Source organism: Lactobacillus hominis DSM 23910 = CRBIP 24.179, assembly GCF_000296835.1.
Classification (GTDB): domain Bacteria; phylum Bacillota; class Bacilli; order Lactobacillales; family Lactobacillaceae; genus Lactobacillus; species Lactobacillus hominis.
Map to the genome: position 1 here is coordinate 1 of NZ_CAKE01000034.1, position 57,671 is coordinate 57,671.

A 57,671-nucleotide genomic window follows, 5' to 3' on the forward strand; every position below is an offset into this window, starting at 1 on the left:
TGTTGAAGAACACTAAGTAGTCTGAATGGACAGTTGCTGCATCAAGACCGGAAGCTTTACCGTGATTGATCATTTCAGCATGATTAGTAATTTCCATGATTTCATCTTCGGATAAGTTAAGATTAAAGAATTCATTTAAAGCTTTGGTTGTTCCTAATGCAACCACTGCACTTGACCCAAGACCACGTTCAATTGGAATTTCACCGCTGTAAGTAACTTTAACTGTTTGATCAGTGTTTGCTTTTTTTAGCATAGTTTCAAAAACATACTTTAAGCCATCGTATTCACTTGGAGCGTCGAAAAATGGACCATGATAATGATTAGTGTCCATCCAATTTTCTGGATAATTTTCTACACTAGTAGTAATATTTAAGGCATTTATTGGCAAAGCTAAAGCATCTTTACCATAAACTACTGAATGTTCACCAATTAAAATTACTTTTCCGTGCGCTTTTACATTTACAACTTTATTTTCAGTCATCTTTTATTTCCATCCTTTTCTATAAGACCTCTATGCTAAAATGACTTTTAAGGAGTAGAAAAATTTATGATCAATATTATTACCGGTCGTCAAACTGATCCACTACAAAATGAAATTTTAGATTTGGCGGTAAAAAGATATCGTCAAGATCCAAGCAAAAGAGTTTTTATTATCGTGCCAAACCATATCAAATTTACCACAGAGGTGAAAGCACTATCTAAATTAGCAAATCTTACACAACAAAACCAGACAGCAGTCAAAAATTTACAAATTCTTTCCTTTTCTCGATTAGCTTGGTATTTTCTAAAAGATGCACCAGTAGCTCTTCCTGAAGTGTTGGATGACGCTTCTAGTATCATGCTTTTAGAAAAAATCGTCCGACAAAAACAAGATAAATTAAAATTATTTACCGGCGAGCAGATAAATTCAGGAACTTTAAAACAATTGTATCAAGCAATTTTGTTAGTCCGTCAGGGAAGTCTAGATTTAGACGACGTTGTTTTGCAAGATAGCGATGAAGAAACTAAGTTTAAAATTCATGATTTGAAAATAATTTACGAATTATTCATTGAACGCCTAGCAAATAAATTTGCGACAAAAGATGAAATGCAGTTTATCTTAAATGAATATTTAGTAAAAGTTGATCTATCCGACAGTGCTTTTTATTTCTGTGATTTCTCCCACTTTACTAGTCAAGAACAATTAACTTTAAATTTGATTGCTAAAAAGGCAAGCGATACGACAATTAGTTTTAAGACCCGCAATGGTGAAGTGAATAAAAATCCCCAAGCAGGAGATTATGACTTTGTAGTTCAAAATTCAATTAAACGTTTTGAGCATTTTTTGCAAACTCAAAATTTAAATTATGCGTTTTCTGAATTTAATCAAGGTCAACTAGATAATAAAACCAAATTAAATGGTGTTTGGACGAAAACTTTATCTCTAAAAAATGCAGACCTAGATAATATGGTACAGTTTGTTAAAGCAGATTCGCGTTATAGCGAAGCTTATTTTGTAGCGCGCACTATTTATCAACAAGTTGCCTTAGCCAATTACCGGTATAAAGACTTTTTAGTCTTAGCACCGGATTTGAGTGAATACGAAACTTATTTAACGCCAATTTTAGAGCAAAATGGCATCCCGTTTTTTGATGATTTGCAAAAGCAAATGAAGTTTCACCCACTTGTAATAATTATTGAAAATTTACTTCAGCTATACAAAAGAGGAATGCAATCGACCAATCTACTAGCATTGATGAAGACACATTTGATTATTCCGGATTGGTATGTTGATGAAGCGAGTTTTCAGTATGATGTTGATCGTTTAGAAAATTTTGTTTTAGCTCATGGAATTAATCAAAATTTGTGGCGTAGGAATTTAACTAACTTTGTAGATGCCCATGTCATTGCTTTAGATGATTCATTAGGGCAAGTAGAGCAACTAGATCGGATTCGCGAATATTTTGTTAAACAGATTACAGATTTGTTTGATGAGTTAGAACAAGAACAAGATCCGCAAGCTGCATTGACTATTTTTTGGAACTTTTTAATCAAAAATGGCGTTGCTAAAAGATTAGAAAATTGGCGTCAAAAAGCTAGCGAAGAAGGCAATTTGCAGCTCGCTCAGCAGCCTGAACAAGTTTGGACTACTTTAAATCAACTGCTTAAAGATTATCTTTTGATTAATGATGAATTTGATATTGAATCATTTTTTGAATTGTTGATTAGTGGTTTTGGCGAAGCAAGTTTTTCACAAATTCCGTCAGCCCTTGATGCAGTCAACTTATCAGAAATGGGAATGGTGCAAAATAATGACTATAAGCAAGTCTTTATTTTAGGAGCTACAAGTTCAAATATTCCTAATATTGAAAAGATTCCTGGCTTTTTTACTAATGAGGATTTTGAAAAAATCAATGCCAATTTAGATGAAAGCCAGCAAATCGAAAATCAGAAAAAGGTTAATAATTTAGATCAAAATTATCAATTCGGCCTGGCTTTATCACTAGCAAGCGATCATTTATATATTTCTTATCCTGTTTTAAATACAGCTAATGAAAAATTGCAGCCTTCAATTTATTACAAGCAGCTTTTAGCTAGACTTGATGAAGAAGAATATTTACAGCATGATTTACCGCATCAAGAAAATCAAATTTTATCTTTCATTACCAATGCGCGTGCTAGCTTAGGATATTTGTCATACTTACGTAAAGAAAATATTGGACAAGTAGCCGGCTTACTTAAGTTAACCCAAGAAAAGATTCCTAAATTAACTAAGCGTGTTCTGAGTGCCAGTGATTTTAAGAATATTCCGCAATCTTTAAGTGCGCAGCTTGCGCAAAGTTTATATGGTAAAAATATCGAAACTTCGGTTTCTCAACTTGAAACATATTATGAAAACTCATTCGAGTACTTTTTGAATTATGGGCTGTCATTAAGAAAAAGATTCGAAAATGAATTAGATGTTGTTCAAGCAGGAAATTACTACCATGAAACTTTTGATCAATTAGTCAAAATCATTAAAGCTCAGCACCTTGATTTAGCTTCATTAAGCGAGCAAGAGCTTAATTCTCTTTTAGTTAAAATTCATGAAGCTATGCAAGAAAAAGGACAATATAAGCAGCTTTTAAATGATCCATTTAATAAGTATTTATTCCATAAACTTGATCAAACTACCGCTAATGTTGCTAAGTTTTGGCACCGTAATTTGAAAAAGACTGTCTTTCGCCCAGCATATTCTGAATTAAGCTTTGGTCGAAACCAAGAAGTTAAAGGCTTAGATTATCAAGTTCAGACAGATCTAGGCATTAATAAGATTGATTTACGAGGAAAGATGGACCGAGTTGATTTAGCTCAACTTGATAAGTCTGTCTTGGGCCAAGTAATTGATTATAAGTCTTCTGCTAAAAAGTTTGATTTGGGACTATTTGCTAATGGTATATCGATGCAGATGATTTCTTATTTAGATGTATTAAAGAATAATCAACGCTTTTTTGCTCAAGATGAAGAACTGGATATCTTAGGCGCCTTTTATCAAACTGTGACTCAGCATTTAGAAAAATTAAATTCAGATTCCAATATTACTAGCGATTTTCAAATCAAGGATATGGATAAAATCAATTCGCCAAAGTTGCTATATAACGGAATTTTAGTGGCAGATGATGAATTATTAGAAGAGGCAGAACCTAATTTAAAGGGCGATCGGGCAATTAGTGAGCTCTATAATAGCATCCGTAAGAAAGTCAACGGCAGTTTTACTTATCCAAGTTTGACTAGCTTTAATAAAGAGCAATTAGAGCAAATTTTGGCTTATAATGCTTACCTAATTAAGAAAGCGGCAAAAAATATTTTGTCAGGCAAGATTGAGCTAAATCCTTATTCTTACAACAGTCGCACGCCACTGCAATATTCTGACTATAAAGATATTTTCTTCTTTGATGCGATGCTTAAAGAAAACAATTACCACAAAATAAACTCCTTAAATAAAAAAGAATTATTAGAACTTATTGAGAAAACATTAGATCCTGAGAAAGGAAAATAATATGCCAAGTTTTACTCCTCAACAGGAAAAAGCCATATATGATCATGGAAAAGACATCTTAGTTTCAGCTTCTGCTGGTTCTGGAAAAACTACAGTTTTAGTTGAAAGAGTGCTACAAAAAGTATTATCTGGCACGCCAATAACTAGTTTATTAATCATTACTTTTACTAAAGCTGCTGCCAGCGAAATGAAAGAAAGAATTAAGAACGAGTTAAATAATAGACTTGAAAAAGACCCGAATAATAACTTTTTGCGTGAACAACTATTAAATGTTGATACAGCTAATATTTCAACTATTGATGCTTTTTGTCTGGACGTTATCAGACGGTTTTACTATGTGATTGACTTAGACCCGAGCTTTTCAATTTTAACTGATGAAACACAGGGCACTCTTTTGCAGGAGCGAGCATTAACTGAACTCGAAAAAAAGCATTTAGAAGATTCAGATCAAAACTTTATTGATTTTTATGATAATTTTTCTGGCGATCGTGAAGTAGACACGGCCCATGACCTGTTATTTGATCTTTATTTTACGGCTATGGCTCAGCCAAATTATGAGCAATTTTTGAATCAGTTAGATGAATATTATGAAATAGGCGATAAATTAATAACCAGCAAGCTTTGGCAAGATAATATCAAGCCACTTTTGTTAAATAAATTAGCACCTATTTCTGAAAAAATGACTTATTTTTTAGAAAGTAGTCAATTTCAAACAAAAGAATTAGCTAAGGTAAATGAAAGTTTTTCAGATTTCAATACGCAACTGGAAAATTTAATTGTAGCTATTAAATCAGATAAAGATTATGAAACGCAAAGAGTGCTGTTTAGAGCTTGTCAATTTCAAGGTAGATACCGTAAATCAAGCAAGTGGGATGAAGACTTGCTCGATATCTATGAAGAAAGCAGCAACTTCAAGGCTGAAACAAACAAGCAATTAAAGCAGATTTTTGCGCATTTTTATGTTTTGCCAGAAGGCGATCAAATTTCTTTAATGAAAAAAGCAAAACAATTGGTTAAAACAATTGCCAACGTTGAAGCTGAATTTATTGACCGCTTTAATAAACTTAAGAGAGAGCAAAATTTAGTCGATTATACTGATATGGAACACTTAGCTTTTCAGATTTTGAATCAAGATAGTTCGAAGTCTGAATTAGCAAGAGACTATTATCAAAATCTCTTTTCTGAAATTTTGATTGATGAATACCAAGACGTTAACGAATTACAGGAAAAAATCATCCAGTCTTTGAAAGCTGATGGCAAGAATTCTTTGTTTATGGTGGGGGATGTTAAGCAGTCTATTTACGGTTTTAGACAAGCAAAACCACAGCTGTTTTTGGAAAAATATCATGCTTTTAAAGATGATTCAGATGATAGTGAACGAATTATTTTAGCTGATAATTTCCGTTCAAGTAAAAATGTCACGCAAACAGTTAATAAGTTGTTTAACACAATTCTGACTTCTGATTTTGGTGGAATTGACTATCAAAAAGAAGGTCAATTAATCTTTGGCGCGAGCTATTATCCTGATGAATTGCAGTCTGCTTCAGAATTTTTATATACCGATAAAAAGCAGGCTCAAGAGACGCAAGAAAGTATTGATCAAGACGATTTTGCGGAAATCCAAATGGTAATTGATCGCATTAAGCAATTAAAAAAGGAAAATTTTCAAGTATTTGATGTTAAAAATGGCTTGAAAAGACCTTTGGAATATAGTGATATTGCAATTTTAAGCAGAACGCGCAGCGATAATTTACAAATCATGCAAGAGTTTGCCAAGGCAGATTTGCCACTGTATATTACTGATGCGCAAAATTATTTCCAAACTTTTGAATTAATCATGATTATGAATTACCTCAAAATCATTGATAATCCGCGACAAGATATTCCACTAGTTGCAGTTTTACGGTCGCCATTATTCAGTTTTACAGAACCAGAACTAGCTCAAATTCGCATAAAATCACGTAAGGGTGACTTTTATGAAGCAGTGGCAAGTTATGCCAATGAAAGTAATGAATTGGGACAAAAATGCAAAGATTTTTTGAATCAATTAGAAGAACTACGCAATTTTGCAACAGTTCACCGAATTTCTGAACTTATTTGGACAATTTATGAAAAAACGCACTTATTAGAAATTGTTACAGGTTTACCCAATGGTCAGCAACGCCGCGTTAACTTAGAAGCACTTTATGAAAGAGCGACATCTTATGAAACTGCTGGTTTTAAGGGCATTTATCAATTTGTAAGTTTCATTGAGCGGATGCGTAAGAATCAAAAAGATTTGGCTCAGCCGCTTTTAAGCAGCAATACTGATGCTGTCCAATTGATGACGATCCACGCTTCTAAGGGATTAGAATTTCCGGTTGTTTTTGTTGTGGGGCTTGATCACCATTATCAAAAGCGTGATATTACTAATCCATATTCTATCAGTAGCAAGTTAGGCTTAGGTTTAACAATTAAACAAAAAAATTGGCGTGTAGATACTTTAAATAAGGCAATAATTGATGCCGAAAAAAAGCAGGAGAGTTTAGAAGAAGAAGCACGTATTTTGTACGTTGCTTTAACGCGTGCGCGACAAAAACTAATTCTATGTGCAAGTATTACTAATTTAGAAAACAATTTTAAAAGATGGTCTAACGAAATTACGCATAACGATATCTTGCCATTATCAGCAAAATTAGAGGCAAATTCGCCTATGCAGTTTTTAGGACCAAAATTAGTGCAGAATGATTTTATTGAACAAAAAATTGAAGATATGAATCCAAGTCTAGAGACGCAAAATAAGATTTATTATCTGCATTTTGTACCTCAAGAAACGGCTATTTCTAAAGCTCAAAAAACAAATGAAAGCCAAGATAGTTCTGCTAGCTTAATTAATACAGTAAGCAAATTATATGATTTTAAATATCCATTTTTAGATGCTACTAAGACGACTGCTTATCAAGCAGTCTCTGAAATAAAAAACGCTTTTAATGATCCGATTGATAAAGAATTGGAAAATGCTCACTTTGTTCAGTCTGCCAATCGCTATTTGCAACCAATTGATGAAAAGCCACAATTTTTAAGAGAGGATCGTTTTACTGGAGCTCAAATAGGGACTGCTACGCACCTGGTTTTGCAGTATTTTGATTATAGAAATCCTGATATTGATGTGAGCTTAAATCAAGAAATTGATCAGTTAGTTAAGGATAAAAAATTAAATCCAGACATTGTGGAATATATTTCTAAAGATGCAATTAAATGGTTTGTTCAGTCAGATTTTGCAAAGCTGTTTTGGCAAAATCCAGAAAATTTAGTTCGTGAACAAGAATTTTCTAGTTTAGTTTCTGCGAGTGAAATTTTTGACAATTTTTCTGATCCTGATGCAAAAATTTTGGTTCATGGAACAATTGATGGTTATTTTGTAGACGAAGATGGTATTATTTTATTTGATTATAAAACTGACCATGTAGATAAAAGTCATGAAGATCAAGCAATTGAAAAAATAAAACAAAAATATACTGGACAGCTACGTTTATATGAACAAGCTTTGAATGAATTTAGTTTAGAAAAAGTTAAGAGTAAGTATTTAGTTTTGCTTGATGACCAGAAACTTGTAGAATTAGATTAGTAGAAAAAAGGAGGGTTAAGATGGAAAGAGCATTTGACAAAGACGCTTTTGCGGTAGTTGATCTTGAAACTACGGGAACGCAAAGACAACAAAATGATCGCATTATTCAATTTGGATGTGCGATTATTAAAAAAAGAAAAGTAGTCAAAACCTACTCATTTTTAATCAATCCTCATAAAGAAATTCCTTTATCAGTTGAGAATTTGACTGGTATTAAAAATGAAGATGTCAAAAGTGCCCATGACTTTAAATTTTATGCAAAGAGAATTCGCAGAATTTTAGATAAAAAGATCTTTGTGGCACATAATGTGAATTTTGACCTTCCTTTTTTAAATTATGAATTAGTCAATGCCGGTTTAGAGCCGTTAAGCGGTCGAGCTATTGATACGGTTGAATTAGCACAAATTGCTTTTCCGACTTTTCCATCATATAAGTTAAAAGATCTGACAAGTCGCTTGAAGATCCAGCACTTGAATCCTCATAGAGCAGATTCAGATGCTTTAGTCACAGCTAAGTTATTAATTAAAATTATAAAAAAACTGGAAAATTTACCAACTGCTACGCTTAATACTCTGACGGCTTTATCTAAAGATCTTTTGCGTGATACCTCATATATTTTTTCAGAAATAAGTCAGTTTGCTCGTAGCAGCAAGCGTCCTTTAGATAAAAACCTAATTCAGGTAAGAAATCTAATTATTCGAAGGCAATCAATTTCTAGTGGCAATGAAAGAGCTGAGCGCACAACTTTTCCAGCTAGCGATGCCGCTAAAAAAGAATTGTTCAAAGGTCATTTGCGTTTTAGAAGAGGGCAAGTGTCGTTAATTAACCGCTTGAATGAATTTTTGACGCAAGAAGATAAAGAAAACCTTATTGTTGAAGCCCCAAATGGTAGTGGCAAGACATTTTCATATTTGATGGCTTATGCTTATCAATTATATTCAGGTCGAAAACTAGTAGTGGCTGCTCCTACCAAAGTCTTGCAAAATCAGATTTTGCAGCAAGAAATTCCGCAATTAATTAAGGTTACTGGTTTAGATTTAACTGCTCAAGAAGTGAAGTCTAGTCAGCACTATTTAGATTTAGATGGCTTTTTCAATTCTCTTTATCAAACAAATTCAGACATTACAACTTTAGTTTGGCAGATGGGGATTCTAGTTTGGCTTACTGAAACGGAAACTGGTGATTTAGATGAATTGCAATTAACTAACTATAAGGCGCCATTTTTTGCACAAATTACCCATCCTGGCGATGCGCGCGTTGGTACGGTATTTTCTGATTATGATTTTTGGAATTTGGCTAGAAGTCGTCAAGAACAAGCTGATATTTTAATTACTAATCATGCCTATCTGGCTAATCACTATATGGATTCAATCTGGGGTGCAAATCCTTATTTGGTCGTTGATGAAGCCCATCGTTTTGCAGATAATGTTGCTAATTGCCGTAATGATGGGCTACAATTTGAATCGTTTTGGGGGATGTGCAGTCATTTAAGAAATATGCTTTATTACGCAGATAATTCTGCTAAAGAACGCTTTGGTAACGATCAAGAATTTGCACCGATTATGGATAAATTAGAATCGCAAATTACGGATTTAATTCATGCAATCAATCAAGTACAAAGACGACTATATAGCCGTAAAAATTTTGCTATCAGTAAAGAAGAAAAAAGACAAACTCGCGTTGACTTGGCTTTTCAAGGTAGCGACCTATTTGAAAATGTTGATCAATTTAAGCACGATTTGAATTTGATGCAAAATAAAATCGAGCAAGTTAGACAAAATACAAACCAAATTCTGTTTTTGCTTTATCATCAGCAAGAGAATATGCTGACAAGTGCTGATGTTTTAATCAAAGATTTGCAAGAAGAAATTGATCATTTAGATTATTATGCTGAGCAAACTTATTTATTGCTTGATCAGCTAAATAACAAAGATAATGGAGAAAAGGGATTTGTCTTGCAAATTACAAATTATGAAGATCCTTTGTCCACTAATATTGCATGGCTAACGCTTGATCCAAGTCAGCAGTTGCAAGAACTGTATCGCTATTTTGATAAGAAATTATTTATTTCAGCTACTTTAATGAACAATAACTCATTTAACTATATGGAAAATGAATTATCGTTAGATAAAGAAAAAACAGCGGTGTATAAGGCGCGGGCTTCCTATAATGTAGAAAAGCATTTGAAAGTATTAGCACTTAATGACAAGACATTTCCGCAAGATCCGAATGATGAAGATTATGGTTATGCTATTGGCAAGTTTTTGATTAAGAACATTAGAAAACAAAATCACATTTTGGTTTTATTTACAAATTTAGAAACAATAAAAGAAGCGTTTTCTGAAATTGTAAATGCGTCTGAACTTAAGGATTATGAAATTTTGGCTCAGAATTTAACAGGCTCTAATGAAAAAATCACCAAAAGATTTGCGATAGCTAAGAAAGCTATTCTTTTAGGAGCTAATAGCTTTTGGGAAGGAATAGACTTCAAAGACACTAGTGTTGACATAGCAATTGTAACTAAGTTGCCGTTTGAATCACCTGAGCAACCAGAAGTTCGTTTAAGGGAAGAAAAGTTAAAAGCAAAATATGGGATTCATCAAATTTTTGAAGTCGATACTTTGCCACGAGCATTGATTCGTTTTAGACAGGGCTGCGGCCGTTTAATTAGAAATGAACGTGATCATGGTATTTTTATAATCCTTGATCAGCGAATTTGGTACAAAAATTATGGTCGGCGCTTTTTAGAAAGTTTGCCTGTTGGTGCAAAGAAAGTAGATCTCAAACAAATAAATCAAATATTGAAGGATGAAAGTATTAATGAATGAGCGATTAAAGACCTTTTTTAAATATTTAGGTGGGACAGTATTAACGCTGCTAATTATTTATTTAGTATGTTTTGCAGTATTTTTAGCTGCCACTCATCCTACTCGTGCTCAAGAAAAAACAAGTAAAGATATTGCGCTGTCTAAAACGCCGATTGTTAATGTTCAACGTCAATATCATTTAAGCCGCGACGTAGTTAGCGATAGTTTAGAAGGAACAGATAAAAAGGGTAAAAAGTATTATTTTGTTTATCTGCCTAAAAATAAAAAAGCCTATCTTTATCAAGCAAGTAAAGGATTGAGTTGCTCTCAAGCTACTGCACGGTTTAATAATTTACATCTCGGCCATGATAATTTGAAAGTGGAATTTGGCTGGTACAAGGATAAGCCAGTCTGGGAGATTTCTTATAAAAAAGATAATGGCAATTATGGTTATGCCATTATCAGTTTTAAGACTGGACGTGAATTATTTTACGTAGATAATATTTAAATTATTAAGTAGTCAATTTACCGGCTATTGCAAAATTAAGCGCTAAAAGATAAAATTGAACTAGTTTATTCATAAAGGTTGGTTAACAATGACAGAATTAATTTCAATTAAAGATTCATCTCAACACGTTGATCAAGAAGTTAAGATGCACGTTTGGTTAACAGACAAGCGTTCAAGCGGTAAGATCATGTTCTTACAATTACGTGATGGTACTGCTTTCTTTCAAGGTGTTGTATTAAAGAATAATGTTTCAGAAGAAGTTTTTGAAGCAGCTAAGAACTTGCACCAAGAAGCAAGTATGTATATCACTGGTAAAATTCACCGTGATGAACGTTCAAAATTTGGTTATGAAATCCAAATTTCTGATATTGAAGTAATCTCCAATAATGAAGGTTACCCAATTGGCAATAAGGAACACGGTGTAGACTTTCTTTTAGATAACCGTCACTTATGGTTAAGAAGTCGTCGTCCATTTGCAATTATGCAAATCAGAAATACCATGTTTAAAGCTACTGTTGAATTCTTCGAAAAAGAAGGCTTTATCAAGTTTGATGCACCTATTTTCATGCACTCAGCTCCAGAAGGTACTACTCAATTATTCCACGTAGAATACTTCAATAATGACGCTTACTTATCACAATCTGGTCAATTGTACGGTGAAGCAGGTGCTATGGCATATGGTAAGATCTTTACTTTTGGCCCAACATTTAGAGCTGAAGAATCAAAAGGTCGCCGTCACATGACTGAATTCTGGATGATGGAACCAGAAATGGCTTGGATGCACCAAGACGAATCTTTAGATATTCAAGAAAGATACTTAGCTTACATGGTTAAGAAAGTTCTTGAAAACAACGAATACGAACTTAAGCTTTTGGGTAGAGATCCTGAAAAATTACGTCCAACTACTGAAGGTAACTTCACTCGTCTTTCTTATGATGATGCCATCAAGATGCTTCAAGATGCTGGTCGTGATATTAAATGGGGCGATGACTTTGGTGCCCCTGATGAAGGTTACATCTCAGAACAATTTGACCGTCCTGTATTTATCATGAATTACCCAACTTCAATTAAACCATTTTATATGAAGAAGAATCCTGATAATCCTAAGGAATACTTATGTGCTGATGTTATTGCACCAGAAGGCTACGGTGAAATCTTCGGTGGGTCAGAACGTGAAGGTAACTACGATATTTTGAAGCAACAAATCGAAGATGCTGGTCTTAACTTAGACGATTACCAATGGTATCTTGATCTTCGTAAATTCGGTGGTGTTCCTCATTCTGGATTTGGTATGGGATTTGAACGTACTATTGCTTGGGTATGTCACCTTGACCACATTCGTGAAGCTATTCCATTCCCAAGATTAATCAACAGAATGCAACCATAATAAATTTTAGATAATTAAAAAAGAGTTGAATTGGCAGCTGCTAGTTCAACTCTTTTTGAAAGGAAAGAAATGGGATCTTATAATAACTACCGAAAAATAGGGTTTGCCGTTATCTCAAACGTACTTTTATCTTATTATAGTCAGTTAAGCTTAACTGAAACTGAAGTTGTGCTCTTAATTCAAATTGAAGCTAGCATCCAAAAGGGCAATACTTTTCCCAGCGATAAGTTATTAGCTTCAAAAATGAGTTTATCGCCAATTGAAGTTTCTGAACTTATTCAAGGATTGCTGGATAAGGGACTGCTGAGTTTAGAACAAGATAATAATGATGATGGTAAGATCAGCAACTACTACAATTTGGATCCGCTTTATGAAAAACTAGATAAATTTGTCAAAGATACTCAAGTAAATAGCAGTTCTAAACAAAATATAAATACTAATCCAACTGATCCAATTCAAACGTTAATTAGACAATTCGAAATTGAATTTGGCAGATTGTTAAGTCCAATTGAAAGACAAGAAGTAGCTGCTTGGATTAATGTTGACCATTATGATCCAGATTTAGTTAAAATGGCTTTAAGAGAAGCAATTTTAGCTCAAGTTTATAACTTTAAATATGTTGATAGAATCTTGCTAAATTGGCAGCGGCATAGTTTAAAGTCTCCTGATCAAGTCAAAAATTATTTACAAAGAAATGAGTAGAAAAATATGGTAAATGATGAATTAATAAGCGATGAACAGGCAAGAGATGTTTTAAAAAGAATTTTGAGTTTGTATCCTGACGCAAAAGGTGAGCTTCATTGGGATACTAAGTTTCATTTACTCTGCGCTGTTTTAATGAGTGCACAGACTACCGATAAGATGGTTAATTCAGTTACGCCAAAATTATTTGCGGACTATCCTGATAGTTTCGCTTTGGCTCAAGCCAAAATTAACGAGATTGAAGAGCATATTAAAACTATTGGTTTATTTAGAAGTAAAGCTAAGCACTTAAAAGAAACCGCTACTATTATTTCTGAAAAATATGATGGGCAAATTCCTAAAGATAAAAAATTACTTATGCAGTTACCTGGCGTCGGAGAAAAAACTGCTAACGTTGTCTTAGCAGAAGGATTTAAGGTGCCAGCTATTGCCGTCGATACTCACGTATCACGTATTTCTAAGGCTTTTAAGATAGTTTCTCAAAATGCTAAGCCCCATGATGTTGAAGTAAGATTAGAAGAGTTATTACCAAAAGATGAATGGATTAAAACACACCATGCGATGATTTTATTTGGGCGCTATACAATGCCTGCTAGAAGCAAAGATAAAAATCCATATCATTTCTTACCAGAAAATAAATAATTTTAATTAATTATATAAAAACAAAAGGCCGATAATCATTTCAATTTGATTACCGGTCTTTTGTTATACTTATTGAATTCTAATGATTGTTGTTAGCATTATTTGCGTCTCCTTGACTGGAGTTATTTTGATTCGTATTTGTTTGATTATTTGAATTATTAGTTGTTGAAGAAGTGTTATTTGATTGAGTAGAATTATTTTGCGCGTTATCAGCTGGCTTTGAATTTGAATCTTGTGATGAATTATTGTCTTTATTGTCAGTATTAGAATTCTTATCAGAATCCTCATTATGAGATTGACTGGTTGAGCCACTTTCATTGCTTGATTCAATTGTGGTAGTTGTACGATCGCTACTGTCAGTATCAAAGTGAGAATCTATTTCTTCATCGTCATCATTGTCGTCTTTAGTTTCATGGTATGGATTTGCTGGAGCGTGTCCTTTGACAAAGAGTTGCCAAGTAAAGTTGTGTGAAGTTGGTGAAGCAACTCTACGAGCCGTACCATTTACAATACGACGCTTAACTACAGTAGATGGTTTCTTCCAATCTTTGTTTTCTTTATTCTTCATTAAATAAGACATCATTTGCTTATAAAGAATTTGGGCAGATTGTTCACCGCTGCCAGATATTGTACCGTCTTTTAAGTTGTCATAGCCGGTCCAAATTCCGATAGAGTAGGCCTTAGTATATCCAACAAACCAAGAATCTTTAGGAGTATTAGCATATTGTGGGAATTTTACTAAGTCTTCATCAGAATACTTAACACTACCAGTTTTACCAGCTTCATGAAGGCCAGAAATTTTAGCAGCCGTACCAGAGCCTTTTGTTAAAACGTCCTTTAGCATGTTAGTCATAATATAAGCAGTAGAGTGTTTCATGACTTTAGTACCAGAACTATCATAATTATGAGTTAAACCATCTGCGGTTTCAATCTTAGAAACAAATTGCGGCTTGTGGTAAACACCATTGTTGGCAAAGGCGCCATAAGCACCAGCCATTTGAAGAGATGATGCATTGGCTCCGATAGCAACAGATAAACCAGCGTCGGAACCAACATTGATTCCCATCTTTCTAGCAAATAAGGCAGCGCGATTTAAACCAACTTTTGATAATGTTCTTACGGCTGGGACGTTACGTGATTGCTCTAAAGCTTTGCGCATCGTGATGCGTCCCATGTAAGTGTTGTCCCAGTCATAAAGCTGAATATTAGTACCAGGATAAATGTACTTAGTATCGTCCAGCATGTGAGAAGTACCCCAGTTGAGATATTCAACTGCTGGTGCAAAGTCGAGAACTGGCTTAATAGAAGAACCAGTAGAGCGACCAGTTTGAACAGCGCGGTTTAATCCTAATTGGACAGCTGGCAACTTACGACCACCGATGATAGCTATCACATGACCATTATTTGGATCGACAATAGTTGCACCAACTTGCATCTTGTCGTTAGTAAAAGGAACTTCACCATTGTTTGCTAAATCATACAAATGCTGTTGAGCATCTTGATCAATATTGACGGTGATCTTTAGATTGTCAGTATAAGGATTGAAACCTTTTTGTTTAACTTCGTTAATTACTTCCTTTATATATGGATCGTCAACTTTACGTAAATTAGATTCAATATTATTCTTTTGAGCAACTAAGCCTTGAGTAATTGGCTCATTAACAGCTTGGTTGTATTGAGCTTTCGTGATTTTTTTGTTAGAAAGCATGGTTTTTAATACGATATCGCGACGATATTTTGCGGCTTCTGGATATAGATATGGATTATATTTCACAGGTGCATTCGGCATCCCAGCTAAAAGAGCAGTTTGAGCTAGGTCTAATTGCTTTAAACTCTTGCCATAATAGTATTGAGCTGCCGTTCCCATACCATAATTACCATAATTCATGAACACTTTGTTGATGTAAAATTCAAGAATTTGATCTTTAGAAAATTCTCTTTCAACTTTCATAGATAGCCAAGCTTCTTGAGCTTTTCTACGTAATGTTCTTTGCGATGCAGAAGTTGAAAAAACAGATAGTTTGACTAGCTGTTGGGTAATGGTGGAACCTCCGGCAGCCACGCTATTAGAGCGAGCATTGATTAAGACGGAACCAACAATTCTAATTGGGTCTAATCCTAAACCTTCCTTATAAAAGCGTCGATCTTCAACTGAAATGATCGCATCTTTTAATTGTTGTGGAATTTCTTTGTCAGTTACATAGTTTCTTTTTTCTGAACCTAAGGAAAGCAAGAATTTTCCATCATTAGTATAAAGACTAGAAGTGCCACCACTTTGTAATTCATTTTGAGAAATACTTGGAGCGTCTTTGGCGTAGTAAGCAAATAATCCCACGCCACCAACAATAACGACTAAAACAGCAATGAATAGCCATTTAATTATTTGCACCCAGAGCCTTTTTCTTGGTTTTTTATTTCGGTGGTAATTAGCCATACGTGAATTTTGATTATTTTCTGCCATTGTTTAATTCCTATCTAAAATAAATTTGTCAACAACGTCTAAATAAGGAAGAGTAGGACGATATCCACTCTTTATTTCATATGAATTTTGAATAATTTCATCTAATGTTACTGAACTTTTATCAATTTGATTCCAGGCATTAATGATAAAGCTGGCTGGAGTAACAAAATACCTATTTAGACTTACGAATTTGATTATTGTAAAGCAGATTCCTTTTTGTTTTAAGCACTTGTCTAAATGAACGATCTGGTGCTCATGAAAGTTTTTTAGCGGAAAAGATGCTTTATTGCGTGTTTCTTTTGCTTCAAAATCTAAATAGAATCCTTTATATACGCCATTGTAATCTGTTGTAGAAGCTTGTCTAAAATAGGCTTCTTTAATTACAGCACGTGAGCGTTTGGGGTAATCAACTTTTACGATCTGAACGGGGGTAGGTTTTTTATGAACTACAGCAATATCTTGAATGAGATAAAACTTATTCGATTCGTTGATTTGTTGTTCTAGCGTCATCCCACGATCAGAAAAGTTGACACTACTTTTTGCTTTCTTATGTTTATTTTTGTTTTGCAAAGAAAAAGGTTTATTATTTTCTTTAGCATATGGCGTTAAACTACCAGTAGGATATTTGACCATCGTATTCACTCCTGTTAGCATTATAACAAATTAATTATCTGATAAAGAATGAGGTATAAATAAATTGCAGCGTTTATGGATTTCAGGATATCGAGGATTTGAATTAAGCGTCTTTAGCCCCAAGGATAAAAAGATTGTTGTCATTAAATATGCTATCCAAAATTATCTAAAACGCCTTTTAGATGAAGGACAACTTGATTGGGTTATTTCTGGTCCTAATTTAGGGGTCGAGCAGTGGGGGCTAGAGGCAGCTAACGAATTAAGAAATGAATATACTTTACATACTTCGTTAATTGCACCATATATTGACTTCTCAAAACGTTGGAATGAAACTAACCAAGCTGCTTTTTCTAAATTAAAGCAAGAAGTGGATTTTTTTGCAACTACGTCTAATTCTCCTTATCAAGGTCCAATGCAGCTGCGTAATTATCAAAACTTTATGATTAATCATACTGATCGGGCGCTGCTTATTTATGATCCCGAACATCCTGGTAAACCGCATTTTGATTATGATCTAATTCAAAAATATCAAAAACAAAAAGATTATCCATTAGACCTGATTGATTTTTATGATCTGCAGGATGTTGCTGAGGAATATAGTGAAAATCATAATCCTGATTTTTATTAAATAATATAGATTTTTTTATTATTAATGATTTCTTAGTTTTTTTAATGAGTTCTTTTTGTTAAAATAAGATTCGAAGGAGCTAATTTAGTATGGCAAGTTTAAATGATGTGCAATTAACACCTAACGAAATTTTGAAAAAGCAATTTCGTTCAAAGATGAAGGGTTATGATCAAGATGAGGTTGATAGCTATCTTGATACTATAATTTCTGATTACGAAGTTTTTGCAAATATTATTGAAGGTTTGCAAAGTCAAATAAGCGAATTAAAATCTGAATTATCAAATGCTCAGCAACGCAGCGTTAAGGCTGAACCTGAAGACGATGTTAAGACTTATCGTCCTACTTCAAGTTCTTATGGTTCAAATATGAATTCTTATTCAACTGAGCCTGAAAGTTCGGAAATCACTACAAATGTGGCTATGCTTCAGAGAATTTCTACGCTTGAAAGAAAAGTTTACAATCTTGAGCAAAGAATGAATGCTCAAGATAGAACTTACCAAGCAAATTAATATGGTATAATGTAAAAGCAAGTTTTGAGCAATCGCGGTTAACTTTTGTTAGCTGAGGAAAGTCCACGCACGCACGAGCTGCGATGCTCGTAGTTTTTGTACCCAGCCTAATAAGCTGCGGGATCCATTTTGGATCACGGCGGAAAAAGCGCTAAATCTTCGGACATGCGTTACTATCCTGAAAAGTGCCACAGTGACGAAGCAGTCGAGGAAACTTGGCTGGTGGAACGAGGTAAACCCTGCAAGCGGGCAACCCAAATTTGGTAGGGGCGTCTCCATCTAAGGAATTGAACTAAAGATGGGATCATTTTTTAATGAAGATAGATGGTTGCTGAAGGTAAAGGTTGACCAAGCTTTACTGGAACAGAACGTGGCTTATAGAAACTTGTATGGTCGGTTGAGCTTCTTGCTCAACCTTTTTTTATAGAAAAAAAGAGATTATATAATATGAAGAAATACACTTTATACGCTACGATGGGTGCAGGTTTTGAAAGCATCGTAGCCAAAGAATTAAACAATTTAGGATATGAAACTAAAACTGAAAATGGTCGTGTCTTTTTTGAAGGAAGCCAAGAAGATATTGTTAAAACTAATCTTTGGCTTAGAAGCGCTGACCGCGTAAAGATCTTATTAAAAGAATTTAAAGCTACTGATTTTGATACGCTTTATGAAGAAACTTATAGCTATGATTGGGAAATGCTTTTGCCAGTTGATGCCAAGTTTCCAGTTAAGGGACGTAGCGTAAGAAGTAAGCTGCATTCAGAACCTGATGTACAATCAATCGTCAAAAAAGCGATTGTTAATAAAATGGTCGATCAATATTACAGACGTGGCTTTTTGCCAGAAAGCGGTAGCGAGTATCCTTTAGATGTACATATTAATAAAGATATCGTGCGTTTAAGTTTGGATACGACAGGTCCAAGTTTGTTTAAGCGAGGCTATCGCGTTGAACATGGTGGAGCTCCATTAAAAGAAAACTTTGCGGCAGGTCTTATTGAACTAACTCCGTTTGACGGCAGCCACCCATTTATTGATCCGATGACTGGTTCTGGAACAATAGCAATTGAAGCAGCTTTAATTGCGAAAAATGTTGCTCCCGGAATTTGGCGCAAGTTTGCTTTTGATAATTTTGATTGGTTTGACAAAAAGTTGCATCCTGAATTAGTTGAGCAAGCAAAAGCGCAAGAAAAAAGCGAACATGCACCAATTTTAGCTAGTGATATCGATCAATCAATCTTAGAAATTGCCAAAGTCAATGCGCATAATGCTGGAGTATTGCAAGATATTAAGTTTAAGCAAGTAGCAGTTAAAGACTTTGCTACTGACTTAGAAAATGGCGTCATTATTGCCAACCCACCATATGGTAAACGATTAAAGGACCGTCAAGCAGCTGAAAAGATCTATGAAGAAATGGGGCAAACTTTACGTCCATTGACTAGTTTTAGTCAGTATTATTTAACTTCAGATCCGCAATTTGAAAAATTCTTTGGTGCAACTGCTACTAAGAAGCGTAAGTTTTATAATGGTAATTTGAGAACCGATTACTATCAATATTGGGCTAATGCTAGAAAACGTTAATTAAAATGATTACAGAAAATGATGCAGCAAAATTTTGGGTGATTTCGGATACGCATTTGATTGCCGATAGCCTTCATGATAATGGGCAAGCCTTTTCGCAAATGCAAAAAACGAGTCAAGGTAAAGACTTGTATTATCAAGAAGTAGTGCTGAGCGCTTTCGTCAAAAAGGCGCTTGATAAAAAGCCGGATGCAATTATTGTTACTGGGGATGTGACTTTTAATGGTGAACGCGTATCTGCTCAACGTTTTGCGGAAATATTTAAACCGCTAAAAGGAAAAACTAAGTTATTAATCCTGCCAGGCAACCATGATATCTATGATGGCTGGGCACGCGAATTTCGCGGTAAAAAGCAGTATTATGCTGGTCAAATTTCGCCACTATTTTGGAAAAATATTTTTAGAGAATCATATAAAGGCGCGCTAAGTGAAGATGATAGCTCGCTTGCTTATAGTCAGCAATTAAATTCTGACTTTTTGCTTATCATGCTAGACTCCAATATTTATGGCAGCGAGGAATCAACTACAGCACCAGCTACGCATGGAAAGATTGGCAAAGAGCAATTAAAGTGGTTTGAAAATCAATTACGCTTAGCGCAAGAAAAGTCGCTGCATCCAATTGTCTTTATGCATCATAATTTGTACGCTCATAATCCTGCAGTTAATAAGAGCTACGTCTTAGATAATGCAAATGAAATACGACGATTATTTGGCCGATATGGTGTTAAGCTAGTATTTTCAGGACATATTCATGCACAAAATATTTTAGGGCCACAAATTCCAACACCAACTAGTGAAATTGTCAGCTCTTCATTTTGTTCAACTGATCAAGGCTATGGCGAAGTTCATATTAAGAAAAATAATTTAGAATATCGTCGTCATAGTTTTGATATGAGTCCATATCTTAGTGAAAAAGAAAAGCAGAATTGGACGTTAACGCATTTTCATGATTATTTGGAAAATATTCAGCTAGGTAGTTTAGCAGCAAATTTGATGCAAAAAGATTTAAATAAGTATCATAATAGCTTGGATTTGATTCGAAAAATGGGAAAGTTGTTTAGTAAGATGAATTATAACTTCTTTACTGGGAAGAATCATATTTCAAAAGCGCAATTAGATAAGCTGCATGCGTCAGAACCTTACAAAGTTCTGGTCCAAGAAAACCCTGAGGTTAAATTGTACTTGGAAACTTTGTATGATATTAGCGATCATGATAATTGGAATTTGAAGATTAGATTTTAATATAAATGATTGAATGGGGAAGATATTGCCATTTTAGGCAATGTCTTCCCCATTTTTGGTGATAGCTAACTTTACTAAATGGATGGAGAAACTTATTAATTTAGAACCTATTAAAAATAAAATTATTGAAGCTCAAGCTTTGCAAGCAAATAAGCATTAAAAATAGTTTATGTTAAATAATTATTTAACCTCATTGAAGAATGTACCTAAGGAAAAAACAAAATGACTAATTTAATTAAATATCCATCCCTTTACACTGTTACATGTCCAAACTGCGGTGAAAAGGGAGTTGAAGTAAGCAGAATTAAAACCAAGTTTGGCGATATGAATTACGCAAGATATTATTGTTGAACCAAGACAAGTAGTTGATGTCGAAGTTAGTGCTAAGTTTATGATGAAATAAGTGTCAATAAACTAAGTATAAATAAGCACATAATAAAAATTATGTAAAATAGAATAATAAGTAAAAAAATACTGTTAAATCAAAGTGTAACAACTAAGATCTAACAGTATTTTTATACCTTAAAGTTAATCATCATTTAAAACAGGTGAGTGAATTTCTTCTTTAGAAAGTGGTTTCCCATCTTCATCGAAGTATGAATCAATATCTCTACCCCAGATCATGGCAATAGTATGTTGACCAACATGAACGCCGACAACTGGTCCAATAATGCTCTGGTCAACTTTCACATCAGGAAAGCTTTCTTGATAGTTGCTTACCCAAGCATTTTCTTTTTCTTCGTCATCGGCATGGAATATAGTTAAGTGAACCGGGTAAGGAACATCCTTAATTAATTCAGTAAAATCTTTCTTAATGTGGTTATAAGCGCGTTTGTATTGACGTTCTTTGGCAATTGCTGAAATTTTACCTTTATTTTGGACATCCATTGATAAAATTGGCTTGATTTTTAAAATAGAACCAACAAAACTGGCTGCATTTGATAAACGTCCGGTGCGTTTTAAGTGGTTGAGGTTGTCAACCATAAACCTAACGTCTAAGGTATTACGCAAATCTTCTAAGTCATGCATAATCAAATCCACATCTGCGCCTTGCATTGCTAATTTTCCAGCAAGCATTGCACAGTCAGCTTCACCTGCACAAGTTACGCGTGGATCAAATGGGTGGATGTTAATTCTTTTTTCTTGTTCAGCAATGCTGACAACTGTGTTATAAGAACTAGACAATCCACTTGAGATTGGAATAAAGATTAAGTCAGTATAGCCTTGCTCGACGAATTTATTGATATGTTTTTGAATTTCGCCAATAGCAGGTTGAGAAGTCGTTGGCAAATCTTTAGAATCGGCAAGTTTTTGATAAAATTCTTTAAAGCCAATATCAACTAAATCGTAATAAGTTTTGTCGCCCCAGATAATTGGAATAGGAATAACGTCAATATTATATTTTGCAGCTTGCTCTTTAGATAAGTAAGCTGAACTATCAGTGATAACACCTATTTTCATAGTAATATTTCCTCCACTTTTTCTTCGTAAATCTTATTTTAAACTAAAACTGATGCAGAAACAAAAAGCATCTGTATTATTTCTGGTATAATGAAAATTGAAGTCTAAAAAAGGTGGGACCTAAATTCTAATGAAGCGACATTTTATCTTTCTAGGAGTTCCAGGAATAATTTATTATTCTTGGTTATTGGCACTTGTCTTTATTGGCGTGTGCGTTGCCTATGAAAGTAATAAATCTTTAAGCATACCTAGTTTGGTATTATGTAGTCTTTTTGGAATTTTACTAATATATACTTTAATTTATTCTTATTTTGAAGAAGATAATAAAAAAATTTATTTAAAACTTCCTTACCGTAAGAAAACAGAAGTTTCGAAATTACAATTAATGTATCAGTGGCATGCCTTCGAGATTTATAAAATTAAAGATGAATATGAGAATTACTATGTTTTAACGATTAAAAGAAAGAAGAACGCCAATGGAAACTGATATTAAAATTGCACAAAATACTGAAGAATTACCTATTCAAGAAATTGCTGAAAAAATTGGCTTAAATAAAGATGAAATTGAATTATATGGCTCTGATAAGGCTAAGATTACTTGGAAGGCTCTTAATGAAAAAAGAGCAAACTCTAAGTTGGGTAAGTTAATCTTAGTTACGTCTATTTCACCAACTCCTGCTGGAGAAGGCAAGTCAACAATTACGATTGGTTTAGGAGACGCCTTCAGAAATCAATTGCATAAAAATGCGATGATTGCCTTACGTGAACCGTCAATGGGACCTGTTTTTGGCCTTAAAGGCGGAGCTACTGGTGGAGGATATGCTCAAATCATCCCTATGGAAGACATCAACTTGCACTTTACTGGCGATATGCATGCTTTAACTAGTGCAATTGACACTTTAGCTGCTTTAGTAGATAACTATTTATACCAAGACAATAGCCTTAACTTAGATCCAAACAAGATTTTGCTTAAGCGCGGAATTGATGTGAATGATCGTAGTTTAAGAAAGATCACTGTTGGACAAGGCTCTCGTTTTAACGGAGTTGAACATGAAAGCAGTTTTGCAATCACTGTAGCTAATGAATTAATGGCTATTTTATGTTTGGCAACTGATATTGATGATTTGAAAAAGAGAATTGGCGACATGCTTGTTGGTTATTCAACTGATAATAAGCCAATCTTTGTTAAAGATTTAGGCTTTGAAGGTGCAATTGCAGCACTTCTTTCAACTGCTCTAAAGCCAAACCTTGTTCAAACTTTGGAACATACTCCAGCATTAGTTCACGGCGGACCATTTGCTAACATTGCTCACGGTGCAAACTCCGTTATCGCAACTAACTTTGCTTTGCATGTTAGCGACTATGTTTTAACTGAAGCAGGCTTTGGTGCTGATTTAGGTGGTCAAAAGTTCATGGACTTTGTTTCTAAGCACTTAGACAAGCGTCCAGATGCAGTGGCAGTAGTAGCTACTGTTAGAGCTTTGAAGTATCAATCAGAAAAGACAACTGATAACTTAGATCAAGAAAACATTGCAGCCTTAGAAGACGGCTTTGGCAACTTGAAGCGTCATATGGAAAACATGGCTCGCTATGGTTTACCAGTTTTAGTTTTGATTAACCGATTTGCTACTGATACTCCAGCTGAAATTGCACGTTTGAAAGAATTAGTACAAGAAGACGGCTTTGATTGCGAAGTGGTTTCTTACCACGATCAAGGATCAAAAGGCGGTATAAAAGCAGCTGAAAAGCTAGTTTCATTAGCTGATCAAGGTGGCGAATTCAAGCCATTATATAATGAAGATGATGATCTACAAACTAAGATTGAAAAGATCGCTAAGAACATTTATCATGCCGGTGATATTGAATATTCTGATAAGGCATTAAGCCAATTAGAAGAAATCAAGAAGATGGGCAAAGATAAATTGCCAGTGATCATTGCTAAAACGCAAGCTTCATTTACTGATGACAAAAAGCAACTTGGAGCTCCAGAAAACTTCACTTTGCATGTTAAAAATTTAGCCCTTAAAAATGGAGCAAGATTTATTGTGGTTTCAACTGGTCATATTTTAGATATGCCTGGTTTACCAAAGCATCCTGCTGCATTGGACATTGATGTTGATAATAACGGAAAAATCTCTGGTTTATTTTAATGAAAAAATCTAAACAAGTTTTATATTTATTAATTTCTATCTTTGTTGTGGCCTTAGACCAATGGCTTAAAAATTATATAGTTTCGACGATGCGTGTGGGAGAAGTGAAGAACGTGATCCCTCACGTTTTGTCGTTTTATTATTTAAGAAATGATGGTGCTGCTTGGAACATTTTATCGGGTCAAATGTGGTTATTTTACTTGATTACTATTGCAGCCATCATTGTCGTGATTTATTATCTATTTAATCCCAAATATGCCAATCCTTTATTTGACACCGGTTTAGCCTTAGTGTTAGGTGGAATAGTTGGTAATTTTGTAGACCGTTTGCACTTAAAGTATGTAATTGATATGTTTCAGCTAGATTTTGTTAACTTTAATATTTTTAATATTGCCGATAGTGCAATTACAGTAGGCATTATTTTAGTATTTATCTATATTTTATTTATGGATAATGATAAAAAGTTTGAGGGAAAGTAGGCTATGGCAGAAAACTTTACTTTTAAAATTTCTGATCAAAAAGGGCGCTTGGATAAATTTCTCGCTCAAGAAATTGATGAGTTAAGTCGCACGAGAGTGCAAGAGCTGATTGATGATAAGAATATCTTAGTGAATGATAAGGTAGTTAAGGCTTCGTATAAACTGGAAAGCGGCGATAAAATTAGTGTCACTATTCCACCTAAGAAGCCTTTATCTTTGAGTGCTCAAGATATGAACTTAGACGTCGTTTATGAAGATCAAGATGTGATCGTCGTTAATAAGCCTCAAGGCGTGGTGGTTCACCCTTCAGCAGGGCATCCCGACCATACATTAGTTAACGGTCTTTTGTATCATACGCAAGATTTAGCAAAGAGTCCTGAAGGTTTTAGACCTGGAATCGTGCATCGCATTGATAAAGATACATCAGGCTTATTAATGATTGCCAAAAACGATAAAGCTCGCGAAAGTTTAGAAGACCAATTAGCTCATAAGACTAACAAACGCGAATATTTAGCCATTGTCCATGGTAATTTTGAAGCAAAGATTGGCGTAATTAACGCTCCAATTGGTCGCAACCCTAATAATCGTAAGCAAATGGCAGTAAATCCTAAAGGTAAAAAAGCTATTACGCACTTTGAAGTATTAGAGCAATTTAAAAATTATGCCCTAGTTAAATGCGTTTTAGAAACAGGACGCACACATCAAATCCGTGTCCATATGCGTTATATTGGCCATCCGATTGCTGGTGATCCATTGTATGGACCTAAAAAAACCTTAAAGGGAAATGGTCAGTTTTTGCATGCAGCAACTTTGGGTTTTGAACATCCTGCAACTCACAAGTGGCTAGAGTTTTCAGCTCCTGTGCCAGCAATTTTTCAAGAGCAACTTGATAATCTAAGAAAAGAATCAATGAAGAAGTGAACTTAGCGTGAAAAGATATTTAATTTTAGAAGATGGTAGTGCTTTTAGTGGCCATGGTTTTGGCGCCACTACCATTTCAACGGGAGAACTCGCAATTCAAACTGCCAATTTTGGCTATCAAGAAGCTATTTCTGATCCAGCTAATTTTGGAAAAATCCTTACTTTCACTACACCTATGATTGGCGGCAGTGGTATTAACGCAATTGATTATGAGTCTATCGATCCAAGCGTTAAAGGAATTATTGCCAATGATATTGCTTTTCATATTTCTGAAAGTAGTAGCTTCCAAGATCTGGATGACTTTTTAAAAGAAAAACGTATTCCTGCAATTTATGGCGTAGATACTCGTGCGATCGTCAAAAAGTTGAAAACCAAGCGCGTCATCAAAGCTTCTATCATGGATACCGACGATGATCATGCTTTTGATCAAATTCGCGCGCTAGTTTTACCTAAAAATAAAACCGCCCAAATTTCTACTTCTAATGCTTATGCCGCACCTAATATTGGCAAGACCGTAGCGGTTATTGACTTAGGTTTGAAGCACTCTTTATTGCGCTCTCTTTCTTTAAGAAAAATCAACAGCGTAGTGCTGCCATACAATGCTTCTATTTATGACATTGTAAATATTCGACCAGATGCAATTGTTCTATCTAACGGACCAAGCGATGTTAAAGAAATTCGTAATGCTTTAAAGCCAATGTTTGATTATTTTTACGGCAAATTGCCAATTTTAGGAATCGGCTTAGGCTTTTTAACCATTGCCGACTATTTAGATCTAGAATTATTCGACTTAGTGCCACCTTACAATGGGAGCAACTTCCCAGTGATTGAGCAGTCCACTAATAAAATTTGGCAAACAGCAATGAATATCGATAAACTCGTTTTGCCTGAAAATATTTCTTTGAATTTTTCAAAAGTATATTATGACATTCGTTCTGATTTGATCGCTGGCTTCAGTTTAAAGAAAGAAAAGATTTTAGCCTCGGCATTTAATCCAGAAGGATCTCCGGGAAACTTTGATGCTGTAAGTATTTATGATCAATTTTTACAAATGATGGAGTGAGAAAATGCCACTACATAATGAGATAAATAAGGTTTTGATAATTGGGGCAGGTCCTAGCATTGTAGGTGAAGTTTCCGAAATGGATATTTTAGCCGAGCAAGCCTTGCAGGCTTTATCAGAAGATAACTTGCAGATTGTCTTGATTAATCCCAATCCGGCAACAATTGAAACTGATCCCAGAAAAAATGTGCGTGTTTATTTAGAACCAATGACTTTAACTTTCGTCAAAAGAGTTCTACGCATGGAAAAGCCTGATGCTTTGATTAGTGCATTTGGCGGAAAGCCTGCTCTTAATTTAACCAGACAACTGCAAAAAGACGGCATTTTAGATGATATGCATATTTCTTTGCTCAGCTTAAATAATTTAACTTTGCAGCTGCAAGATAATAAGAAGTTTCATGATTTTTTAGCACAAAATAAATTGCCAGTTGCCAACCAATGGGTGATTAATGACTTAGATAATATCGAAGAAACGCTAAAATATGCCCATTATCCTTTACGTGTAACTAAAAAAGAGCTTTATCGCCCAGATGTACACCAAAGTTTGAAAAATATTAGCGAAGTAAGACAGTATTTTGAAAAACAGCAAGTACAGGATCATTTCAATTTAGATAATTATTTTTTAAATGAAGATTTATCAAATTGGGAAGAGCTGATTTTTGATGTTATTCGTGATAATAATGGTAACTTTTGTTTCTTCAATAGTTTAGGTAGTTTAGAACCGGTTAAAATTAATGCGGCAGATTCTTTGCTGGTTTCACCAATTTTAACCCGCAATAACAATCAGATTCAACAGTTGAGAAATTGCGTGCGCAAGATTGCCGATATTTTGAATATTCATGGTGCAATTGTAGTTCACTTTGCTGTTAAACAAGATGGCGAACAATTTAACTATAAGATCTTATCAGTTAAGCCGCGTTTAACTAAGACCACTTTGCTTGGATATCGTAGCAGTATTTATAGTATCGGCTATATTACGGCGAAGGTCGCAGTCGGCTATAACTTAAATGAAATTATCGATCCGCAATCTGGATTGAATGCTTCAATTGAGCCAATCAAAGATGCTTGCAGCGTTAAATTGCCATATTGGTCATTTATTGAATCAGGCTATAACCACTACAAGCTCAGCAACCATCCAAGCTCAAGCGGTCAAGCATTAGGTATTGGACGCAGTTTTGAGTCAGCTTTTATGAAAGCGATTCAGGCAACGACTAATTTTGCGAATAATTATCACATTTTTGAAGCTGAAGTTGAAAAATCAAAAGAAGAAATCATTGACGATTTGCAAAAGATGGATGAAAGCCATTTGATTGTTTTATTTGCGGCTGTAGCCAAAGGTTTAGACTATAAAACTCTACACAAAATTTTGCATATTCATCCTGTTTTCTTACAAAAGATTAATCATTTAACATTGCTGATGAGAGAATTACGCGAGCAAGATCTTGATGCGCACTTGTTACATAAAGCAAAGATTAATGGCTTTTCTGATAAATTAATCGCTCATATTGCTAAAGTAAGCGAAGATGAAGTTGAAGACTTATTGCTTAAAAACAATATATTTCCATCTTATGTTCAAATTGATGGGACTGCAGGTCTTGAAACGCCAAAAATTGATGCAGTTTATAGTGCTTATGGGGTTGAAAACGAAGTAAAACCTATTGAAACTCCTAAGAAATGTTTACTTTTAGGATTAAAGCCATTTCAGGTTTCTTTAACTGGCGAATTCGACTATATGATTTATCATGTAGCAAAAACTCTAAAAGAGCAGAGCATTAGTCCAATTATTATTTCAAACAATCCAGAAAGCATCTCTAATTCGTACGATGTTTGCGATCGCGTTTATTTTGAGTCAATTACTTTAGAAAATATTTTGGCAGTTGCTCGCAAAGAAAATATTGAATATGTTATGACACAATTTTCTGGTAAGCAAATTAATCAGTACCGCCCAGCACTTTTGAAGCATGGACTTAAGATTTTGGGTCAAGATAATGTTAAAGAAGTCTTAGAGCAAGATCGCACTAAACAAATTCTAAATGCTGGTGTAAATCCTGTTCCTGCTCTTGATACTAAGGATAAACAAGAAGTACTCGATTTTGCTAATGAACATGAATTTCCATTGTTAATCGGCGGTCGCAGCAATAAAAAGAAGTTAAAGTCAGCCGTTGTTTTTGATATGCCGGCTTTGAATAAATATATCTCTGAGAATGATCTTGATGAAATGATGATTTCTAAATTTATCGAAGGTGATAAATATGAGATTACGGTCATCTCTGATGGGGAAAACGTAACAATTCCAGGAATTATTGAACACTTTGAACAAACTGGCTCCCACGCATCAGATTCAATCGCCGTCTTTAGTGCGCAAAACTTATCTTCTAATAAGCAGAGAATTTTGCGTGAAGCAGCAGTCAATATTGCAAGTCAAATGCATTTGCGTGGTCCCATTAACTTGCACGTTCTATTTTCAAATGATCAGCTTTATGTTTTACAGATAAAAACTTATGCTGGACACAATGTTGCATTTTTAAGTAAATCTTTACGTCAAGATATTGCAGCAATAGCAACCAAAGTATTACTAGGTGCAACTTTAGAAGAATTAGGGTGTGCAAACGATGTTTGGCCAACTAATGATTTAATTCATGTAAAAATGCCAGTATTTTCTTACCTCGGTTATCGTAGCGATAATACCTTTGATTCCAAGATGAAAACCTCTGGGTCAGTCATAGGGCAAGCACAAAGACTAGAAGTTGCTTTATATAAAGGATATGAAGCAAGTAATCTGATTATTCCATCGTATGGCACTGTCTTTATTTCTGTTAAAGATTCTGAAAAGAGCAAAGCAATCGATATTGCAGCTCGCTTTCATAAATTAGGTTTCAGTTTACTAGCAACAGAAGGTACGGCCAATATTTTGGCAGAAGAGGGAATTACGACCGGAATTATTGAAAAGATCCAAGAAGGCAGCAATAGTTTACTGGAAAAAATTAGCCAACATAAAATCAATATGGTAATCAATGTGACAAATCTTTCAGATTCCGCCAGCATGGATGCCATTATGATTAAGGACCAGGCTTTGAGTACGCATATTCCGGTATTTTCTAGTTTGCAATCGGCTGAAGATGTGTTGACTGTTTTAGAAATGATGGCCATGACTACTCAGCCACTTTAAACATAAATAAATTTATGTAAAATAAATAGCTCATCTCGTAATTGAGATAAGCTATTTTTTTATTGGATTCGTTTACTTAGAACTTCTTTTTCGTGAGGGGTTACTTCAATTGAATGCTGACCGGTGTAAATTACAAAACCAGGCTTTGCGCCGTTAGGCTTTTTAATTCGTTTAACTTGCACGTAATCAACTGGCACATGAGCTGAATGCTTTGCTTTAGAAAAGTAGGCCGCAATTTCAGCAGCTTGTTTGATATCATCATCTGTTGGATTTTCGTCTTGCAAAATGACGTGTGAACCGGGGATATTCTTAACGTGGAACCAATAATCTTTTTTATTGGCCTTTTTAAGAGTTAACCAATCATTTTGATAATTGTTTTTACCAACCAAGATAACTTTACCATCATCTAATTTGAATTCATTCAAAGTCTTTTCAGTAATCTTCTTTTTACGCTGGTGCACATTTTGCTTTTTTAGATAGCCTTGATTGGTCAATTCATCTCTAATTGCATCGATATCTTGTGGTTCGGCATTATCAATGGCTGTTTGAACAGAATCGAAATAATCTAGGTTTTCTTGAGTAATCTTCAGCTGCTCATTAATATGCTTGATTGAATTTCTTAATTTTTGATAGCGAGTAAAGTATTTTTGTGCGTTGCGAGCAGGTGGTAATGCTGGATCAAGTTTGATCTTCAAAGGTTGATTGTTTTCATAGTAATTAGGCAAAGAAATCGACGTCATGCCAGGTTTTACTTCATGCAAATAAGTATTTAATAATTCACCTTTGATACGGTAGCTTTCAGAATTTTCTGCTTGATCAAGCTGCTTGTTTAGCTTAACTAATTTTTTAGCTAATTTCTTTCTTTCATTAGAAACCACATTTTCAATCTGCTTAGACTTTTGGCGCACCCATTGCTTATTGGCTTGCTCTTTATAAAAATCGTCTAGTGCGGCATTAACATTTTGATTAGAACTAATTAAAGTTAAATCTAGATGGTAAGGCAAATAAATGAAGAAACGATCTTTATGCCTTGGTGTCTGCAAAACATAACCTTTTGGACGATCAAAATGATCAAAGAATGTTTTTAAAGAACTATAGGAAAAATCATCTTCTAAATATCCTAAAAATTCTTTTCGATCATCACCGTCTAACCCATTAAATGATTTAACAAAGTCAGCTGGCTCTGGAATTTCAGATTTTAATTTATTGAATTTTTCTTCACTAAAGTTAAAACCATTTAACCCTGAAAGTAGGGGAGGAAGCTCATAGCTAGCATGAGGCAACAATAAACGCGCCCGGTTTTCATCAGGATTAATTCTCTTAAGCAGATCAATGATCTTGTTGTCAGTTGCATTATAGAGAATTACATTACTATGTTTGCCCATTAATTCTACGGAAAGAACTAATTGAACTTCATCTCCTAATTCATTGCGATTAGAAAAATGGAAGTTAACAATTCTTTCGACACCAATTTGTTCAACTTTATTTAAAATAGAACCTTCCAAGTATTTTCTTAGCACCATTACAAAAGTAGGGGCTACGTCTGGATTGACGATATTTTCATTAGTTATATAGAAACGCGGATTTTGTGCATTTGCCGAAATCAATAATTTTTGATTTTTTCTGTCTTTTCTAAAGTTAAGTACTAAATCATAATCAAAAGGCTGATAAATTTTAGTTAGTTTTGCCTTTAATAATTTAGGAGTTAAATCAGTTAATAAACTATGTATAAATAAGCCATCAAAAGCCATCAAATCACCTCTTAAAAACTATCTTATTAATTATACTATTTTTATTTGTTTTTAGCTAAAACCTAATTATATCAGTACTTGTGAAAGTATTAACTAATACATGTGATAATTTCACAAATAGAGGAAATTAGCTTGTGAAATTAGCTTGTTTGAGATAGAATTACTTAGTAAGCAAAGACAAATCTTATGAATAAGCATAAGAAATAAATTATATATGGCTATAAGGAAATACTTAAAATGACTTTAGACGTTTTAATATTTAATATAATTGGTGACGAAATTAAGCGACTCATTAATCAAAAATGTGGTTTGAACCAATCTCAAACTCGTTTATTATTGTTTTTTGATGCAAATAATAATGAGATATTAACAATGGGCGAGTTAGCAAATAAGCTAGACATTTCTCTATCTACTTTAAGTAGACAAATTAATCAAAAAAGAACTTTAGAATTGGTGAATGTAACGCGCTCAAAAACTGATTCGAGTAAGTTGCTTTCATTAAATAGCGATGGCATTAAAAAAGTTGCAGAATTAAAAAAAGAACTAAATCAAATTAGTTCCGATCTTTTAAAGACTTTAAATAATGAAGAAAAGAGTGTTTTTTCTAGTCAGTTAATGACAATTGCCACTAATTTGAGTAAGAGCAAAATATAGATATTACTTAAAAAAGATGGTTTCTTATGCTATAATCTTTACTTGACTAGTAGATGCAGTACGGGTCGTACTGCAATTTTTATTTAAGGTAGGTTTTTGTTTTGAAAATCGCAATCGTAACTGATAGTACAAGTGATATCACTACTCAAGAAGCAAAAGAAAACAATATTACTGTTGTTCCTATTCCAGTTATTATTGATAATCATGAATACCTTGATAAGGTAGATATTGACGCAAATAAACTATTTGAAACGCAGAGAAATGGTGCATCTTTCCCTAAAACTTCTCAACCAGCTTTAGGTAAAATGCTTGAGCTCTTTGAAAATCTCCATAAAGACGGCTACGATGCAATTATTACCATTACTTTAACTTCCGCAATTTCCGGCTTTTACAACACTTTAGTAGATATTGCACATAATCATCCTGAATTTAATTTACATCCTTTTGATTCCGGTATGACTGTTCGTACGATGGGATTTATGACAATTGCGGCTGCTAGAATGGCTAAAGCTGGTTTTAGCGTTGAAGAAATTTTCAAATCTTTAGAAGAAATGCGTAAATCTATCGGGGTTTTATTTGTGGTAGATGATCTTCAAAACTTGGTTCGTGGTGGCCGTTTAAGTAACGCAAGCGCCTTTATCGGTACGATGCTTCAGATCAAGCCATTGCTTACTTTTGATTCAAAAACTTACGAAATTAAGAGCTTTGATAAGGTTCGTTCATTAAAGCGTGCAATTAAAAAGAGTGAAGATATTGCTTTTAAGCAAATTAACGAATCTCCATATAAAGATAAATTGAGATTTATTATTTATAACTCTAACGATGCGACCCAAGCACAAAAAGTGGCTGATGATTTTAAGCAAGCCTTTCCAAATCAACCAGTTGAAATGGTAGATTTTGATGCCGTAGTTGCTACTCACTTAGGTGAAAAGTCATTAGGCATTACTTGGATCTTGGATCCTGATAAAATGAATATAGACTAAAAAAGAGCCATTTGGCTCTTTTTTATTTTTCCATTTCAAGGTCTTCTTTAACACGTTTTAAAAATAATTGTGCAACATTAGAAAGTTCAATATCCTTGCGCCAAATTACGCGATTGTTGTCATAGACTTTGGGCTTGATAGGACGATAAATTAAATTGCCATCTTCTAAATTAGTCAGATCTTTATAAGTAAATAGACAATAATTACCATATTTCAAAAGATACTGGGCATTATAGTTTAAGTTAAAAGTGAGCACTGTATTTAAAATATTGCTTGATCTCCAAAAATCACGAAAGTCGTCGGAATTGCTGCTTCTTCGAGAAATTATTAAAGGATAATCAGTTAAGTCCTGAGCAGTAATTTCTTTTCTTTTAGCTAGGAGATGATTATGTGAGATAACTACGCCATATTCATTTTTTTCAGGCAAAGCCAAACTTTCATAATTACCGGCTTTTCGTTTGCCCATAGTAATGCAAAGTCTAAATTGCCACTATCAATTTTAGATTCGATTATTGGAGCAGTAGCGCTTAAAAGATGCACGCTAACGTCGGGGTAATCTTTTAGGATAGAATCAATAACTTTCATGATCCGCTTCATGGCAATACTTTCGCCTGCGCCTATATAAAGCTCTCCAGAAATAACATCGTCTTTACTAATATTTAACTTGGTTTTTTCTACCATATTAACAATATCTTGGGAGTGATCTCTTAAATAATAACCTTGTTCAGTCAAAGTAATCTCATGCGGTCCGCGTTTAAATAAAACAACGCCTAATTCTTGTTCAAGATTTTTTAATTGACGAGATAAAGAGGGCTGACTAATATGCAACAAATTTGCGGCTTTTGAAATATTTTTGCTTTCACAAACTGCTAAAAAATATCGTAAGACTCTAATTTCCATTTTTACTCCATTATTATAAATTAAGCACCTTTAGCTACTTTCTTTTTACCTGGCAATAATTTATATTGCATTTGTCGTCTTAAGGCTGCGTAAATCGGTTGTCCGCCAAGTAGGTCTAAGATAAAGTAGGCAATAAAAGTTGCCACGATCATTGGTAAAACTTGTTCAACTGTACCAACCATTTCTGTTAAAAGTGTGATTGCAGTAAAGGGAGCTTTTTCAATTGCTCCAAAATAAGCACACATTGCAGTAACGATAATAATACCATAACAGTTTTTAGGAGCAATATGAAAGTGAATCATAATTATTGCAAAAACAACGCCTAATAAAGATCCCAAAACAAGAATTGGCATGAAGATACCGCCAGGAACAGAAGCTCCATAAGAAATCATCGAAAAGACAAAACGAACTATAAACCATATTAGAGGAACTAAAACTAACGTTAACATCCCTGAATCAATATGTGAAATATAGTTGGTACTAAATAAACTAGAAATTAAATCATGCGAACCACCCAGTAATTTTGCATTCCATAAGCCAATAGGGATGACGAGTAATAATGGAATGATGCTGTGAAAGGCGCTAGGAATGAACTTAATTTTTGCATATAACGGTTTTAAGCTAAGTAAGCAGTATTGGTATACATAAGCTAAAATTCCTAAGACAACGCCCATAATTGCTAAAAACCAATATGAATTTAAAGGTAGCGTCGCTTTAACAGGTAAATATAAACAAGGCGTTGTTCCATAAAAGAGCATGGTCATTAAATCAGATGCCATAGCTGCGGCTAAGGATGTCAGGCAAGTTTTTGGAGTGAAGTCAAAGGTTATTTCTTCAACTAAAAATAAAACTCCAGCAATTGGTGCAGAAAAAGCAGCACTTAAGCCAGCCGCAACTCCACATCCTTGTAGACGCTTTAAATCGTCCCCTTCAATATGAAAGACGTCTTCTCCTAATCCTTGACCGACCATTGCTCCCATTTGAATACAAGGACCTTCACGTCCTAAAAATAGGCCAGGACAAATTGCTAGTAAGCCACCAACAAATTTACGCCATAAAATAGACCACGAGTGCATTTGGTTTTCATTTCTAAAAACCGCTTCAACTTGCGGAACACCAGACCCAACCAAGTTGTTTAATTCTGGCTTGATAATTATTCCGAGTAATAAACAAATGACGATCGTCACAGCAATATAAGCAATAATATACAAGGGATGCTTATTTAAATAAGGATAAAAGACAAACAAAAATTGCATGGTATGGTCAATTATCCAGCGAAAGATTCCAACAATTAGACCAGTAAAGATACCTACAAAGGTTCCTTGAATAAAAATGGAAAAGAATGTAGATGTAAATGGTTTAGCTAAAATTTGCTTTGCTTTTGGGATCATGGTAATGCCTAGCCTTTAAATTAAATACTATTCATCTATAGTGTAACGCAAATTGAAGATAGGGTAGTTTCTGGAGGATTTCTATAGTACAATGATATTTTTTTCATAACATCAAACGAGTATAATGAAAATTATCAAACACATGGGAAGGTAAAATTATTTATGAAATTTTGTCCTAACTGCGGAAAGCAAGTTAAAGAAGATGCAACTTTTTGTCCCAACTGCGGGCATAAGTTTGTTCAAAAAAATCAAAAGCCAATATTACAACCTGAGCCAAAGCCGAGTCAAAAATTCTGCCCAAATTGTGGTAAGACAGTTAAAAGTAATGCTGAATTTTGTCCAAATTGTGGCGAAGCAATGAGTGCTAAAGCAAAACAAGTGCAAGCTAGCCAAAACCAACAGCCTTCAGGAATGCCTACTAGTAATCAAGTAAAGCCAACTCCACAGCCTCAACCATCGACAAATCGTCGTACGACGCAAAAAAAGCAGGTTGATCCTAAAAAGGCTAAGAAGATTGGCTGGGGAATTGGAATTGCTGCCATTATTTTAGCAGCAGGCGGCGCAACGTTCTTTACCATTCAAAATCAACGCAATGCCCATCCTTTTGAAGCAAAGTCTTCAAAATCAGCTAAAGTCAAAAAGTCTAAATCGCACAAAAAATCAACTTCCGATAGCGATGCACTTTCTAAATTAAAAAATAAAGACTTGTCATCAAAACAACAAGCAGCACTCGTCGTTGCATATGCTTCTAAGAGATACAAGAAAAATGAAGATTGGGCTAATGCTTTGTCAAACTTGCAATCTAAAAAAGCTACAATCTATACTCCAGGATCTTATACTTTCGGTAAACATGATGTTGATTCACCTGACAATGGCAATCTCTATGTTGTTTCTCCAAGTGTTGGTTACACAGTAGATGGTCAAGATGTAACTTTTGTTGATACTGATGGTGATGGAACTCCAATTTCATTTAATAAGATAATTTCTAAGCTTGATGGCGAATTTTCTAAGTCTGATATTAATGATATTGCTAGAAATGTTGTATTTAGTTCTAAGATGGCAAGCAATCATTCTAATTCTTCTAATTCTGATTTGCATAAATCAAGCAAAAGCCTATGGAATAGCAACCAAAAAAATGATTTATCTGACTATATGAAATACTTTGGCGAACAAATGCACCAAGATGGCTATAAAGAATATGATGGACATACTCCGATAGAAATTAATAGTGGTGTTAAGTACCCAGATGTATTCAAGGAAAAAACTTTCAAATTGAATGGTCATTCCATCAATATTGGTTGGAATCCTGATGTAACTAAAGGTGATTCTAAGTATGACTACAATGTGGTAGCAATTTTTAATTATGATAAAGGCGCTGCAGAATTTCATATTACTTACTTGTTCTGTTATGACAAAGATGGCAATCCTGTAGTTTTAGTAGATCAAACTACTAATGGGGATGACATTGGAGTAAACAGAACAGAAAACAAATACTTAAATGCAGCCTTTGAAAAAATTGCTAATCATGAGACTCCAGATATGAGCGAAGATTTTGATAAATAAAAAATAACCAGGACGCTGATTATTCAGTATCCTGGTTATTTTTCTCTTCTGAGATTTTTTCTAATGCTGCTCGTTGCTTGCGCTGATCAACGTGGGTATATAAATCCGTAGCAGAAGTTCCTTTTTGTCCTAATTGCTGGGCTACTAGTACTTGATCTTTGGTCACAGCGTATAGTTCTGATGCTAAGGTGTGACGTAGTTTATGTGGGGTCAAGGGATGTCCGAAAGCTGCAGAATATTTATTGACCAATTTCTCGATGGCATTAGTAGTAATTCGTTTGGTTTTTCTATGATAATAAGTTAAAAAATAGGCTTGTTCATTTTTATCTGCATGATAACGATCGCTGCGAATGTCTTGGTATTGTTTAATGTAATCAATTGTCCAGTTAGCAATTGGCACACTATCGCGCTGACCACCTTTACGCCGAACGTCTAGGGTTGCTTCTTTAAGATTGATATTAGACAAATTTACTCCAGCACATTCTGATACTCTAATACCAGTACCTAAAATCAAAGCAATAATTGACATGTCACGTTGTTTATTCATTTTGAAAGAAACTAGAGCTTGTTTATTGCACTTTTTCTCATACTCCTGATCCAAAAAATCCATAAATTGATATTTTAAATCACCTGTGTACATATGCGATTCTAAGACGTGTGCACGGTAGTTTAAAGTTTTAGTATTATTTAACGAATTAATCTTTAACATCACGTTACGGTCAAAATATGGCTGCCCATGATTATTATCTGCTGTGATGGTTAGAAATTTATATAAAGAGCGCAGAGCATTAATTGAACGATTAATTGTAGTGGGGGAGTTAAGGCGACCTTGTTGGTTTTTGTTATGACCAAGATAATCAATATAAAGCATAATATCATTTCGACGTAAGTTTTCTAAAGTAGTCGTTGAAATGCCTCGGTTAGTTTTGGAATCAGATAGTCTTTCTTGTCTAAGCCAATCAAAAAAGCGACGAATTTCAGTCAAATATTGATAGGAGGTGGCAAGAGAGTGGGAGGTACCAAGATTATATTCTTTAATAAAATCCGGCATCTTTGCTAGTTCTTGCTCAATTAATGATAAATATTGTGAAGTTTCCATTATTTAATCTCCAAAAAATAGGTTAAATACAAACATATGTTTTATATAAAAATAATATCATATAATTGGGCATTTTGTAATACGAAACTGCACTTTTTTATATCGCACTCTCCTGCTGTTTTGTTAAGTAGGGAGGTTATTAAATGCTTTTAAAGTTGCAAATCTAAGAATTTATGTGTTTGAAGTATCTGCATAATTGATTTGATTGCTTAAATATGTAATTTTGTTTTTAAATAAACCTGAATAATTTATTTTGTAAGTAGAGCTAATTTATATTTGGACAAAAAATCTTTAAAAATAAAATTCAAGTAAATTGAATTCAGCATCTCACTAAATAAAGATTTCGAATGAAATTTTTATTTAATAAATGTAAAAATTGAAAATTTTAAAATCAATCAGCCAAATCTATAAATATCTCTTGTAAAAGAGGTCTTTATATTTGTTATTAAAATTATAGTTTTAATGATAGCAAGCTGAATAAATACCGATATATCAGCATTTTTATTTTAAATAAGAAATACATCTTACAGGAGTTGATACTAACAAGATGTGCTCCTTTGTATCTGAGTTACTACTACATTACATTTTTAAATCAGCGATTCACTTGCATGTTTTATCAATCAATGAATTTGAATTTCTATTAACTATTTATATTTATTGAGATATTTAAAACACATATTTTAATAAGTAAACAATTAACAATTTTTGGCTATTTAATAAATTGAATACTACAGTTAGTATTTTTGCTTAAATAGATAATTAACGACTAAAAACAACGAACTTGGCCTTAGAATCGTCGTCTCAGCACATGAAATTTGAACGATTAATTTAGATTCTTGATTAAATGATTTAAAGAATATATATTTTCAATCAATTAAATTTTGTTCGTTTAAGAAAGTAAAAAACTATTCATTGAATTATGAAATCAGAAATAGAGTTCTGACCATGATTTAGTTAAAAAATCTACATCAGGATATTAATTAGTTGTAATTATAAAACTACGTAAATATTTTTAGATTACTTGTATAAAATAATAATTTGAAATAAATACATACAAATAAATACAATCGTACTAAACATTGAGTTTTAGAATACGTCAACCATAAACGGCTGCATGCATGTCAATCTTTATTTTTTTGATTCTACTTTACATAATATATATTATACGAAGTTATTAACTATTTTCTCATCCACCTAGCGCTATTATTTGGTTGGTAGTCGCCTTCTTTCAAAAAATAAAAAAGTAAAGAATATAAATATCCTTTACTTTTGAACATTATCTAAGCGTATAAAAATTATTTATTCCTGAATGTAGTCATTATCCATTTGTAACCCAGGATCGTTAGATACTACCTTTATGTATTGCATAAGCATTTTTCCTTTAAATATTTATCGTTTTTAAAAATTAACTTTATCACTAAATCAAACTATTTTTTCTCTTATGCAACGAAATCATATAAAAAATGTTTATCAATAAAAGTAATATTCCGCCAAGCCAAATTGTTTTTAATACCCAATATTTTTGGACAAATGCTGAAATTATTGCGCCAACTGCAAACGCAATTACCAACCACATATAATTGACTGCTGCTGTGTGTTGCGACTTATCTGCACCAAAGAAATATGCGCTCCAAGCAACTGCTGATTTCTTTAAATTTCCTGTCGTAAACGCATTATTATATCCCATGCCTTCAATTTTGCTAAAAGATGCATTTTGCATGGCCAAGCCAAATGCGATTACAGGAACAATATAATAATTAGGCACTGAACTTGGAATAAATCCAATTACTGCACAAATTAAAATAATTGGAAATAAGCAAAATATTCGCCAATAATTGCTTTTAATAAATTTATGTAAAGCTCCGACAAGTACTAAACCCGCAGTAAAGGCAATAAATGTTGATGCACGATTGACCATTCCTTGAATATTATGATTTGCTAACGAATTGGCAAAAAACACGATATTACCGGTTTGACCAGCTGATAAGGTATGTCCCCGCTGAATATAAGTATAAGTATCGATAAAACCACTGCTAAAAGTTAATGATAAAGCTAATAATCTTGATTCAGAGGGCTTTTTTTCATCAAGTAATTTTTTAAAATTCAAAGTTTTTCCCTCTTAGTCTTGCTGATCAATTTTAATGGTTTTAATAATTACATCTTTTTTTGGCTTATCATTTGCCTTATCGCGAGGAACCTTAGCAATCTTATCTACGACGTCCATTCCGTCAATTACCATACCAAAGACGCTGTGGCGACCATCTAGCCATGGAGTTCCGCCTTGTTTATAAGCCTTGATAATTTCCTTAGGATATCCTGCAGGTTCCATTTCGCGAATGTAACGTTTTGGCATATTCTTGTTTTGAACAATAAAGAACTGGCTGCCATTAGTATTTGGACCGGAATTGGCCATTGATAAAGCCCCGCGTAAGTTGAATAATTTATCAGAAAATTCATCTTCAAATGGATGATGCCAGATACTTTCGCCACCGGTGCCATCACCTTTTGGATCGCCACCTTGGATCATAAAGTCAGAAATAACTCTATGAAAAGTAGTGTTGTTGTAATAGCCCTTTTGAGCTAATCTGACGAAATTTTCTACTGTCATTGGTGCTAATTTTTCAAATAATTTTATTTTAATATCGCCGAGACTAGTTTCAGCAGTCGCAATTGGTCCGACTTGTTTTTCAGGATTTAATTGAGGAAAATCTTTCATTTTTAACTCCTTATAACATACACTTTTATACATGAAAAAAGTGATCAGTTTGGTAACTAATCACTTTCTAAAATAAATTATTTTAGCTTAATTTTCAAATGCTTTGGTTAATGGTGGAACAACTTGCTTCTTTCTTGATACAACACCTGGCAAAGCAACGCTAGAATCTTCAAGTTTCTTATCAAAAGCTTTTTCAAATACAGCCTTGGTTTCATCAGTTCCGACAACAATAGCTTCTGAATCTGAATCTAAAACATTAGTGATTACGAGCATGAACATGTCATATCCATTTGCTTTGCTTGATTCTTCCATAGCCTTAACAAATGCATCTTTACGCTCCATTGCTTCTGGTAAGTCAACAGTGTTAACTTGGGCAATTCTTACATTATGACCATTTAATTCAAAACTCTTAGCATCTAAGTCAATTAATTCTTCTTCTGATTTAGAAGCAATATTAGTACCTGCTTTAAGCAAAGCTAAACCATATTCGTTGTAATCGACGCCAGCAATTTTAGCTAAAGCTTCAACTGCCTTATGGTCCTTGTCAGTAGTAGTTGGTGATTTCAAAAGTAAGGTATCGGAAATAATTGCTGAAAGCATTAATCCAGCTAAATTCTTAGGAATTTCCATACCTTCTTCTTGGAACATTTCCCACATAATAGTACTGGTGCATCCTACTGGTTCTGCACGGTAGTATAAAGGATCAGCAGTGTTAAAGTTCATGATTCTATGGTGATCTACCACGTGAGTAACTTTAACTTTATCAATGTCAGAAACACTTTGTTGAGGTTCGTTGTGGTCAACAAGCATAACTGCATCAACTTCATTTGCTGCAGTCTTGATTACTCGAGGTGCTTTAAAACCAAACTTATCTAAGGCGTATTGAGTTTCATCATTTGGCTCGCCCAAAGCTACTGCTTCAGTATCGTAACCTCTTTGATTTTGAAAGTATGAATATGCAATAGCAGTGCCAATTGCATCAGTATCTGGATTTTGATGTCCAAAGACAAATTCTTTTGCCATTTATATTGAGCTCCTTTGATTTAAAATATTCTATTTTCTATTTTAAATTAACGAAGAGTACTCGTCTAGTCTAGAACTATAATCTTTTGCTTTTAAAAACTGTTTCCATTCATTCAAGAAATTGCTGAGTCTTGGAATATCAGCCTTGTTTTTACGGTAAAGGAAGCAACTCTGAAATTCAACTGCAGGAATTGCGTTAACAGTATGCAACTTGATATTTTTCTTATTTAATTCATAAAAACTTTTAGTTACAAAGGTATTGCATTTATTTGCTTGCGCAAAGTTAACCATTTGATGCGTTTCAGAAAAACGTGCTGAAATGTTTAATCCTTTTTCAGGTAATTTGCCAGAATAAAATCTAGTAAGTGTCTGAGGTAAATATGATCCCTTAGGATAAGAAACCCATTTTTCATCAACAATATCTTCTAATTTTCTCCTTTGTTTTGGACTTAAAACAATTAAAGAATCATCATAAATTTTTTCTGTCCAATATTGCTTCATGGCTGCCGGATTAGCATTACGATCTGGAACATAAATTATGGCAAAATCTAATTCATTATGATCCATCTTGTTCCATAATTCTTTGCGATCATAGAAAGTAAAGCTTAATTTGATTTCTGGGTATTTTCTATTAAAGGCTACTAAAAATTCCTCTAAAATACTTGAATCAAAAGTATTCAATGCCCCAATAGAAATCTGTCCAATATCAGACTCGCTATATTGCTGAATCGTATCAATGGCACCTTGAACAGTATTTAATAATTTATGAGCAGTTTCTTCCATCTCGATACCGGCATCAGTCAAGTATAATCTCTTACCAACTTGACCAAATAATGGTGAACCGACAGCTTTTTCTAATTTCTTAATTTGTTGCGTTAAAGCAGGTTGAGTAATACCAAGTATTTGAGCTGCTTGCGTATAGCTCATACTATCGATTAACTGAAGAAAATAGTGAAGCGATTTTGCTGACAAAACTGCGTCCGCATTAGACTTCATTTTACATCCTTCCTTTTTTATACATACTTTATTCTAACTATATTTTTCCGAGTTATAATTAGTCATCTATCCAAGTAATATAATAACACCTGTTGTCGTATAATCAAAATCTTTTTATTGATAAAGTAAAAAATAATTGAAAAAAGATAGGAACTTTTATCCTATCTTTTATTTCTTTACTCAAATAAATCACTAACGTCTTCTCTACCTGCCGATAAAGGTTTGCCTAAAGTTAAATCAACCGGTACCCCATCAGTGGTTGGATCTAAGACGAATGAGCCATTAGAATATCTGTCTCCCAATGGAAATTCATTTGTCTTAATAGTAATATGACGTGCACTAGAAGTTGTTAGTAACAATTCATGGTTTTGACCATATTCAACTAATGCTTGGATGCGGTGCGGTTTTGTCTTAAGTTCACGAAGAACTAAGACGCCACGCTTTGCTCGAGTTACTTTATTTACTAGTTTTAATTCAAATTGCTTGAATGCTCCACGTTGTGTGATAAGTCCTACATTGAGTTCATCAGCATATTTTGCATCAACTAAGACATAATTTACAACATAATCGTCGTCTTTTAGATTTACTGATTTTACGCCAGCAGCTTTTGCTCCAGAAACAGGTACTTCAGAAACATCAAATCTAATGGCGTAAGCATGGTTAGTAATCAAAGTTATTTCAAAATTGCTGTCTGCAGGGACTTTATCTACACGAACAACTTTACTGTCTTTACTCTTAAGTTTCATACTGGTAATCGCACGAGATTTGTAAGTCCTAGTTGGTTGCAAGTCCGCTAAAGCTACTTGTTTAATATAGCCATCGTTAGTTGCTAATAAGAAGTTATCATTTTGCTTAAGATCATCTACTTCAAAGACCCGGATAATTTCTTCATCCTGCGCTAAACCAATTTCTTGGGACAAGTGTTGACCTGTTTCTTTCCATTTGGTTTCGATAAGTTCATGAACAGGTCTAAAAATCATATTGCCTTTATTGGTAAAGATATAAAGGTTGCTCAAAGTAGACATTGTCTTTTCAAAAATGACTTTATCGCCATCTGGTAAACCATTATCTTCATCGTTAGTTGATTGGAATGAACGAATGGAAGAACGTTTTAAATAGCCGTCTCGACTTACTAAAACTCTGACATCTTCATCTGCCATTAATGCTTTTTCATTAATTTCGATCTTTTCAGCCTTTGCAGTAATTTGCGTTCTTCTTGGAGAACCAAAATCTTTTTTGACTTGCTTCAACTCTTTAGTGACAACTTTTTCTAAAACAGAATTATCATTTAAAATTTCTTGATAGGTCTTAATTCTAGTTTGTAAGTCTTCTTGTTCAGCTTTTAATTGATTTACGTCAGTATTAGTCAATCTATATAGTTGCAGTGAAACAATAGCTTCAGCTTGGTTAACCGTAAAGCCATACTTTTTAACAAGATTATTTTTAGCATCTTTTTTATCTTTAGATGATCTAATAGTCTTAATTACCTGATCTAAAATGTCTAAAGCATGGATTAGCCCTTCAACAATTTCCAAGCGTCCTTTAGCTTTATTCAGATCAAATTCTGTACGTTTTGTAACAACGTCTTTTTTATGCTCTAAGTACGAACTTAAAATTTGCTTTAAGCCAACTTGTACTGGTGCCATATGGTCAATGGCAACCATATTGAAGTTATAAGAAACTTGCAAGTCAGTATTTTTAAATAGATAGTTTAAAATATTTTCACTATCTGCGCCTTTTTTAAGTTCAATAACAATCGACAATCCGTGACGGTCAGTTTCATCACGAACTTCTGAAATCCCGTCAATTTCTTTATTTAAACGGATTTCATCGATTTTTTTGACCATCATAGCCTTGTTGACGCCAAAAGGAACTTCAGTGACAACGATTTGCTGACGATGTCCTTTAATGTCTTGAATTGCAGTTTTTGATCTAACCTGAATTCGGCCACGACCAGTTTCGTACGCTTCTTTAATACCTTTACTACCTAAAACAATTGCGCCAGTGGGAAAATCCGGCCCTTTTACAAATTGCATTAAATCATCAGTAGAGCTATCAGGATGCTTTAATAAATAAACAGCAGCATCAATTACTTCAGCTAGATTATGCGGTGGGATTTCTGTTGCATAACCTGCCGAAATTCCTGTCGAACCATTGACTAATAAGTTAGGAAAATGGGCAGGTAAAACAGTTGGTTCATATTCCGTATCATCAAAGTTTAGGATCATATGAACCGTATCTTTATCGATATCTTGCAGTAGCAAATTAGAAATTTTGCTCAAACGAGATTCAGTATAACGCATGGCAGCTGGACCATCGCCATCCATTGAGCCGTTATTTCCATGCATTTCGATTAAAGGTTCACGCATTTTCCAGTCTTGAGAAAGGTGAACTAAAGCGCCGTAGATTGAGCTGTCGCCATGTGGGTGGAAGTTACCCATAACGTTACCAACGGCTTTAGCCGCCTTTTTATAAGGCTTATCATACGTATTATTATCTTTATACATGGCATAAAGAATACGTCTTTGTACAGGCTTGAGCCCATCCCTAATATCAGGTAAAGCTCTTTCCTGAATAATATATTTAGAATAACGTCCGAATCTTTCCCCCATCACATCTTCAAGAGGGAGTTCCTTGATTCGTTCTTTTGATTCAACCATCTAAGATTTGTTACCTTCCTTAATTTCTACTAGTTTCCAAAATAGAGCCATCCTCACCCATTCTGAATTTAACATTTTCGTCAATCCATTTTCTTCTCGGGGCTACTTTATCTCCCATTAAAGTGGTAACTCTACGTTCGGCTAATTGAGCGTCGTCGATCTTTACTCTGATCAAAGTCCGCGTCTCAGGGTTCATAGTTGTTTCCCATAATTGATCAGCATTCATTTCACCTAATCCTTTGAAACGCTGTAAGGCAAATCCTTTGCCCATCTCTTTGGAATCAACCGCTAATTCTTCATCAGTCCATGCATATTGGATCTTAGCTTTATTGCCGCTGCCTTTTTGCAATTTATAAAGTGGCGGTAAGGCAATATAAACTTTGCCTGCTTCAACCATTGGGCGCATGTAACGATAAAAGAATGTTAATAACAAGATTTGAATGTGAGCACCATCGGTATCGGCATCTGTCATAATTATAATCTTATCGTAATTAGCATCTTTAATTTGAAAGTCAGATCCAACTCCAGCACCGATTGTATGAATCATTGTATTAATCTCTTCGTTTTTAAAGATATCTTGCAATTTAGCTTTTTGTGTATTTAATACTTTACCACGTAATGGCAAAATAGCTTGAAACTTACGATCTCGCCCTTGCTTAGCAGAACCGCCGGCAGAATCACCTTCGACTAAGAATAATTCATTTTTTTGTGGGTTACGTGATTGAGCTGGTGTCAATTTACCTGAAAGAATTTCTTTCTTTTTACGTTTTTTACCAGTTCTACTTTCATCACGAGCTTTTTTAGCAGCTTCACGTGCATCGCGTGCTTTTTGCGCTTTTTGAACTAAATTTTGGGCAAACTCACCGTTTTCCATTAAGTAGTAAGATAATTGCTCATAAACAATGCTGTCGACCACGCTTCGAGCTTGTGGAGTACCCAGTTTTCCCTTGGTCTGTCCTTCAAATTCCAAAAGCTCTTCAGGAATCTTTACAGATAATACAGCACTCAATCCTTCACGATAATCTGAACCTTCTAAACCTTTATCTTTGTTTTTCAAAAGACCTTGCTTTTTAGCATAATCATTAAAAGCTTTAGTAAAACCGCTTCGTGCTCCGACTTCGTGGCTACCACCATCAGCGGTACGAACGTTATTTACGAAAGAAACAAAGTTTTCAGAATAGCCATCATTATATTGACCCGCAAATTCAACTTCGATTCCGTCTTGCTTGCCAGAGAAATAGAAAATATTTCCCATTGTGTCTTTATCTTCATTTAAATATGAAACAAAGGACTTAATCCCATCTTCATACAAAAATTCGTCATGATGTTCAGGCTGTCTTTCATCAGTTAATGTGAACTTAACACCCTTTAACAAGAAAGCTGATTCGCGAATTCTTTCCTGAATGGTTTCATAATTGTAATTTGTTGTAGAAAAGATAGTGCTATCTGGCTTAAAAGTAATCGTCGTACCAGTCTTATCTTTAGTTTTACCTAGGTGCTTTAAAGTTCCAATGGGATGTCCACCATTATGAAATTCTTCTTCATAAGCTTCGCCACCACGAACAACTCTAACTTTTAAATATTCAGATAAAGCGTTAACTACTGAAGAACCAACACCGTGCAAACCACCAGAAGTTTGATAGTTTTTCTCAGTAAATTTACCTCCGGCATGCAAAACAGTTAAGATAACTTCAATCGTCGGCTTGCCTGAAGCATGCATCCCTGTCGGCATACCTCTACCAAAGTCTTGCACAGTAACTGAATTATCTTTATGAATAGTTACGTTAATCTCTTTACCATATCCTGCCATAGCTTCGTCAACTGAGTTATCGACTATTTCATAGACAAGTTGATTTAGGCCATGTTTGTCAGTTGAACCGATATACATTCCTGGACGTTTACGTACTGCTTCAAGTCCATGCAGGATTTGAATGGATGAATCGTCATAAGAATTAGTATTTTTATTTGTTTTAGCCAAATAAATTCCTCCATTTTTGAAGACAATTAAAATCAGCCCCACATGTAACTGATCTTTTGTTAAAATTAAGGTTAGATCTAAATGGGGTTGAAAAATATGTCTATATTGTTTTATTGTCTAACGTTTATTTTAGCATACTTAATTGGTTCATTTCCTACAGGTATGTTGATGGGAAAATTATTTTTTCATAAAGATATTAGAAAATATGGTTCAGGAAACATTGGAACAACCAATTCATTTCGTGTTTTCGGACCAGTTGCTGGGACGATTGTATTAGTTATCGATGTCTTAAAAGGCGCTTTAGCTACTGACTTGCCTTTGATTTTTCATTTACCAGGACCTAAGTATTTACTTTTAGTAGCTGGAATTTGTGCTATTTTAGGCCATACTTTTTCCATATTTCTTAAATTTAAAGGCGGAAAAGCCGTCGCAACTAGTGCTGGCGTCTTTCTAGGCTATAATCTTAAGTTCTTTGGAATATGTGCCATCGTCTTTTTACCAATTTTATTTATTACGTCTTATGTAAGCTTATCCAGCTTAATATCGATTGTAATAATTTTTATTGTTTCTTTTTCATTTCACGATATCTTTTTAACAATAATTTCAGGCATAATGATGCTTCTTTTATTTATTCGCCACAAGGATAATATCAAAAGGCTGATGCATCATAAAGAAAATATCATTCCTTTTGGTTTGTGGTACTGGTATAAAAAAGCTCACCACCAATTGAAAAAGTAGCTAATCAAGAAGTCGGTAACTTTTGCGTTACTGACTTTTTCTGTTAATATTATATATCATACAAACATTTGTTTGCAATGGAGAATAATTTTATAAAGGCAGCAAGTTATGAAAAACAAAGCCCAAAATGCTTATTTTATCTGGATTCTAGTAGAATTACCCAATGGACAAAGACAGTGGTATTGTATCAGTAAAATTCTACGTCATGCTCTTTATTGGGAGCGTGATAAAAATAAAAATAAATATTGGAAAAATAGTTTAATCGGTAGCTATATCAATGTGGCAACATCTGTTTATGTTCATAATCAAGCGCGCTTAACTGTGGCCAAAGTTTTAAAGATTAGAATTTATCCTAAACGTCCGCAAGATTGGCATTGGACTAGAAATCAATTTATCTCTGAGGACTCATTAAAGCATTTTAATACTGCTTATAATTTTATGAAGCATAATTATAGCTGGTATAACAAAATCGCTATCTGGTTTGCTTTAAGGCATTGGAAAAACGAATTAACGCAAAAGAAAATTAGCAATGCTAAGAAGAAAGTAAGAAAAATTCGTGGTAAATACGTTTATAAAAGTAAAAGAGCTCAATAGAGCTCTTTTTTAATATATTTAGTTATCCATTACTGATTTCTTAATTGCTTTAAACTTTCACCAAAAATGTCCTCAATAACAGCAGGATCTCTACGGTCAAAGAATTGACTTTCGCCTTTATCTAAGCCCTTAATTTTGATCATTTCATCTTCAGTTAATTCGAAGTCAAAAATATCCAAGTACTCTTTTTGCTCTTTTTCATGAGCAGATTGTGGTGTAACAATAATATTTCTTTGAGTTAACCAGCGTAAAATTACTTGACTTACTGTCTTGTGGTACTTTTCAGCAATATGCTTTAATTCTTTATTTTCTAATAAATTGTCCTTATCTTGAGCAAATGGGGCTTGGGCAGCTACTGCTACGTCCCTACCCTTGAAGAAAGCGACATCATTAGTTTGCTGGAACCATGGGTTAATTTCAATTTCATTAATTGCTGGTTTATCTTCATGGGCTAATTCCAAGTTCACGTATTGATCAGGATAAAAGTTAGCTAACCCAATCGATCTAATTTTACCTTGGCGTTTTTCATAAGATAAAGCATTCCAAGCGCCAAAAATATCACCATAAGGATGAGCTAAAACAACCAAATCAATGTAATCAGTATCCAGCTCTTTTAAAGTAAACTCAATGGCTTTATTTGCTTTTTCAAAGGTCATCTTTGAAACGTTAACTTTAGTAATAATAAACATTTGCTTACGGTCAACGCCAGTTTCCTTAATAGCTTCGCCTAAAGCAATTTGATTATCATCATTTGCACCTGCATCAATCATCCGATAACCGTTTTTAATAGCCATCTCTGCAGTTTGTCTTGCCTTTTCACGATCGCTGATTTGAGAAATATCTAGACCAACTACTGGTAGTTGATTTCCATCATTTAACTTTATTTCTGGAATTTCTGTCATTTTTAATTCCTCCTTCAATGCTTTACACCTGTATTTTAGGTTTTATTGAAGCAGAAATAAAATAATACGAACTCCAAGATCGCCTAATACCAATTATTTAAACTGCTGCTTTAAAATTTGGGCAAATGAATCAGTATTACTATTTCTAGCTTTACTCAATAAAAGATACTTTTCTTTTAGTTGCTTGCCTTGATTAAATAAAAAAAGCTTTTGTAAATCATCATTTTTGATTAATGGCGCTGTATATTCATTCATCAAAAAGAAACCTGATCCTGCTTGCGTCATCAAAATTGTCTCATTTAATGAATCATCGGCAATTAGTTGATTAGGAATTTTTAAGACATCACGATAATAATAGTATTCTGCTTTTTCTTCTTGAATAGAGCATGTAATAATGCAGCTATTAGCTCTTAAGTCAGCTAACTCGACAATTTGGGCATGTTTATCAAAGGTGCCTTTTTGAATTATCGCTATTACGCTTGCATCTGCAATTTGATAAGTATTTAAAGTATTTAAATTATCTTGTCGGTCATTGACTAACGCTAAATCTATTTTTCCATCCTGCAGTTGATCAATAATATCTGAATACGATAATGCCTTAGTTTCAAGATTTTGATCAGTGGATTTTTGCCTATAAATTGCTGCTGCTCTAGATAATTCTTTATTTCCTAAATTGTTTAAATATCCAATAATCATCTCAAAAAGTTCTTTCTATAAGCAAAAAAGACTGGCATCCAGTCTTTTTGATTTATTCTTTTTCATCATGAAAGGCAATTGAAAAGCCATTTTCCCAGGTATTATTTGGAGCTAATTTATTCATACCTTTTTTATCTTCCAAATTACCACTTGCATCTACTGTATCGGCAATTCCCCACCATGGTTCAATACAAATGTAATCAGCAGTTTGAGGATATTGTGACCATAATCCGACAAATGGAGCATTATCCATTTTAACATTAATGTGATAATTAGATTTTTCAGTTCGAATAGAGACTTTATTACGTCCCTTTAATTGAAAGACCCAAGCATCATCTTTAAATAGCAAATCGCTAATTTCAAATAGTGAGTCTGTAGCAACTAATGATCTATTTGCCCAATCAATAAGTGGTGCTTTTAAGGGAATTCGAATATGATCAACGGATGGCTCAAATTTGAAGTAGTAATCCGACTTAGTTAAACCATGATCAGTTGGTAAATTAAAACCAGGGTGTCCACCAATACCAAAGATCATTTCTTCATCACCAGTATTGGTTACATCAAATCTTTCTTCTAAGAGATTATTTAATAAAGTATAGGTAACTCTTAATTCAAAGTCGAAAGGATATGACTTTTTGGTTTCTTCGTTTGAGATCAATAAAAAAGTAATATGATTATCGTCTTTTTCTTCTACTGAAAAGTCCATATTACGGGCAAAGCCGTGTTGACCCATATGGTAAGTTTGGCCTTTATAACGATATTGATCATCTTTTAAACGACCAACAATTGGAAACAATACAGGAGCATGACGACCCCAAATCTTAGGATCAGCCTGCCACATGTACTCACGATTGCTATTGTTATCTTTAACGCTTTGAATTTCCGCACCATGGTCGGAAATAGTTGCAGTTAAAAAACTATTCTTAATTTGATAATCCATGATAAAAACTTCTTTTTATATAAATTTATAGAATGAACTTAGTTAAGTCCTTATTGGTAATTATATCACTCAACTTTTGATCAACATACTTTTGCGTGATAGTAATTTCGCCCATGTTCATTTCTGGGCCTTCATATAAAACATCTTCCAAAAGTTTTTCTAAAATAGTTGCTAAGCGTCTTGCACCAATATTATCTGTTCCTTGGTTAACATCATAGGCAATTTCTGCAATACGATCGATAGCTTCTTGAGTAAAGATTAACTTAATACCGTCTGCTTTCAAAAGAGCAATGTATTGCTTTAAGAGCGAATTGGCTGGATCTTTCAAAATTTTGACAAAGTCTTCTTGAGTAAGCGCGTTTAATTCAACACGGATTGGAAAACGTCCTTGAAGTTCAGGAATCAAATCGCTAGGTTTACTTTCAGCAAAAGCACCAGCAGCGATGAATAAAATGTGATCAGTCGAAACTGGACCATATTTTGTAGAAACAGTTGATCCTTCGACAATTGGCAAAATATCTCTTTGAACGCCTTCGCGAGAAACTTCGCCAGAAGTACGTTTGTTGCCAGCAGTAATTTTATCGATTTCGTCAATAAATATAATTCCGTTTTGCTGAGTTCTTTCAATTGCACGTTGGTATAAAGAATCATAATTTACTAACTTTTTGGATTCTTCTTGAATTAAGACTTCACGTGCATCAGATACAGGAAGTGTGCGTTTAATTTTTTTCTTCGGAATCAAATCGCCCATAAGGCTAGACATATCCATGCCCATTTGTCCCATCATATCGCCCATAGGGTTAACTTTAGGAGCTTGTTCAACTTCAATTGTTACTTCACGATTTTCAAGCAGGCCCTTATCTAATTGTTCAGCTACGCTTAAGCGTTGATTGCGAATGTCATCTGTAACTTCTTCATTATCTTGATTTTGATCCATATTAAAGTTACCTGAGAGTATTTGCATCATTTGTTGCATAGAATTTTCGCGATTATCACGTTTAATGCCAGGAACTAATAATTTGACTAAACGATTATTAGCATTTTTAGTAGCTGTAATTTTTACTCGATCAAATTGCTCTTTTTCTTCCATACGGACTGCTTCTTCAACTAAGTCACGCACCATAGATTCAACGTCGCGTCCAACATAACCTACTTCAGTAAACTTAGTAGCTTCTACTTTAACAAAGGGAGCATCGACGATTTTAGCTAAACGACGAGCAATTTCAGTTTTACCCACACCGGTAGGACCGGCCATCAAGATGTTTTTAGGAGTAATATCTTGTTGAACTTGTTTTGGCAATTGCAAGCGACGGTAACGATTATAAAGCGCAATTGCGACGGATTTTTTAGCTTCATCTTGTCCAATAATGTATTTATTTAAAAGTTCAACGATTTGTTTAGGAGTTTTTTCTTCAGACATATAATTCACCTAGATTTCATCACTCGTAATATGGTCATCAGTAAAAATATCAATTCCAGAAGCAATTTTAACTGCTTCAGTAGCAATCTCGCCTGCATCCATGCCTTGACTATGACGCGTCATGGCTAGTGCTGCAGCTTGAGCAAAGTTTCCGCCCGAACCAATAGCTACTACATCTTCGTCAGGCTCTAATACTTCACCATTACCAGAAATCAATAAAAGATCTTTATCGTTAAATGCGATAACCATGGCTTGTAATTTTGCTAAAGCAGGGTCTTTTCGCCAGCTTTGAGCCATTTCTACAGCTGCTCTTCTAAGATCACCAGAATAAGCTTCTAGTTTTCCTTCAAGCATTTCTTGTAAACTAACTGCGTCAGCTACTCCGCCAGCAAATCCAATTACAACTTTATTGTGGTAAATGCGACGAATCTTTTTAGCAGTAGCTTTAGCAATTACTTTTTCGCCTAAAGTAACTTGTCCATCACCTGCGATAGCAGTTTTTCCATTATATCTAACTGAACAAATAGTAGTCATATTATTTGGCCTCGTTTTCTTTATTATTTCTAGGAAAGAATTTTTGATAATCCGTTTGTAAGTGTTTCATCGTAACATGAGTATAAATTTGAGTTGTCGATAATGATTCATGTCCTAATAATTCTTGGACACTTCTTAAATCAGCGCCATTATTAAGCATTTGAGTTGCAAATGTATGTCTTAACATGTGGGGATGCACTTTTCCCGGAATCCCAGCTTTATTAAAGACCTTTTGCATTACATATTCAATTCCGCGACTTGTTAATTTCTTCCCTTGATCATTTAAAAATACGTAATTATTATCTGAATTTGTCTTTAATAGATCTTTCCTACTTTGATCAAGATAAGCTTTCAAAGCTTTATCTGTAGAATCGCTGAAGGGAACATAACGATCTTTATTTCCTTTTCCGTGAACCAGAATGAGCTTTAAATCAAAATCTATTTGATCCAAAATTAAATTACTGATTTCACTTAACCGCATTCCTGTCGCATAAAAAAGTTCAAATAAAGCCAAATTTCTCTTTGAAAGATCGTCTGAATTTTGACGTAATTGATCAAGAACCTGCTTAACTTGTTTTTCATAGAAAAATTGTGGCAAGCGCTTTTGTCCTAATCTTAGACTTACAGTTTGCATTGGATCCTGCGTAATCAATTTTCTTTTTATCAAAAAATTATAAAAAGATCGCAAACTCGACATCTTACGAGATTGAGTAGTTCGTGCAAGCGATTGACTAGCTAAATTTTGTAAGAAAATCTCAGCATCTCTTGTTTGGACTTTATCCCAACCAGAAAAACCACCATTTTCTTGTAAAAAAGCTTCGAATTCAGCTAAGTCTTTTAAATAAGCAGTAACTGTATTTTTACTATAGCCTCGTTCGTTTTTTAAATAATCATCGAATAAATTAATAAAATCGTCTTGATTACTAGACATTTGTCTTAAGCTTCCAATTCACTTTTAAACTCATTTAAATCAGCTAATGCTTTTTTAGAAATTTCTAAGTGTCTTTCCTGCTTATTGCGTACTTTGTGGTCTAATTTTGGCAAAAGTGCGTATGAAGCATTCATTGGTTGAAAATGTTTAGCTGAAGTTGTCGTAATATAGTTTGCCATTGAACCTAATGCAGTTGATTTAGGGAAAGCAATCGTATCTTCATCCTTGGCTAATCTAGCTGCATTGATCCCTGCAACTAATCCTGAACCTGCACTTTCTACATATCCTTCAACACCAGTTATTTGACCTGCAAAAAATAAACCAGGTTGTTTACGTGCTTCATAAGAAGCATTTAAGACTTCCGGACTAGCAATATAAGTGTTGCGGTGCATCTTACCGTAACGAACAAATTTAGCACCTTCAAGTCCCGGAATCATTGAAAAGACACGTTTTTGTTCACCGTATTTTAAGTGAGTTTGAAAACCTACGATATTGTACATTGAAGCTGAAGCATTATCTTGGCGAAGCTGCACCACAGCATAAGGAGTTTTACCAGTTTTAGGATCTTCTAAACCAACTGGTTTTAAAGGACCAAAGAGCATTGTTTTTTCGCCACGCTTAGCCATAACTTCAATCGGCATGCAGCCTTCAAAGACATTTTTATCTTCAAAACCATGTAATTGTGCAGTTTCAGCGTTAACTAATTCTTTTTGGAAGTTATAAAATTCCTCTTTAGTCATTGGGCAATTTAGATATGCGGCTTCGCCCCTATCATAACGTGATTTTTTATAAACAATATTCATATCAATTGAATTCGCATCAACAATCGGGGCAGCTGCATCAAAGAAATGAAGTGAATCAGTGCCGCAAAAATCTTGAATTTGAGCTGCTAAATCGTCAGAAGTTAGTGGACCAGTTGCAATAATAGTAATGCCATCTTTAGGAATCTGAGTAATCTCTTCTTCATGAATTGTGATATTAGGCATTTGTTTAAGCGTCTGCGTCACTTTTTGACTAAACTTATCGCGATCGACAGCCAATGCTCCACCAGCTGGAACAGCAGTTTCATCAGCTGTCTTCATGATCAAAGAATCCAGCTGACGCATTTCTTCTTTTAACAAGCCTACTGCATTTGATAATTGATTAGAGCGCATTGAATTAGTACATACCAACTCAGCAAAATTGGCTGTTTCGTGAGCAGGAGTTAATTTTTGCGGACGCATTTCATATAGATCAACGTCGACGCCTTGTTTAGCTACCTGCCAAGCTGCTTCGCTTCCAGCTAATCCGGCACCTATAATAGTTACTTTTTTAGGCATATAAGTTTCCTTCCATTTTTTTTTATTTATATAAAAATAATATCATCAAATCGCTTTCAATTTGATGATATTATTGGATTTTTAAATTTCTTAATTAATTTTCTTCAGGTTCTTCACGATAATCGCCATTTGGACATAAGATTACCAAGCCTTTCTTAGTCTTCTTTTGAACTAAATAGTGACCATCGTTTGGACAATTACGACCAATTGGTTGATCCCATGAAACAAAATCACATTCAGGATAACGAGAACAGCCATAGAATTTACGGTTACGCTTTGATTTCTTTTCGATAACTTCGCCTTTGCCACACTTAGGACAAGTTACACCGACTTTCTTAACAATTGGCTTGGTATTGCGACAATCAGGAAAACGTGAGCAAGCATAGAATTTTCCATAACGGCCCATCTTAATAACCATTGGTGCGCCACAAATATCACAATTAAAACCAGCTGGTTCATCTTTAATTTGAACCTTTTCAATTTGGCTATCTGCTTTCTCTAATTCCTTAGAAAATGGCTTGAAGTATTCATCAACTACCTTAACCCAGTTCTTCTTACCTACTTCAACATTATCTAAATCGTCTTCTAGTTGAGCAGTAAAGTCAACGTTAACAATATCTGGGAAAAATTCTTCAATTAAGCTGTCTACAATTTCTCCTAATTCAGTTGGTACAATCGAACGACCTTCAAGTTTTACATAGTATCGTCTTTGAATAGTATCAATTGTCGGAGCATAAGTTGAAGGACGACCTACACCATTTTCTTCCAAAGCATGAACTAAGCTAGCTTCAGTATATCTAGCTGGTGGTTGAGTAAAGTGTTGACGATCATCAGTTTTACTTAATCTGACTTCATCGCCTTCATTTAAATCAGGCAATTCTTTATTTTTTTCTTTTTCATTGTCATAAACTTTAGTAAAACCAGCAAACTTCATTTTTGAACCTGTTGTTCTGAATGTTACGCCATTTTGAACAATATCTGCGCGAACAGTATCAAAAACGGCTGGGGTCATTTGACTAGCAATAAAACGAGCCCAGATAAGCGAATAAAGCTTATATTCTTCTGGAGTTAGATATTGCTTAATTGATTCTGGAGTTCTAAAGGCTGAAGTTGGACGAATTGCTTCGTGGGCATCTTGAGCATCGGCATCATTTTTAAAATGTTGCGGCTTAACAGCAGCGTAATTTCCACCATATTCTTCGTGGATGAATTTTGATGCTTCATGCTTAGCAACATTTGCAATTCTCTTTGAATCAGTACGCATGTAGGTAATTAAACCAACTGAACCTTTACCCAAATTTACCCCTTCGTATAGAGATTGCGCAATACGCATAGTTCGTCTAGTACGATAGCCTAAGCGTTTATTTGCTTCTTGTTGCATTGTTGAAGTAGTAAATGGTGCAGCTGGTTGTCTACGACGATCTTTTTTAACTACTTTTTCAACAGTAAAAGTTTTCTTTTTATCAATTTTTGCTAAAACTTCTTTAACTGCATCATTATTTGGCAATTCAGTCTTCTTGCCATTTAAGCCATAAAATGAACTTGTGAACTTCTTACGATTCTTCGTAAAATCAGCATCAATAGTCCAATATTCTTGTGGCTTAAAGTTTTTAATTTCTTTTTCGCGGTCAATAACTAACTTCAAAGCCACTGATTGAACACGACCAGCAGACAATCCTTTTTTAACTTTAGCCCAAAGAATTGGCGATAAAGAATAACCAACTAATCTATCTAGAACACGACGAGCTTGTTGAGCATCTACAATGTCCATATCAATAGTTCTTGGATTCTTGAATGCATTTTTAACTGCATCTTTTGTGATTTCGTTAAAAGCAACGCGGTTGTTTTCTTTAGGATCTAAATTTAAGGCATGGGCTACATGCCAAGCAATGGCTTCTCCCTCACGATCCGGGTCGGAT

43 protein-coding genes, 1 other RNA gene and 1 pseudogene (1 of these 45 running past the window's edge) are annotated in these 57,671 nt (G+C 34.3%); 23 read left to right on the forward strand and 22 right to left on the reverse strand.

The window, feature by feature from the left end; translation table 11 throughout:
• Nucleotides 1–481, reverse strand: a 481-nt coding sequence (locus BN55_RS08775; protein WP_040469567.1) for a GHMP family kinase ATP-binding protein, incomplete at its 3' end; no start/stop codon positions are given.
• 66 nt (nucleotides 482–547) lie between these two features.
• On the opposite strand from BN55_RS08775, the gene BN55_RS08780 reads away from it, so the two are divergent.
• From BN55_RS08780 to nth, 7 genes are all read left to right on the forward strand, one after another.
• Nucleotides 548–4,018, forward strand: coding sequence for a PD-(D/E)XK nuclease family protein (locus BN55_RS08780; RefSeq protein WP_008471758.1), 3,471 nt, complete (start codon nucleotides 548–550; stop codon nucleotides 4,016–4,018).
• 1 nt (nucleotide 4,019) lies between these two features.
• Nucleotides 4,020–7,625 (forward strand): helicase-exonuclease AddAB subunit AddA, encoded by a 3,606-nt coding sequence (addA, locus tag BN55_RS08785; protein ID WP_008471759.1) that lies wholly within the window; start codon nucleotides 4,020–4,022, stop codon nucleotides 7,623–7,625.
• 20 nt (nucleotides 7,626–7,645) lie between these two features.
• Nucleotides 7,646–10,453: a helicase C-terminal domain-containing protein gene (locus BN55_RS08790; RefSeq protein WP_008471760.1), complete on the forward strand. Its 2,808-nt coding sequence runs from the start codon at nucleotides 7,646–7,648 to the stop codon at nucleotides 10,451–10,453.
• Nucleotides 10,446–10,940, forward strand: a complete 495-nt coding sequence (locus tag BN55_RS08795; RefSeq protein WP_008471762.1) for a hypothetical protein — start codon at nucleotides 10,446–10,448, stop codon at nucleotides 10,938–10,940. The genes BN55_RS08790 and BN55_RS08795 overlap by 8 nt, the downstream gene beginning before the upstream one ends.
• A gap of 88 nt (nucleotides 10,941–11,028) precedes the next feature.
• The gene (asnS, locus tag BN55_RS08800; protein WP_008471764.1) at nucleotides 11,029–12,327 is read left to right on the forward strand and encodes an asparagine--tRNA ligase; all 1,299 of its coding nucleotides are present in this window, start codon (nucleotides 11,029–11,031) and stop codon (nucleotides 12,325–12,327) included.
• A 69-nt stretch (nucleotides 12,328–12,396) separates the two neighbouring features.
• Nucleotides 12,397–13,029, forward strand: a complete 633-nt coding sequence (locus BN55_RS08805) for a DnaD domain-containing protein (RefSeq protein ID WP_040469568.1) — start codon at nucleotides 12,397–12,399, stop codon at nucleotides 13,027–13,029.
• Nucleotides 13,030–13,035: 6 nt separating this feature from the next.
• The gene (gene nth, locus BN55_RS08810) at nucleotides 13,036–13,671 is read left to right on the forward strand and encodes an endonuclease III (protein ID WP_008471767.1); all 636 of its coding nucleotides are present in this window, start codon (nucleotides 13,036–13,038) and stop codon (nucleotides 13,669–13,671) included.
• A 79-nt stretch (nucleotides 13,672–13,750) separates the two neighbouring features.
• On the opposite strand, the gene BN55_RS08815 is transcribed toward nth, so the two are convergent.
• Nucleotides 13,751–16,132, reverse strand: a complete 2,382-nt coding sequence (locus BN55_RS08815; RefSeq protein WP_008471768.1) for a transglycosylase domain-containing protein — start codon at nucleotides 16,130–16,132, stop codon at nucleotides 13,751–13,753.
• 3 nt (nucleotides 16,133–16,135) lie between these two features.
• Nucleotides 16,136–16,765 (reverse strand): Holliday junction resolvase RecU, encoded by a 630-nt coding sequence (gene recU, locus BN55_RS08820; RefSeq protein WP_008471769.1) that lies wholly within the window; start codon nucleotides 16,763–16,765, stop codon nucleotides 16,136–16,138.
• 64 nt (nucleotides 16,766–16,829) lie between these two features.
• Between recU and BN55_RS08825 the strand changes: the two genes are divergently transcribed.
• From BN55_RS08825 to BN55_RS08840, 5 genes are all read left to right on the forward strand, one after another.
• Nucleotides 16,830–17,393, forward strand: coding sequence for an SLOG family protein (locus BN55_RS08825; RefSeq protein ID WP_008471770.1), 564 nt, complete (start codon nucleotides 16,830–16,832; stop codon nucleotides 17,391–17,393).
• 89 nt (nucleotides 17,394–17,482) lie between these two features.
• A complete protein-coding gene (locus tag BN55_RS08830; protein WP_008471771.1) occupies nucleotides 17,483–17,902 on the forward strand; it encodes a cell division regulator GpsB in 420 nt (139 codons plus the stop codon).
• A 20-nt stretch (nucleotides 17,903–17,922) separates the two neighbouring features.
• Nucleotides 17,923–18,285, forward strand: an RNA gene (gene rnpB, locus BN55_RS09875) — RNase P RNA component class B.
• A 64-nt stretch (nucleotides 18,286–18,349) separates the two neighbouring features.
• Nucleotides 18,350–19,480, forward strand: a complete 1,131-nt coding sequence (locus tag BN55_RS08835; protein WP_008471772.1) for a THUMP domain-containing class I SAM-dependent RNA methyltransferase — start codon at nucleotides 18,350–18,352, stop codon at nucleotides 19,478–19,480.
• 5 nt (nucleotides 19,481–19,485) lie between these two features.
• On the forward strand, nucleotides 19,486–20,721 hold the full coding sequence (locus tag BN55_RS08840; RefSeq protein ID WP_008471773.1) for a metallophosphoesterase: 1,236 nt from the start codon (nucleotides 19,486–19,488) through the stop codon (nucleotides 20,719–20,721).
• A gap of 528 nt (nucleotides 20,722–21,249) precedes the next feature.
• Here the strand turns inward: BN55_RS08840 and BN55_RS08845 are convergent.
• Nucleotides 21,250–22,182 carry a DegV family protein gene (locus BN55_RS08845; protein WP_008471775.1) on the reverse strand — a complete coding sequence of 311 codons (933 nt, stop codon included), beginning with the start codon at nucleotides 22,180–22,182 and terminating at the stop codon, nucleotides 21,250–21,252.
• A gap of 130 nt (nucleotides 22,183–22,312) precedes the next feature.
• Here BN55_RS08845 and BN55_RS08850 point away from each other — a divergent pair, with 130 nt between their 5' ends.
• Genes BN55_RS08850 through BN55_RS08875 form a run of 6 tightly spaced genes read left to right on the forward strand, consistent with a single transcriptional unit; the run spans nucleotide 22,313 to nucleotide 29,964 of the window.
• Nucleotides 22,313–22,669 (forward strand): EbsA family protein, encoded by a 357-nt coding sequence (locus BN55_RS08850; protein WP_008471777.1) that lies wholly within the window; start codon nucleotides 22,313–22,315, stop codon nucleotides 22,667–22,669.
• Nucleotides 22,659–24,332 (forward strand): formate--tetrahydrofolate ligase, encoded by a 1,674-nt coding sequence (locus BN55_RS08855; protein ID WP_008471778.1) that lies wholly within the window; start codon nucleotides 22,659–22,661, stop codon nucleotides 24,330–24,332. Before BN55_RS08850 ends, BN55_RS08855 begins: the two co-directional genes overlap by 11 nt.
• Nucleotides 24,332–24,811 (forward strand): signal peptidase II, encoded by a 480-nt coding sequence (lspA, locus tag BN55_RS08860; protein WP_008471779.1) that lies wholly within the window; start codon nucleotides 24,332–24,334, stop codon nucleotides 24,809–24,811. Before BN55_RS08855 ends, lspA begins: the two co-directional genes overlap by 1 nt.
• Before the next feature lie 3 nt (nucleotides 24,812–24,814).
• Nucleotides 24,815–25,732, forward strand: a complete 918-nt coding sequence (locus BN55_RS08865) for an RluA family pseudouridine synthase (RefSeq protein ID WP_008471780.1) — start codon at nucleotides 24,815–24,817, stop codon at nucleotides 25,730–25,732.
• A gap of 7 nt (nucleotides 25,733–25,739) precedes the next feature.
• On the forward strand, nucleotides 25,740–26,795 hold the full coding sequence (locus BN55_RS08870) for a carbamoyl phosphate synthase small subunit (RefSeq protein WP_008471782.1): 1,056 nt from the start codon (nucleotides 25,740–25,742) through the stop codon (nucleotides 26,793–26,795).
• Nucleotides 26,796–26,799: 4 nt separating this feature from the next.
• The gene (locus tag BN55_RS08875) at nucleotides 26,800–29,964 is read left to right on the forward strand and encodes a carbamoyl phosphate synthase large subunit (RefSeq protein ID WP_008471783.1); all 3,165 of its coding nucleotides are present in this window, start codon (nucleotides 26,800–26,802) and stop codon (nucleotides 29,962–29,964) included.
• Between the two features lie 59 nt (nucleotides 29,965–30,023).
• Here the strand turns inward: BN55_RS08875 and BN55_RS08880 are convergent, their stop codons facing one another.
• On the reverse strand, nucleotides 30,024–31,715 hold the full coding sequence (locus BN55_RS08880) for an Rqc2 family fibronectin-binding protein (protein WP_008471784.1): 1,692 nt from the start codon (nucleotides 31,713–31,715) through the stop codon (nucleotides 30,024–30,026).
• Nucleotides 31,716–31,952: 237 nt separating this feature from the next.
• Between BN55_RS08880 and BN55_RS08885 the strand changes: the two genes are divergently transcribed.
• Together BN55_RS08885 and BN55_RS08890 are read left to right on the forward strand one after the other, a co-directional pair.
• The gene (locus tag BN55_RS08885; RefSeq protein WP_008471785.1) at nucleotides 31,953–32,369 is read left to right on the forward strand and encodes a MarR family winged helix-turn-helix transcriptional regulator; all 417 of its coding nucleotides are present in this window, start codon (nucleotides 31,953–31,955) and stop codon (nucleotides 32,367–32,369) included.
• A 101-nt stretch (nucleotides 32,370–32,470) separates the two neighbouring features.
• Complete coding sequence (locus BN55_RS08890; RefSeq protein WP_008471787.1) at nucleotides 32,471–33,352, forward strand: DegV family protein; 882 nt, start codon at nucleotides 32,471–32,473, stop codon at nucleotides 33,350–33,352.
• A gap of 22 nt (nucleotides 33,353–33,374) precedes the next feature.
• Here the strand turns inward: BN55_RS08890 and BN55_RS10375 are convergent.
• Nucleotides 33,375–34,252, reverse strand: a pseudogene (locus tag BN55_RS10375) (LysR family transcriptional regulator).
• A 20-nt stretch (nucleotides 34,253–34,272) separates the two neighbouring features.
• The gene (locus BN55_RS08900; protein WP_008471790.1) at nucleotides 34,273–35,643 is read right to left on the reverse strand and encodes a ClC family H(+)/Cl(-) exchange transporter; all 1,371 of its coding nucleotides are present in this window, start codon (nucleotides 35,641–35,643) and stop codon (nucleotides 34,273–34,275) included.
• A 162-nt stretch (nucleotides 35,644–35,805) separates the two neighbouring features.
• On the opposite strand from BN55_RS08900, the gene BN55_RS09635 reads away from it, so the two are divergent.
• Nucleotides 35,806–37,206, forward strand: coding sequence for a DUF4767 domain-containing protein (locus BN55_RS09635; protein ID WP_008471791.1), 1,401 nt, complete (start codon nucleotides 35,806–35,808; stop codon nucleotides 37,204–37,206).
• A gap of 19 nt (nucleotides 37,207–37,225) precedes the next feature.
• Here the strand turns inward: BN55_RS09635 and xerS are convergent, their stop codons facing one another.
• The 7 genes from xerS to parE all read right to left on the reverse strand — a co-directional run bounded on the left by xerS (nucleotide 37,226) and on the right by parE (nucleotide 47,678).
• Nucleotides 37,226–38,305, reverse strand: a complete 1,080-nt coding sequence (xerS, locus tag BN55_RS08910; RefSeq protein WP_008471792.1) for a tyrosine recombinase XerS — start codon at nucleotides 38,303–38,305, stop codon at nucleotides 37,226–37,228.
• 1,417 nt (nucleotides 38,306–39,722) lie between these two features.
• Nucleotides 39,723–40,412 carry a YoaK family protein gene (locus BN55_RS08915; protein WP_008471794.1) on the reverse strand — a complete coding sequence of 230 codons (690 nt, stop codon included), beginning with the start codon at nucleotides 40,410–40,412 and terminating at the stop codon, nucleotides 39,723–39,725.
• Between the two features lie 12 nt (nucleotides 40,413–40,424).
• Nucleotides 40,425–41,021, reverse strand: coding sequence for a peptidylprolyl isomerase (locus BN55_RS08920; RefSeq protein WP_008471795.1), 597 nt, complete (start codon nucleotides 41,019–41,021; stop codon nucleotides 40,425–40,427).
• An 87-nt stretch (nucleotides 41,022–41,108) separates the two neighbouring features.
• Entirely contained in the window at nucleotides 41,109–42,044 is a 936-nt protein-coding gene (locus BN55_RS08925) for a manganese-dependent inorganic pyrophosphatase (RefSeq protein ID WP_008471796.1), read from the reverse strand.
• A gap of 42 nt (nucleotides 42,045–42,086) precedes the next feature.
• Nucleotides 42,087–43,040, reverse strand: a complete 954-nt coding sequence (locus BN55_RS08930; RefSeq protein WP_008471797.1) for a LysR family transcriptional regulator — start codon at nucleotides 43,038–43,040, stop codon at nucleotides 42,087–42,089.
• 176 nt (nucleotides 43,041–43,216) lie between these two features.
• Nucleotides 43,217–45,700 (reverse strand): DNA topoisomerase IV subunit A, encoded by a 2,484-nt coding sequence (gene parC, locus BN55_RS08935; RefSeq protein WP_008471798.1) that lies wholly within the window; start codon nucleotides 45,698–45,700, stop codon nucleotides 43,217–43,219.
• 19 nt (nucleotides 45,701–45,719) lie between these two features.
• Nucleotides 45,720–47,678: a DNA topoisomerase IV subunit B gene (gene parE / locus BN55_RS08940; RefSeq protein WP_008471799.1), complete on the reverse strand. Its 1,959-nt coding sequence runs from the start codon at nucleotides 47,676–47,678 to the stop codon at nucleotides 45,720–45,722.
• Nucleotides 47,679–47,774: 96 nt separating this feature from the next.
• Between parE and plsY the strand changes: the two genes are divergently transcribed.
• A complete protein-coding gene (gene plsY / locus BN55_RS08945; protein ID WP_008471801.1) occupies nucleotides 47,775–48,416 on the forward strand; it encodes a glycerol-3-phosphate 1-O-acyltransferase PlsY in 642 nt (213 codons plus the stop codon).
• A 108-nt stretch (nucleotides 48,417–48,524) separates the two neighbouring features.
• Entirely contained in the window at nucleotides 48,525–49,010 is a 486-nt protein-coding gene (locus BN55_RS08950) for a DUF7679 family protein (RefSeq protein WP_008471803.1), read from the forward strand.
• A 29-nt stretch (nucleotides 49,011–49,039) separates the two neighbouring features.
• Here the strand turns inward: BN55_RS08950 and BN55_RS08955 are convergent, their stop codons facing one another.
• The 8 genes from BN55_RS08955 to topA all read right to left on the reverse strand — a co-directional run.
• Nucleotides 49,040–49,912, reverse strand: a complete 873-nt coding sequence (locus BN55_RS08955; protein WP_008471804.1) for an aldo/keto reductase — start codon at nucleotides 49,910–49,912, stop codon at nucleotides 49,040–49,042.
• A gap of 93 nt (nucleotides 49,913–50,005) precedes the next feature.
• Nucleotides 50,006–50,608 (reverse strand): LysR substrate-binding domain-containing protein, encoded by a 603-nt coding sequence (locus BN55_RS08960; RefSeq protein ID WP_008471805.1) that lies wholly within the window; start codon nucleotides 50,606–50,608, stop codon nucleotides 50,006–50,008.
• A 52-nt stretch (nucleotides 50,609–50,660) separates the two neighbouring features.
• Nucleotides 50,661–51,548: an aldose 1-epimerase family protein gene (locus BN55_RS08965; RefSeq protein ID WP_008471806.1), complete on the reverse strand. Its 888-nt coding sequence runs from the start codon at nucleotides 51,546–51,548 to the stop codon at nucleotides 50,661–50,663.
• A 25-nt stretch (nucleotides 51,549–51,573) separates the two neighbouring features.
• Nucleotides 51,574–52,968, reverse strand: a complete 1,395-nt coding sequence (gene hslU / locus BN55_RS08970; RefSeq protein WP_008471807.1) for an ATP-dependent protease ATPase subunit HslU — start codon at nucleotides 52,966–52,968, stop codon at nucleotides 51,574–51,576.
• 9 nt (nucleotides 52,969–52,977) lie between these two features.
• Nucleotides 52,978–53,502, reverse strand: coding sequence for an ATP-dependent protease subunit HslV (gene hslV, locus BN55_RS08975; RefSeq protein WP_008471809.1), 525 nt, complete (start codon nucleotides 53,500–53,502; stop codon nucleotides 52,978–52,980).
• Between the two features lies 1 nt (nucleotide 53,503).
• Complete coding sequence (gene xerC, locus BN55_RS08980) at nucleotides 53,504–54,433, reverse strand: tyrosine recombinase XerC (RefSeq protein WP_008471811.1); 930 nt, start codon at nucleotides 54,431–54,433, stop codon at nucleotides 53,504–53,506.
• Between the two features lie 5 nt (nucleotides 54,434–54,438).
• Nucleotides 54,439–55,782: a methylenetetrahydrofolate--tRNA-(uracil(54)-C(5))-methyltransferase (FADH(2)-oxidizing) TrmFO gene (trmFO, locus tag BN55_RS08985; RefSeq protein WP_337464699.1), complete on the reverse strand. Its 1,344-nt coding sequence runs from the start codon at nucleotides 55,780–55,782 to the stop codon at nucleotides 54,439–54,441.
• Between the two features lie 64 nt (nucleotides 55,783–55,846).
• Nucleotides 55,847–57,671, reverse strand: partial view of a type I DNA topoisomerase gene (gene topA / locus BN55_RS08990; RefSeq protein ID WP_008471813.1) — the 3' portion only. Its footprint extends 254 nt past the window's final position; 1,825 of the gene's 2,079 nt are visible here — the last part of the coding sequence; its start codon lies off the right edge, out of view — the gene reads right to left on this strand; it ends in the stop codon at nucleotides 55,847–55,849.

Excerpts from the sequence above, each read along its gene's own strand:
- BN55_RS08780 (WP_008471758.1), top strand. The coding sequence starts at position 548 with ATGATCAATATTATTACCGGTCGTCAAACTGATCCACTACAAAATGAA.
- addA (WP_008471759.1), top strand. The coding sequence starts at position 4,020 with ATGCCAAGTTTTACTCCTCAACAGGAAAAAGCCATATATGATCATGGA.
- BN55_RS08790 (WP_008471760.1), top strand. The coding sequence starts at position 7,646 with ATGGAAAGAGCATTTGACAAAGACGCTTTTGCGGTAGTTGATCTTGAA.
- BN55_RS08795 (WP_008471762.1), top strand. The coding sequence starts at position 10,446 with ATGAATGAGCGATTAAAGACCTTTTTTAAATATTTAGGTGGGACAGTA.
- asnS (WP_008471764.1), top strand. The coding sequence starts at position 11,029 with ATGACAGAATTAATTTCAATTAAAGATTCATCTCAACACGTTGATCAA.
- BN55_RS08805 (WP_040469568.1), top strand. The coding sequence starts at position 12,397 with ATGGGATCTTATAATAACTACCGAAAAATAGGGTTTGCCGTTATCTCA.
- nth (WP_008471767.1), top strand. The coding sequence starts at position 13,036 with ATGGTAAATGATGAATTAATAAGCGATGAACAGGCAAGAGATGTTTTA.
- BN55_RS08815 (WP_008471768.1), bottom strand. The coding sequence starts at position 16,132 with ATGGCAGAAAATAATCAAAATTCACGTATGGCTAATTACCACCGAAAT.
- recU (WP_008471769.1), bottom strand. The coding sequence starts at position 16,765 with ATGGTCAAATATCCTACTGGTAGTTTAACGCCATATGCTAAAGAAAAT.
- BN55_RS08830 (WP_008471771.1), top strand. The coding sequence starts at position 17,483 with ATGGCAAGTTTAAATGATGTGCAATTAACACCTAACGAAATTTTGAAA.
- BN55_RS08835 (WP_008471772.1), top strand. The coding sequence starts at position 18,350 with ATGAAGAAATACACTTTATACGCTACGATGGGTGCAGGTTTTGAAAGC.
- BN55_RS08840 (WP_008471773.1), top strand. The coding sequence starts at position 19,486 with ATGATTACAGAAAATGATGCAGCAAAATTTTGGGTGATTTCGGATACG.
- BN55_RS08845 (WP_008471775.1), bottom strand. The coding sequence starts at position 22,182 with ATGAAAATAGGTGTTATCACTGATAGTTCAGCTTACTTATCTAAAGAG.
- BN55_RS08850 (WP_008471777.1), top strand. The coding sequence starts at position 22,313 with ATGAAGCGACATTTTATCTTTCTAGGAGTTCCAGGAATAATTTATTAT.
- BN55_RS08855 (WP_008471778.1), top strand. The coding sequence starts at position 22,659 with ATGGAAACTGATATTAAAATTGCACAAAATACTGAAGAATTACCTATT.
- lspA (WP_008471779.1), top strand. The coding sequence starts at position 24,332 with ATGAAAAAATCTAAACAAGTTTTATATTTATTAATTTCTATCTTTGTT.
- BN55_RS08865 (WP_008471780.1), top strand. The coding sequence starts at position 24,815 with ATGGCAGAAAACTTTACTTTTAAAATTTCTGATCAAAAAGGGCGCTTG.
- BN55_RS08875 (WP_008471783.1), top strand. The coding sequence starts at position 26,800 with ATGCCACTACATAATGAGATAAATAAGGTTTTGATAATTGGGGCAGGT.
- BN55_RS08880 (WP_008471784.1), bottom strand. The coding sequence starts at position 31,715 with ATGGCTTTTGATGGCTTATTTATACATAGTTTATTAACTGATTTAACT.
- BN55_RS08885 (WP_008471785.1), top strand. The coding sequence starts at position 31,953 with ATGACTTTAGACGTTTTAATATTTAATATAATTGGTGACGAAATTAAG.
- BN55_RS08900 (WP_008471790.1), bottom strand. The coding sequence starts at position 35,643 with ATGATCCCAAAAGCAAAGCAAATTTTAGCTAAACCATTTACATCTACA.
- BN55_RS09635 (WP_008471791.1), top strand. The coding sequence starts at position 35,806 with ATGAAATTTTGTCCTAACTGCGGAAAGCAAGTTAAAGAAGATGCAACT.
- xerS (WP_008471792.1), bottom strand. The coding sequence starts at position 38,305 with ATGGAAACTTCACAATATTTATCATTAATTGAGCAAGAACTAGCAAAG.
- BN55_RS08920 (WP_008471795.1), bottom strand. The coding sequence starts at position 41,021 with ATGAAAGATTTTCCTCAATTAAATCCTGAAAAACAAGTCGGACCAATT.
- BN55_RS08925 (WP_008471796.1), bottom strand. The coding sequence starts at position 42,044 with ATGGCAAAAGAATTTGTCTTTGGACATCAAAATCCAGATACTGATGCA.
- BN55_RS08930 (WP_008471797.1), bottom strand. The coding sequence starts at position 43,040 with ATGAAGTCTAATGCGGACGCAGTTTTGTCAGCAAAATCGCTTCACTAT.
- parC (WP_008471798.1), bottom strand. The coding sequence starts at position 45,700 with ATGGTTGAATCAAAAGAACGAATCAAGGAACTCCCTCTTGAAGATGTG.
- plsY (WP_008471801.1), top strand. The coding sequence starts at position 47,775 with ATGTCTATATTGTTTTATTGTCTAACGTTTATTTTAGCATACTTAATT.
- BN55_RS08950 (WP_008471803.1), top strand. The coding sequence starts at position 48,525 with ATGAAAAACAAAGCCCAAAATGCTTATTTTATCTGGATTCTAGTAGAA.
- BN55_RS08955 (WP_008471804.1), bottom strand. The coding sequence starts at position 49,912 with ATGACAGAAATTCCAGAAATAAAGTTAAATGATGGAAATCAACTACCA.
- BN55_RS08960 (WP_008471805.1), bottom strand. The coding sequence starts at position 50,608 with ATGATTATTGGATATTTAAACAATTTAGGAAATAAAGAATTATCTAGA.
- BN55_RS08965 (WP_008471806.1), bottom strand. The coding sequence starts at position 51,548 with ATGGATTATCAAATTAAGAATAGTTTTTTAACTGCAACTATTTCCGAC.
- hslU (WP_008471807.1), bottom strand. The coding sequence starts at position 52,968 with ATGTCTGAAGAAAAAACTCCTAAACAAATCGTTGAACTTTTAAATAAA.
- hslV (WP_008471809.1), bottom strand. The coding sequence starts at position 53,502 with ATGACTACTATTTGTTCAGTTAGATATAATGGAAAAACTGCTATCGCA.
- xerC (WP_008471811.1), bottom strand. The coding sequence starts at position 54,433 with ATGTCTAGTAATCAAGACGATTTTATTAATTTATTCGATGATTATTTA.